Genomic DNA, 40,859 nt, shown 5'->3' on the forward strand with positions numbered 1-40,859 from the left:
AAACAGGAAGCGGCGAGCTTGCTCTGCGTCGGCTTGAACCAGGACGCAATCGGTCTACCGCTTCCCCGCTCTCAGGTCCGGCCAGACCTGAGAACACAAACAACATACACGTACAAAACGAACATACAAGGACGCGGAGGACGCGGAGGGAAAAAGTGCAGAATGAAGAAAGATAGTGGCAGTTTTTTTCAATGGGTAGTTCTATCTATCATGGCCGGCACAATCTGGCATGATCATCGGCATGCGGAAGCATAAGTCTTCGAAGCGCAGTTTACGTCCATCTCTCCTGCTGCCGGTACTTCTGCTGGCGGCGGGCGGGTTTGCCATCGGCCAGGACGGCGTCGATGACGCCACGCTCTCGGCTGGCAGTTTCACCATCAGGCGCTTCGACCGCCAGGCCTTCTCCGAACCGGCGCCGGTGCTGACGCTCAAACAGCGCCAGACCTTCATGGTCGGCCGCAACGTGTTCAATCGGCAATGGGCCGCGATCACTTCGCTGAACGGCGACTGGGGATTGGGCCCGACCTTCATCGCCGATCGCTGCAGCGCCTGCCACGTCAATACCGGTCGCGGCAGCCCGCCGGCCTCTTCCGACGAACAACTGCTGTCGATGCTGGTGCGCCTTAGCATTCCCGGCACGGACAAGCACGGTGGGCCGAAGCCGCATCCCGACTACGGCGACCAGTTCCAGAACCGTTCGATGGACGGCCGCAACGTGGACCTGGCTTATTCCGGCGCGCCGGTTCCCAACGAAGCGGACCTGTTCCTCAACTGGGAAGAACAAACGGTGGCGTTCGCCGACGGCGAGACGGTGACGCTGCGCAAGTCGAAGCTGCGCGTGGAGAATCTGAAGTTCGGCGAGCTTGGAAACGACACCATGATGTCGCTGCGCATGGCGCAACCGCTGGTGGGCATCGGATTTCTCGAAGCTGTTTCGGAAGAAACCATCCTCTCCATCGCGGAGAAACAGCGGGCGCAGAATGTCAACGGCCGGCCGAATCGCGTCTGGGATGCGGCGAGCAAGCGCACGGCTCTCGGCCGCTTCGGCTGGAAAGCCAATGTGCCGAGCCTGAAACAGCAGATTGCCGCCGCGGCGCTCGGTGACATGGGCGTGAACTCGAACCTGTTTTCCGAGCAGAACTGCCCGCCGATACAGACTGTCTGCGCCAAACAACTGCCGGGAAATTTTCCCGAGATCATCGACCACGAAATCGATGCGCTCGAACTCTGGCTGCAAGGTCTCGCCGTGCCCGCGCGCCGCGATGTGAACGATTCTGAGGTGAGACGCGGCGCCGCGCTGTTCTCATCGGCGCAATGCGCGGTATGTCATGTCCCCGAGATGAAGACCGGCAGCTTTCCAAAGCTGCCGCAATTGTCCGGCCTGCTGTTTCACGCCTACACCGATCTGTTGCTGCACGACATGGGCGAAGGGCTCGCCGACGGCAGGCCGGACTTTCAGGCGGGGCCGCGCGACTGGCGCACGCCGCCGCTGTGGGGACTGGGTCTTTCCGCCATCGTGACGGGCGGCACCGCATTGTTGCACGACGGGCGCGCGCGCAATGTCGGCGAAGCGATACTATGGCACGGCGGCGAAGCCGAAGCGGCGCGCGAAACATTCCGCAACATGTCGAAGGCCGATCGTGCCGCACTGGCCAGGTTTGTCGAGTCGATCTGAGTAGTCGCCGATCCCGTCCGCGATCGGAATCACCGAAACCTGATTGTCGTTATTCGACGACGCCGCAAATCTCACACTTTGATAGGTTTGACGCAGGCGCGTCGCGCCGAACCGCTTTCCTTTTCCTCCGCCAGGCGCTATATAGGTGAATGACAATTCGGGGCCGTCGCCGGACGTGGCTCGATGTCCCGCGTCGAAGGCAGCCATGTTTCCCGGCACTCCGGCTGGCAACAGCACTAGGGGGGAGGAAAAATGAAACGCTTCGCCATCATCGCTGCAGCATTGGCGGTCAGCAATGGCATTGCGGCGGCCGCGGCGACCGACCGCCCAGATGCGGCCAGGCCGGTCGTTGTCGCGCAAGCCGACAAACCCGTTGCCGCTGCCGGATCCAATGCCGCCACTGGATCCAATACCCCTGCGCTACGCGACAATCCCGGCTTCTATCTTGGTGAAGCCGGACTCAATCCCTCTGAACGCGCGGGCCGCGAGATCTGGTACAAGGCGACCGCCGGGAACAGCCGCTTCCACACCTACACGTTTCAGCAGCGCATCGGCGTGCTCATCGACTGGTATCGCGTGCTCAACGCGAACGAGCGCGACGACCGGCTGCGCGCCTGGGGAATCATCAACGATCCGGGATGCTGCACGCCCGGCAGCAAGGGATGTCCCGCGAAGACCCTGGAAGAAACCTACGGGCTCGACTGGTGCCCCGGCGACCAGGAACTTCTGAAGTTCGTCGGCCGTGACGGTTATCGCGATCCCGCATGCGATTTCTCGGATGCGCCGGTCGATGCGAGCGACTTGCATCACAAGGCCAAAGACCAGCGCCAGTCATCCTGCGATCTCGCGTTCGGCACTTCCACCGGCGCGCTCGGACTGCGCAAGTTTCCCAATCCGCGTTTCGACAGGGAGCGCTGGATCAAGCTCAACGGCAGCCAGGCGAACTGGGAGGGGTTTCGCGGCAAGCTCGCCAAGGACCCGAAGAATTCGGACAGCAAGATGAGCCGCTTGGCCGACGGTTCTGTCGAACCGCCTTTCCTGATCGGCATGTCCTGCGGTGCCTGCCACATCGCCTTCGATCCGCTGCGCCCGCCGAAGGATCCGTCGCATCCCGAATGGAAGAACATCAAGGGCGCGATCGGCAACCAGTACACGCGCATGTCGGAGATTCTCGGCTCAGGCATGCCGACCTCGAGCATCGAGTTCCAGGTGTTCGCGCATGCCCGGCCCGGGACGACCGACACTTCCGCCGTGCCCACGGATCAGGTCAACAATCCCGGCACCATGAACGCCATCATCAACGTCGACCGCCGTCCCACCTTCGCCGGCGAGAAAGTCGACAAGTGGCGCAAGGCGGCGGCCTGCGAAAAAGGCGCACCGGAGAGCCAGTGCTGGTGCGAACCCGGCCGCGAGGGCAAGTGCTGGCAGCGCAGCGTGAAGGAAGAAACCGTGCATCACATCCTCAAGGGCGGCGAGGATTCGATCGGAGCGCTCGAAGCCATCCAGCGCGTCTACTTCAACATCGGCTCGTGTTCAGAGCAATGCTGGGTGAATCATCTGACCGACCTGCGCCAGGCCGATCCGCAGTCGCGCAACTTCGGCCAGACGCCTTTCAACATCGGCCAGTGCCGGCGCGATTGCAGCAACTTCCGCGCGATCGAAGACAGGCTTGCCAACATTCTCGCCTTCCTCACCTCCAAAGAAACGGACGCTACGGACCTCGCGGTAGCGAGGGAGAACCAGCGTCGCGAGAGGAATCCGAAGGCCGTCTACTCGCAAGCCGATCTGGAGCGCGACCTCGACCGGCAGTTCGCGCCGGGCAGCGTCGCATCGGGGCGGGAAGTGTTCGCCGCCAACTGCGCACGCTGTCATTCGAGCCTCCCCGAAGCGACCGGCGGTCCGTTCAAAAACCGCGACTTCCGCGCGCCGGAGCCGAACCACGCGCGCGGGCTGCGCGCCGACTGGATGGGCAACGACCAGGCCACGCTGTCTTCCGAAGTCAAGACTTTCCGCTGCCGCGCGTTGCACTCCAACCACATGGCCGGCCATGTCTGGCAGGAATACGGTTCGGAGACGCTGCGCGCACGCACACCGGATCCGTCCCTGAAAGAGCCGCACGACGGCGGCCGCGGTTACTACCGCAACATCTCGCTGCTGTCGCTATGGGCGCACGCGCCGTTCCTGCATAACAATGCACTGGGTCCCGAGATCTGCGGCAATCCCGGGAACAAGGCGAATGACTTTTATCGTTCGTCTTACGTCGGCGCCGACCACAAATTGTTGAGCGCCGACAAGGCGCCCGCCTGCTGGGCCTACGATCCCAGCGTGGACGGCCGCTTCAAGCTGTATGTCGCCTCGATGGAAGACCTGCTGAACCCGGGCAAGCGCATCCCGAAAATCACCAAGTTCAGCGAGGACGTGCCGATCAGCCTAGGCCCGCGGCTCTGGGACGGCACCGAGGAAAAACAAGTGGTCGGCTTCACGCTGACCTTGCCGGCCGGCACCAATGCTGGCGCGCTCGGCGATTTCCAGCACAAGCAGTTCATGAACGATCTTGTGGCCGCCAAGCTGAGGCCCGCCGCGCTGCAGGAGAAATTGGGCAAGCGCCTTGGTGAAGCCGAGGGCAAGAAAATGGTCGAGGAATTGCAATCACTGAGCGCGGAAGTGCTCAAGGATCCGCAGCAACTGATCACGGCGGTGAAAAAGCGGCCGATGCTGCTCGAGGCTTACAGCTCCTGCCTTGCGGACGTCGAGAACGACGGCCATCCGTTCGGCGAGGGTTTGTCCGACAAGGAAAAGAAGGCCTTGATCGCCTTCCTCGCCACGATTTGACGACCCCGGGGGCCACAATGAACAAAAAAAGCATTCTTACCGGACTGATGTTCGCGCTGGCGCTGATGCTGGGCGGCTGCGACTTCGTCGGCAGCCTGTTTCATCCCGCACCGGTCATCAAGTTTGCCCCGTATGGACCCGACTATCAGGCCAAGCCGGATTTCGCGCAGATCGAGTACGAGTTTCCGCTGACGCCGGCGGAACTGAAGAAGCTCGATGCGGACAACCTGAAGAGTTACGACCAGGAGCAGATCGATCAGATCTATGCACGGCTCAGCGCCGGTCCCATACCGGACGGCGCATTCGACGGCGGGTTGTTTTTTCCGAAAGGCGTGAGCGGCGACCGGCGCATCGCCGAAATCGTCGGCGGGCTGCCCGGACTTGCGGTCGACCTGAAGGTGCAGAAGATCGAGGTCATCGGCAAGACGCTGTGGAAGGGCAAGGTTTTCTATCGCGATCAGCGCGTGCTGCGCAATCGTATCAACGATTTGACCCTGCTCAAGCCGCTCATCGACGGCGACCTGTCCACCATTCCCAAGATCACGGTGGCCGGCCGCGACCAGTGGCTGATGTTTCCGGCGAAGCTGTATTGCGGGCAGAGCCTGCTCGACTCGCGGCGCGAATCGGTGATCATCGATTATTTCTTCACCGACGAAATATCCGGTTACCGCGAGCGGCCGGACTATCTTGCCGGGCGCCGCGGCTTCCAGGTGCGCGATGAGATCCGCATGGTGCGGCCCGGCTTCTATCTCGGCCGCGCCTACATCGGCAAGATCTTCCTGCTCAACTTTACCCTCTACAACAAGGAAATCGCCGATCGCGACGGTGAAGGATTCATGAAGACCGGCCAGGTGCAGGAAGACTGCTGGTCGGGCACGCCGCGGCGGGTGGCGCTGACCGCATCGAAGTGAGCCGGATTCGCGGTGTCCCGTCATGACGCAAACAAGGCATGAGGATCCTGGCAGCGGTCGGCATGGCCTGCATGTTTGTTACTGCGTGCGGCATGGCTGAGCACGCACCGGTTGCGGGTGGGGATAACCTTCCGCACTGGGCGGTGGATCCGGGCAGGCCGGGACGCGACATTCCCGCAGCGGGGCGCTCGCTGTTCGATTTTGCCGTGGCCGGCCGCATCGATGGCAAGCCGGCTTACGACGTTCCGTTGTCTTTCGACGAGCTCGTCCGGCGCCTGGAACACCGCCTGGGCTGCGCAAGTAATTGCAGCCACCAGGTTCTCATTCCATTGGGGCGCTCGTTGCAACGCATGTCGGCGTCCCCGGATTTCTTTGCGTCTCCCCGCGTCGTGGTCGCTATCACCGGGGACGGCGCCGGTCCGGTGTCCGGCAGGGACCGCATCTATCTGGGCTATCAGCGGCGTTCAAACGTCATCGAGGTCATCAGCTACAACGAAACCGCCGGACGCTTCGAATTCCAGTTGGTGAAGAACTATCGCCGGGGCGCCACGCCGCAGGTGGTGTACGCGAATCGCAACGTCTGCGTCGCCTGTCATCAGAACCACGGCCCGGTTTTCTCGCGCCAGGTGTGGGACGAAACCAATGCCAATCCGCAAGTGGCTGCGATTTTGTCCAGGGCGGGCCAGTTTCATCGGATTCCGGTCGAGATACCCAATGCCATCGACGATGCCACGGATCGCGCCAACCTGATCGGGGTCGCGCAACGCATGTGGATCGAGGCCTGCGATGCAAAATGCCGCAAGGACGCATTGACCGCGGCGCTGCAGTACCGGCTCTCGGGCGAGAGGGGATTCGATCGCGAGCCGGTTGCAGAAGCAATAGCAACCGGGTTCCGCAGACGCTGGCCGAACGGACTGGCGATCCCGAATCCGGATATCCCGAACCGCGATCCTCTCGCCTTTGCTGCCGGCACCCGGGGTCTCGCGCAATCGCATGTCCCCGCGCCATTGGAGGCGATTGCACCGCGTGCGCCCCTCGAGGTATGGCGCGCACAGGATCCCGAGCTCGCGCACCGTTTCGTCACCGGACTTGCGCAGTTGCTCGCCGGGGCGGATGTGCGGGAAATCGATGGCCGCCTCGCCGCCGGGCCTTCGGCTGCGGCAAGCAAGGAATACCGGTCGTCCTGTACCCTCGGCGATGCGGGCACGGCTTACGACTGCCGCGGCGAAGTTTCATTGAGAGGCAATGCATCCGCGCTCGACGCTATTGCCATCGGCAACAATGCTCCGCTGCGCAACCTGACGCTCTCCGCGATCAAGCGCGGTCCCGGCGTGCTCGAATTCCGGCCCGGCAGCGGCGGTCATCGCGCAAGGCTTGCCAACGGCAATGCGATTGCGCGCGTGGCGCTGCGTTGGCGCGGCGCGCAGGGCGAAGCCAAAGTCACCGTGATCGAGGACTTCGCAAAACTGCGCGAAGCCGTGGCGGCACTTTCGCTGCCGGACAAACCGTTCAGCCGGACGGCGGTCATGGCGGCGCTGGACGCAGCCCTCGGCCTGCCCGCACAAGCGCGCTGCTGCGATGACGCGTCGTCCCTGCCGCCGGCGCAGGCGGACGCCGCACCTGCGACATCGCTGCCGCCCGAAGCCACGGCTTTTCAGCAGCCTTGCGGCGCGTGCCACGCGACGGCGGAGCCATCGCCGCCGAATTTTCTGGCCGGGGATGCGCAACGCATCAGCGCCAGCCTCGCGCACTGCGCGCCGCGCATGTTCGTGCGCCTGGCGATGTGGGAATCGAAACCCGAGGCGCGTGACAAGATGCCCATGCCGCCGCCGCAGGCGTCGCGCGCAGGCCATCCCTGGATGCAGGACGCGCCTGCCGACGCAATCAAGCCGCTCAGGAATGCCGTTGCCGGATGGTTGCGCGCCGAGACGGGTGAAACGCCCGACCTCGCAAAGATGCTGGCGCGCGGCTACGAGAATCTGCGTCCGTGCCTGCCGGCGGGCGCGTAACAAACGGGAAAAAAATGACCTACCTCTTCACTTCCGCGGATGAACCGGGCTGGCTCTCCAGACTGTTCGGCAAGCGCTGGTTGCGCATCCTGTTCCTGCTGCTCGCCATTCCGACCTTGCTCGCCAGCGGATTCGGCATCTACCTCTGGCAGCGCTTCCGCGGCGATACCGCGATCGAATATGCCGACATCGAACAGCATTTCAAATACGGTTCCACCGGCGGAGAGCATGAATCCGGGTTTCCCTACTGGATCTTTCAGGCCCTGCCCCAGGTCTGTGCCGAGCATCTGCCCGGCAAGGGCTACGCATCGCTCGGTCTGATCTACGAAGAGGGCAAGGATCTCCCGATCGGCATGTCGAAGCGGCGGTTCACCGGCATAGACCGTACTTTCCTGAACTGCGCCGTCTGTCACGCCGGCACGGTGCGCGATGCGGCGCAGGAAAAACCGCGCGTCTATCTCGGCATGCCCGCCATGCAGCTCGACATCATGGGTTTCGAGAAATTCTTTTTCGCCTGTGCCGCCGATCCGAAGTTCTCCGCGGAGTACATCGTTCCGGAAGCGCGCCGGCTGGTGCAGGCGCAAGGCGGCGACCTCGATCTCATCGACCGCTATGTGGTCTATCCGGTCGCCGTCGCGCTGATGCGCGAACGGCTGTTGATGCTCGCCGGACGTTTTTCTTTCGTGATGGGCCAACCGGACTGGGGCCCGGGTCGCGTCGACACGTTCAATTCGGCCAAGGTGATCTTCAACTTTCCGATGCACCAGATTGCCGATTACGAGAAAAACGCACCCGCCGATTTTCCCTCGATCTGGCTGCAGGGACCACGCGCGGGCATGCAGTTGCATTGGGACGGCAACAACACCAAGGTCGAGGAGCGCAACAAGAGCGCGGCTTTCGGCACCGGCACGACGCCGCCCACGATCGATCTCGAGAAGATCGGCCGCATCGAACAGTGGCTGCTGGCGAAAGAACCGCCGAAGTATCCTTACCCCGTCGACAAGGCGAAAGCGGCGCGCGGCGCCGGACTCTACAAGGAGTACTGCGCGGATTGCCATGGCGCCGGCGCGCGCGATTTCTCGGGCAAGTCGGTCGGCAAGGTCACGCCCTGGCAGGAAGTTGCCACCGACCGGCGCAGGCTCGATTCCTACAGCTATGAACTCGCGGTGAACCAGTCGACGCTTTACGCCGGTTATCCGTGGCGCTTCCAGCATTTCCGCAAGACCAACGGCTACGCCAACATGCCGCTCGACGGTTTGTGGTTGCGTGCGCCTTACCTGCACAACGGCTCCGTGCCGACGCTGCGCGACCTGCTCGAGCCGTCCGCAAGGCGGCCGAAGGTGTTCTATCGCGGCTACGACGTCTACGATCCGGTGAAACTGGGCTTCAAGTCCAACGTCGCGGAAGAAGGCGCGCGGAAATACTTCAGGTTCGATACCGAGGTCGCGGGCAACGGCAATGCCGGCCACGAGGGCCGGCGCTATGGCACCGGGCTCTCGATCGACGACAAGGAATCGCTGGTGGAATTCCTCAAGACATTCTGACCATTTACCGGGAGACGCTCATGGATAGGGGACACCAGTCTGGCACTCTCAAGAGGAAACTCCTGTTCTGGCTGGGCGTGCTGATCGTGATCGGCGCGATTTTCGGCTATGTCGGCTGGACCAAGTTCTTTCGCGAGGAACCGCAGCCGGATTGGGTGAACGCGTCGCCGGACATGCGCTTCAAGTACGGCTCGATCGGCGCGGAGCACGATGCCGGCATCCCGTACTGGATCTTCTACGTGCTGCCGCGCATGTTCCCCGAGAAGTTGCCCGGGCCGGGGGGCTACGCCGCTCTCGGCGTGCCTTGGGAGCAGGGCCAGGAACTGCCGGTCGGATTCACCAAGAAGACCATCGGCTTTCCGCGGGTCGCCAACACCTGCGCTGTTTGCCATACCGCGACCTATCGCAGCAGTCCCGACGAAGTGCCCGTCTTCATCACGGCAGGCAACGGCCATACCACCAACGTCGAAGCCTTCTTCCGTTATGTGGTCGACTGCGCCAAGGATCCGCGCTTCAACGCGGACAACCTGATGCGCGAGATCAACCTGGTCACCGACCTGTCCTGGTTCGACCGTCTGTCGTACCGGTTCCTGATCATTCCGATTACGAAGAAACGGCTGCTGGAACGCGAAGCGCAATTCAAGTGGATCTACCGCACCGACTTTCCCGACTGGGGGCGCGGGCGCGACGATGCCATGAACCTCACCAAGTATTTCATGATCAAGGTACCGATGGACGACACCTTCGGTCCCACCGACATGCCCTCCATCTGGAACCTGCAGAAGTACAAGCACGACAAGAACATGCGCATGAACTGGGCGGGCGACAGCCACGACGCGCGTTCCGTCATCATCGATTCCGCTCTGGGCCTGCTCGGCGCGCCGCCGCACGACAAGGGCGAATTCCTCGCGCAGATCGACTGGCTCTACGACTACCTCACCAAAAAACCGGCGCCGAAATATCCGTTCCCGATCGAGAAGACGCGCGCGGCGGCGGGCGAGGTCGTGTTCGACAGGACTTGCGCGAGCTGCCATGCCAGCGACCTGACCGGCACGCGCATCCCGCTTGCCGAGGTCGGCACCGAAAAGGATAGGCTCGCCAGCTGGAACAAGAAGGCCGCCATCGAGGCCAACCGGATCGTCACGGAGATGGGCATCGAACGCCTCGGCCTGGTGGAAGAAGACCTCAACGGCTACGACGTGCCCTTCCTCGACGGCATCTGGCTGCGCGCGCCCTACCTGCACAACGGATCCGTGCCTACGCTGCGCGATCTGCTGACGCCGCCCGAGCAGCGCACCAAGGTGTTCTGGCGCGGCTACGACGTCTACGATCCCGTCAACGTCGGCTTCGTGATGGAAGGTGCGGAAGCCGAACGCGTCGGTACGAAACACGATACCTCGCTGCGCGGCGGACGCAACATGGGGCACGTGTTCGGCACCAATCTATCCGTCGGGGACAAGGATGCGCTGATCGAATATTTGAAGACCCTCTAGCGAGGGTCAAGGGACTAGGGTAGGGGCTAGGGGGTAAAGCAGAACAAGACTGAGTACTGAGTAAAAGCTTTAAAGCCTTTCCCTAGCCCCTCACCCCTAGCCCCTGCCCTCAGTCACTTCAGGCCGAAGAGCCAGGCATCGATCCAGTAGGATTTACCGCCCTTGTCACCCAGATGGTTGCGCACGGAATCGACGACGCCAACTACCCAGGAGTTGTCGGATGGCGGTGGCGGCTCCTCTCCGAAAACGGTTTCTACGGCAATCTCGCCCAGTTGCCGGTAGCTTTCGAATTGCGATTCTCCATAGAACTGGTTCGAGGTCGGTTCCTGCGGAAACGCTTCGTTCTTGGCGGCGTAGTGCTGGACGTCCCGCGGTTCCTTGCCGCAAAGCACGGGCTTGAAGCAGATCAGCATGCCGTCCGGGGCATCCTCGCCGTCGACAGTCGAATAGCGGATACGACCGATAGCGCAGTAACGCCCGCTGTCGTCGTCCGGTCCGGTCTTCCGGTGTATCGGTAACGATTCGAATTCGATGGGGATGCCCAGATCGATGCGTATCTTTCGCACCGCATTGCCGAGGTCCTCGAACTGGTAGTCGGGGTCCGCGCCCGCGTCCGTCACTACGATGAAGCGGCAGCGGCGCAGCACCATTTCGAAGAGGCCCATGTTCTCGAAATGCCCGCCGTCCGAAAGATAGATGTACGGGCTCTGGTCGTCGGTCAATCCGAACGCTTCCGACCACAACGGCCGCAGCAATACCCGCGGTTCCGCCAGACGATAGGTGTCGGCTCCGGCGACCCCGGGATTGCCCAGCCACCAGCCGAGCCGCACATTGAAAAGCGTGAGCAGCAGCGCCGCGAGTGTGGATGAGGAGTACCCCATGTTCGGACTGACGGCGGCGCCGGAAACCGCGACCGCCGTGCCGATGGAAATTCCATGCTCTCCGCCGTAGTCGCGCGAGTTGCGGAAACCCAGGTAATAGGTGCCGGAATGCATTGGCGTCACCACGAAAGGGGCGGCCTTGCGTTCCTGCCACGCGAGCTTGCTGCCATGCACGAGATTGAGGGTCAGATTGATCACGTGCATGAGTTTGTGCGGAGGCGGCGGCGGAAACTCGTACTTTCTGATCTCTTCCGGAAAAGCCATCTCGACGAGCTTGCGATTGCCGAAGATGACATTTCCCTGCCCGTAATAATGATCGACGATCGCGAGCGCGTCTTTCTGTCCCGGTTGTTTTCTGAACTCACTGAAGGCCCTTGCTCTGTCGAGGCGGAGGGTTTCCAGAACCCGGTTGAGCGTCTCCAGCACGTCCTGTTGCAGCGATTTGAGTACCGGCGCGTTGGGCGTGGCATTTCTCAAACGGGTGGTCAGCACCGCGGAGGGGTCATACGCAGGGGTGCACATGAGCTGCACCAGGAGTTGCGCGGGATCTTTCGGCGCCGTCTTGGTGTCACTGACCTTCCCCATTGCACCGCGCAGCATGCCGACGAAACGCGCGAGGTCGTTGATATCGCCTTCGCGCAGCAGGCCGGACTGCAGTTCGTGCATCTGCACGTCGTCGAGCGGGTCGAAGCCGGTAAAAGCATTCGGCCGGCGGTCGGTTCCGCGCGAAGCGCCGAGAAACGTGCGGACGATGCGAATCCGGTATACGGCGTGAAGCGAAAACTTGTTCAGATTGATGATCGAGCTCGCCACCGCGAGGAACACGACCAGCCCGAATATGAGCGTGACGATGATGCGCAATCTCGTCTGGCAGACGATTTCAAGATGCAGTTGCGGATCGTTGAAGACGCTGATTCCAAGTGGCAATGCATCCTGCAGCCCGCACGCCTGCCTGAGGGGGGCCAGTTCGGCCGGGAACAGGTCGCGCAACGCAACGAGGAAAGCGTTTTCCTCGAAGCCCGGTACGGCGCCCATCCAGCCAAAGAATGCATCGAGACCGGCGCTGGTGAGCAGCGCCAGGAAAGCGAGAAAGACGACGAGGAAAACCGCGGAGGCCAAAGTCAGCGCGCTTCCCCCCAGCAGGGATGCGGCCGGTTTGGACTGCCCTGCGGCCGCGGAATTTTTCTGTCCCGTGGCGGCGGTGAGCGAGCTCTTCCCGAGCAGAACCGCAATCAATCCCGATACGCCGCCGAGCGCGCCGACCAGGCGCGGAAACTCCAGCAGCAGCGGCGGCCCGAACAGCGCGATGGCGGACAGGACAACCCATCCCACCATGACGATGAGTATCCATGCGCCGAACCGTGCCCACCATTCGCGATCCTCGTCTTCGATCCACTGGAATTTCGATACGGCGCCGATGAACAGCGTCATGCCCGCCAGCGTCGCCGCGATGACCGTAGGGACCGCGAGGATGGTGTAGAGGTGCGCCGCATAGGCGGTGAACGACCAGAGTTCGAAGGCCGGCTCGATGCGCGATCCCACCTGCGACGCGTAGTCCGCCAATCCCGAAATAATGCTGAACGCCAGGAAGCCCGCGAGCAGCATGGCGACCAGCTCGTTGAACCGCTTTCCCAGGCCCCGCCGCGGCAACAGGGGAAAAGTAATCAGCCAGCCGACAAAGATGATGATCTCTCCCCACACCACCAGATGATCGAAGCCGATGCGCCCCAGCGCCTCGATCATGTCGGGCAGCGGCAACTGGCTCAATATGACCCGGATCTGAAGCCAACTGAGCGCGGATTTTTCGTGCGGCAATCCCCATACCAGCAGCGTCAGGGAAATTGCAAAGACGAAGAGCGGCAGCACGCCGAGGATCACAAGCCAGCCCTGGTGGGCCAGCTTTTCCTTCGCCTGGTTCAGTCTTCGCCGGATGCGGCCCGACGCCGCGGGTGCGTTGGGGCCCGCCGTATCGGTCACGCTGGGACGATGCACGTTGATGCAGACCAGCGTCAGCAGGACGGCACACCCCGTCATCCAGACGAGCCAGGGAAACAGGCTGCCGTTGCCGTACATCAACGCGCCGTACTTGACCCGCCACGAATGCGCGAGTGCGGAATACAAACGCGGCGCCGACAGGACCAGCAGCAGAAACGGGATGATGACCAGCCAGTTCAGCGAAAGGTTGCGCAGGTAAATCCCCACCCACGTCCAGGTATCGGCGGTGAACAATCCCGATTTCGGGTTCAAAAAGTGGCTGTAGTCGCGCAGGAAGCGGATCGGCTCGGGTGCCGGCTCGGTTTTCGTCGTCAGGCCCTCCGTTTCTTCCTGCGCCCGCGTACTCAACTCCTTGATCACGCCGGCCAACCCCTGTGGATGGCGATGGATCCACGTCGATAGCCAACTGCCGACATAACCTCCGCCGGATACGGTGGACAGATAATCGAATTTTTCCAGCACGCCGCGGCGCGCCAGCGCCCCCAGCACGCCGAGCCCGAACGCCGCGCTGCGTATCCCCCCGCCCGACAGGCAAAGCGCGCTGCGTATTCCCTCCGGTCCGCGCAAGTTCTGTATGTCCTTGTACAGCGCCGTAAGCCGGGCAGTGTCCGCGCGGCCAATGGCGTCCGACGGGAATGCCGCCTCGAGCAGGATCCGGTTCAACTGGACCTGCTCGTCGTACGCAATCTGGTCCGCGGCGGATCGTTCTGATTTCGGGGCGATGGACGTGGTGGCGTCGGCCTGGAATGTTCGTGCCCGCGGTTGCCCGCTGCAGCCCGGGTGCAACCGGGCCAACTGCCAGGCCGCGCTGTCGCGGTCGAGCAGGGTGTGGTCATACAGGTTTTCCGGTTCCAGGAGCAGTTCATTCAGTTTCAGCAACAGGAGTTGCTCGAACTGCTTCGTCCATTCCCCGTCGTGCAGGGGACGCGGTTCCGTAAACAGCTTGTCCCTGATTGCGCTGATGGCCCTGCCGTTGTGACTCAGGAAAGGCGAATCGAAGTATTCCCGCAGTTTCTGGCAGTTGACATCCGCCTTCTCGAGCAGCCAGTCGGGCGCCTTCGATAGCGGACCGTGGGTGGTGACGAACTCTTTTTCGAGAACCTCGCACAAACGCAGCGGAAATCTCTTGATCGATCGAGAAGTCGTTTCATCGGCTTTCATATCCCGCTCCTCCGTTCGTTCATCGGTCGCGAACAGCCCCGACCTTCTTCGTCGGACGATACAGAAAAAGCAATGTTATCGCCGGCATCCGCAATGCCATACGACGAATCGTAGACGACAAACCGAAAAAAGCAATGCGTCGCCTTGCTTCAATAGAGCGTGCTTCAACAGAGCGAAGAGCCGGCATCAGGCGCGCGAGTGTCGATGCCGTGCCCGGGAGGGCCGTGCATCTGGAATCTTCCCCATGCGGGCAACGTTGTACGTCCAGTGCAGGAAGTGCTTATCATGGCGAAAGGTCCGCTCGCGGAGCCACGGGACCTACCTGACCTGAATCGTAGCGGTGGAGGGTGAAAGCGTGAGGAAAGTACTGCCGGATGTCGTCTGCGATGCCCGGCAACTATCGCAACTGCCCCGCGCCACTTACGACGCGGTCTATTGCTCTCATAACCTGGAACACTATTACCGGCATGACGTGCCGAAGGTGCTGGCCGGATTTTCTCACGTGCTCAAAGTCGGTGGGTTCGTGCACATCATTGTTCCCGATATGGGGGCGGCAACGAGTTTTATGCGCACAAAACCGGATTCACGCAAAAATCCCTGCCGGCAATGCTGGTGAAGTGCGGCTTTCCTAACGTTTTCAGCGGCGCCGGCAACCTCGAGGTCATCGCGTTCGCGTTCAAAGAGAAGCCCGATGAGTTTGCCCGGAAGCTTATCGGTATCCCCTAATGTGCGGACGCGGGCGTCGTGCTTTTACTTGTTGGAGCGTAACTCACTCAATCACTGTCATGTCGGATCATAACTTACCCACTTGAGTGGGGTTCGAGGCTGGCGGTAATCAACTCGCAGCTGGGCGCGACGGTTGACCGGAGTGCTCCCATGCCAAAGTGGGGTTGGGGCGAGGTCAAAGGCCCGTACACGGGCTGAGGCCACCGCCAAAATGCGCTCTCTCCATCGAGGCGACCCACAACGGCAAGCCGTTGAGAGCGCCTCATGTCGAACGTGTAGATTCCGTTGAACAATAGGCACACGCATGGACATTAAGGAAATCGTCAAGGACAACACCGTTCATTTCGCAAAATACCGCCAAGGCTATGCGTACTACACCGTCCGCGTGCCGTCGGATGGTATCGACTACATCTTCCCGGTTCCATTATCCGATATCGGAGATGCAACACTTCTCGCAACTGATAAGGCTATGGTGTTCATGCGGTATATCCGCCAAGCTCTCGAAGATAAGACATTTGTGAAAGTAAGGTAAACCGGGGCGTGATGGACAACGACACTTCGCGAGCACCGCTTTACGTGCTCTCTCGTGTGCATCATCGCTGACGTTAGCCATCTACCTCGCGCGAACAATGATCCACATTCGCGAAATCGATCACCTCGTACTGCGTGTCGTCGACCTCGACAGCATGCTTCGCTTCTACTGCGATGCACTCGGATGTACGGTGGAGCGGCGCCAGGACGGAATCGGTTTGGTTCAGTTGCGAGCTGGTCGATCAATCATTGATCTCGTGCCCATCGATGGCGAACTCGGCAGGGCTGGTGGCGCAGCGCCAGGAAAGGAGGCACGCAACTTGGATCACTTCTGCCTTCGAGTAGAACCATTCGACGAACCGGGCATTCGCCGCCATCTGCAGGCACAGGGCATCAAGGCCAGCCCGGTTGCTTCACGCTACGGCGCAGAGGGCGAAGGCCCTTCCATCTATGTCACAGACCCGGAAGGGAATGTTGTCGAACTCAAAGGCCCACCAGGTGGTTAATTTCTCCATCGAGGCGACAGCCATCGGCAAGCCGGCGAAAGAAAGGGATCACGCTTGGTTAAATGCATAAACGGGAGGTCTTACCGAGTTGCATTGGTTCGCTAGTTCCCTTCCGCTTTTCTCATTCTGCCCAGCTCGCGGATGTAACTGACCAGGGCCCAGATCTGATCGTCGGCGAGTTGATCTTTGAACGGGGACATCAGCGTGCCGGAGCGGCCGTTCTTGATGGTGTTGAAGATCATCTCGTCGGTCGGTGTGCGCAGCCACTCGTCGTCGGTAAGATCGGGGCCGGTTCCGCCGCGGGCGTTGCCGCCGTGGCAGCCGTGGCAGGAGAGGCGCTTGAACAGCCTGGCGCCGTTTTCGATTGCTTGCGGATCGCCTTCATACGGGTTCTTGAGTTGGCCGGTGGAGACCGGGCCGGTGTCGACATTGCCGGCGCCGCCGGTGAGTGCAATTAAACAGGCCAGGGCAAAAAGAATTCTCTTCATTGGCTTCACTTCGTTGAGGGACACAAAAAACGCGGCCGGTTCGGAAGCGACCGGCCGCATTGACTCAAGCGAGTCCGACTTACTTGTCGAATAGCGCGAACACCGTCAGATAGCCGCCCTTGCGGTTGTCCTTCAGGTGCGGGGCGCCGCCCTTGCCGCCCCAGGTGGCCCAGCCGGTCCAGCCGCCCCAGCCCGACGGGACGGCGATGTACTGCTTGCCGCCGATGGAGAACGCGATCGGACTGCCGACGATGCCGGAGCCGGTCTGGTAGGACCACAGTTCCTTGCCGGTCTTGGCGTCGTAAGCACTGAACAAACCTTCCGGCGTGCCGGCGAATACCAGGCCGCCGGCGGTAGTGAGCACGCCGCTGGTGAACGGCGACGGCGCCTTCACAGTCCACTTCTTCTCGCCGGTGGCGGCGTCGAACGCAACCAGTTGGCCGTAGCCCTTGACCCAGTCGGCTTCGGCGATGCCGAGGTTGTAGTTGCCTTCGACGCGCTCGCTTTTTCCCGCCAGTATATTGGCGCAGATCTCGCGGCTGGGCACGAACACCATCTTCATCTGCGGGTTGTAACTCATCGGGTTCCACCACTTGCCGCCTTCGGAGGCCGGGCAGACGTCCATCGCCTTGTGGTCGTAGGTGGGGATCTTGTCCTCGGCGACGATCGGGCGGCCCTCTGGAGTGAAGCCGGTGGCCCAGTTCACCTTGGAGATTTCCTTGCCCCAGATGAATTGGCCGCTGGTGCGGTCGATCTGGTACAGGAAGCCGTTGCGATCGCCATGCAGCCACACTTTTTTGCCGCCGAGGTCGGCGAGGATGGTTTCGTTCACGCCGTCGAAATCCCACACGTCCCAGGGCGTGTACTGGTAATAAAACTTCATCTCGCCGGTGTCCGGATTGAGGGCGAGCGTGGAGTTGGTGTAGAGATTGTCGCCCTTGCGGTTCGTACCGTCCCAGTCGGGATTCGGGTTGCCGGTGCTCCAGTAGAGAAGGTCCAGTTGCGGGTCATACGAACCGGTAATCCACGCCGAGCCGCCGCCGAACTTCCAGATATCGGCGTCCTGATTTCCCCAGGTCTCGGAGCCGGGCTCGCCAGGCGCGGGAATGTTGTAGTGTTTCCAGGCCTCCTCGCCGCTCTCCGCATCGAGAGCTTCGACCCATAGGCGGGTCGGATATTCGGCCCCGGACATGCCGATGACCACCTTGCCTTTGACCACCAGTGGCGCGACGGTCATGGTGTAGGCTTTGCTCCAGTCGGCTACCGTGGTGTCCCATGCCACTTTGCCTGTTGCGCGATCCAGCGCGATGACGTGCGCATCCGGCGTGGTGTAGTACACCTTGTCTTTGTAGACGGCGGCGCCGCGGTTGCCGAGATCGCAGCACAGCATCTTGCCGATGCCATCGGGCAGCGGATGCGCATACTGCCAGACCGGGCTGCCGCTCTTGGCGTCGACCGCGAAGATGTGGCCGTGGGACGAAGTCACGTACATCGTGCCGTCCACCACCAGCGGCGTCGTGTTCTGCGCATCGAGCACGCCGAACGAAAAGCTCCAGACCGGCACCAGCTTCTTGACGTTGCGGGTATTGATCTTGGCGAGCGGACTGAAGCGCGTGCCGGAATAATCACGGCCCGCCATGAGCCAGTTGTCGGGTTCCTTGGCGGCGTTGAGCAGCATGTCGTCGGTGACCGGTGTGTGGGTCACGTCGGCGTGGACCGGCATGGCCAGCACGCCGGCGCTTAGACCGGCAGCGACCAGCAGGGACTTGAGAGACGGACTTCTTCGAGATTGCATGGCAGGACCTCCGGTTTCGTTGCGTTTCATTTCGACGGCGGCATCGTGTGCCGCCGGGATGTCCCTGCAAGAAATCTGCCAAATGGAACGCATTGCGCTTGGTGAAATCCTGGATTCAGGACCGGGTTCCGCCGGTAGAAATAACCTTCGCGTTCGTGCACTTGCGGTCTGGATAAGCTCGACCGGCAGGTGCCGGGTTCGCGAACCGGAACCGGTTGGGTAAAGTGCATTGCACGAATCGGGTGCCGAAATCCTTCAGTCGAACGATCGCGGTGCGAAGCCTGGGCTGCGCCAGGGGCGCCTGATCAGGGGCTAGGGGATAGGGACTAGGGGAGAGGGACTCAGACCAAGGAACGGGTATCGCCACGTTATGCGGGATTGGTTATGCTTTTTGCATTCCACTGACAGCCCTGCGGACGAGGACGAACGAATGAAGAAGGAATCCTGGCTGTATGTTGCGTCCGTGCTGTCCGGCGTCCTGGTCTGGATCGTCGTGTCTGCCGCCTCCGGTAGACACGAGGCGTGGGATTCTTCCTGGTATTTCTCGGCGGGCTACCCGCTCATCTGCGCCGTCTCGAAGGCGCTCGGATACCTCGCGCCGGCGTGGTCATGGCGATGGGGGTTGATTCCCTTCGTGGCCCAGTTCTTGTGGATGCTCCTGACCCAGGGACCCGGCAATCTAATGCCGCTCGGAATCATGGTGTTCGGCATGATCTCGTTGCCTGCGATCATCGCGGCGCGGGTGGGCGCGTTCTTTGCAAACAAGCGGGCGAGAAGCAGTGAACCCTGACGCAGTGGATATTTGGAGTCTGTGACCTTATCTACGCCATCTACAGGAGGCGATCTGGATTTACTTCTCACCGGTCGGGGCGGTAGCCAAGACGTACGCTTTACGGTACGATACGACGTCTTCAAAGGAACAGCGTTCATGGCAACGGTACTCACCGCATCCCAAGCCCGCGTCGCGCTATATCGGCTGATCGACGAAGCGGCAGACAGCCATCAGCCGGTTCAGATCACCGGCAAGCGGAACAATGCCGTCCTACTCAGCGAGGGCGACTGGCGGGCCATCCAGGAAACGCTCTATTTGCTTTCGGTCCCGGGAATGCGCGAGTCCATCCGCAAGGGTTTGGCGGAACCGGCCAGGAATCTTTCCGGGAAACCGGGCTGGTAAGGTTTTGCGGGCCTTGTATTAGCTGACGGCGCGGCCCGTCCCGGATCTGGACTGACATCATGGCCTGGCAGGTTCTATTCACCAAGCAGGCGCAGAAAGATGCCAGGAAGATCGCGGCGGCGGGCTTGCGTGAAAAGGCCGAGACGCTCCTGACGATCCTCGGAGAGAATCCACGCAGGAATCCGCCGCCATACGAGAAGCTGGTGGGAGACCTCGAAGGGGCCTACTCGCGGCGAATCAACATCCAGCACCGTCTCGTTTATCAGATTCTCAAGAAGGAACGGATCGTGAAGGTCATCCGGATGTGGACGCATTACGAATAACGTCGTATTGCAGGGCATTGTTCGAAGACGAAGATGCAACGTGACCGCGGTAGTCCTCTGGCATGGCGGGAGGCGGAGAGATCAAGCGAGGTGTTCGGGGGGATGAAGAAGGAAGATCGGGAATCGCTGGTGAAATTCGTCGAGGCGATCTGACCACTGGAGGCGAAGGGCGGCTAAGCGTGGCGCCCTTCGATGCCGCGGTTGTCGTACCATTCGCCCATGCTTTCGGAACTCGACATTCTCAGGGATGTCTGTGCCCGGCTGGAGAAGGCGCGGATCGAGTACATGCTGACGGGTTCGATGGCGATGAACTACTACGCCCAGCCGCGCATGACTCGCGACATCGACATTGTTGTGGCGCTGGAGGCATCGGATGCCGCGAAACTCATTTCCACGTTCGAGCCCGACTATTTCGTCCCGGAGGAAGCGCTGCACAGCGCTTTGCGGGAACGGGGCATGTTCAACTTGCTGCATCTCGACAGCGTCGTGAAAGTCGATCTCATCGTGCGAAAACAGGCGCCATACAGACAGACCGAGTTTGGTCGTCGCGTGAAGGTGCAGTTGCCGGGATTTGCGGCGTGGCTTGTCAGCAGGGAGGATCTGATATTGTCAAAGCTGGCATGGGCAAGGGACGCGGAGTCCGAGTTGCAGATGCGCGATGTCCGGAATCTGTTGTCCGGTGAAGTCGATCTGGCCTACCTGCGGCAATGGGCGCCGTCGCTGAACGTAGATGAACTGCTGAAGCAATGCCTTCGTGAACGACACAAGCCCTGAGATTGCGCGCATGGTTCGCGAGCGCTATGCGGAAATGGAGCCGGTCCAGAGATTTCTGATCGGCGTGAGCATGTTCGAGGCCGCTCGCGCCATCGCGCTCGCGTCCTTTTCACCCGGTCTTTCACCATTGGATCTGCGCAGGCAACTGTGTGACCGGTTGTATCCGGGGCTTGCTGCGGATGCCTATGGAAATGCGAATGGCGAAAAGCCATGGCCTACGACCTTCTGATCAGGAACGGCTTCGTCATCGACGGCACCGGCGTGCCGGGGCGGCACGCGGATGTGGCGGTCACGGACGGGAAGATCGTCGAGATCGGCCGCGTCAATGGCGCCGCACGGCAAACCCTCGACGCCTCGGACTGCGTCGTCTCGCCGGGATTCATCGATCCGCACACGCATTACGACGCGCAGATCTGCTGGGACGGCGCGGTAACGCCGTCGTCGTGGCACGGGGTGACCAGTGTCGTAATGGGCAACTGCGGCGTGGGCATCGCGCCCTGCCGGCCCGAGACGCGCGAGGTGGCGATGCGCGACCTCGTCAATGTCGAGGCCATTCCCTTCGAAGTGTTGTCGAAGGGCATCACCTGGGACTGGGAAACTTTTCCCGAGTACATGGATGCCGCGGCGCGCCGCAAGCCGTCGGTGAACCTCGGCTTTCTTGCACCCCTGACGCCGTTCCGGCACTACGTGATGGGCGAAGCGTCGATGGAGCGCGCGGCGACGCCGGTGGAAACCGCGAAGATCCGCGCGTTGCTCGCCGGGGCGATGGATGCCGGCGCCTTCGGATTTTCGAGCACGATCCTGAATCAGCATCTCGGCTTCGGCGGGCGACCGCTGGCCTGCCGCAACGCGGACCACGCCGAGTTGAAGGCCTACGCGAACGTGCTCAAGGAAAAGAACAAGGGCGCGATCGAAGTAGCGCTGACCCGGCAGATCGCCGTGCTCGAGGAAGACCAGTGCGAGATGCTCGACTTCCTGCTCGACGAAAGCGGCCGGCCGGTGACCTTCATCGCGCTGTTCGACCGCGACGATATTCCGGAAGCCGTGCGCGACACCTTGCGCCGTGCCGCGCCGATGATCGCGAAGGGCGCGAGGCCGCAGACCTCGCCACTGCCGCTCACACGCGAGATCGACATGCACAGCCCGTTTTCGTTTGCGGCGTTTCCATCGTGGAAACGCGTGTTCGCGGATAAATCCAAAGAGGCGCAGAAAACGGTTTATCGCGATACGGCCTTCCGCAACCAGTTCCGCGAAGAGCTGAAGAACCCGATCGCCTTCGGCAACTGGGAACGCATCACGCTGCACGAAGTCCGCTCACCGGAGCTGAAGCGCTTCGAAGGCAGGACGGTGGCGGAGATCGGCCGCGCGGAAGGCAAGGACGGCGTGGACGCGTTTCTCGATCTGACGCTGGCCGACGACCTCGACCTCGAATACACGATGGCGTCGTACAACACCCGCGTCGATCGCATGGCCGAATTGCTGAACAACCCCGCGATCCTGATCGGCCTCGGCGACGGCGGCGCCCACGTGGACATGCTGTGCGACTCAGGCTATCCGACCTACCTGCTCGGCACCTGGGTTCGCGAACGCGAAGTTCTCGCGCTGCCCGAAGCCATCCGCCGGTTGACCTCCGATCCGGCGGACCTGTTCGGGATCAGGGATCGCGGGCGATTGCGTCCGGGACTCGCGGCGGATATTGCGATCTTCGATCCGCAGACGGTGGGCTCCTCGAACCGCGGCGAGCGGCGGTATGATTTGCCGGGCGGCGGCAAGCGCATGGTCATGCCTTCGCGCGGAGTAAGGTACACGATCGTGAATGGCGTTACGACGTATGCGGACGGAGAGTTGGTCGGCGCATCGGCAGGGAAGGTGTTGCGGTCGTGAGAGGGGCTCGCGGACTTGCCTACTTCCATTCAAGATTCAGCGTCCTGCTCGAAGCCGCGCAGTCTCGCAAGTAGAGATTGATCAGGCTCTGGTAGGGGATGCCGACTTGCTCTGAGATCGACTGGAAGTACTTGATGGCATCTTCATCCAGACGAATAGTGATCTGCTTCTTGAGTCGCGAAGCGTAGGGATTCTTGCGGGACTTTGAAAAATCGTATTCTTTACGCATGTGGCACCTCTAGGGGTAAGCCTTCGATTCCTTGGCTGTTGCCTTGCGAGCGGAGACGATGCGAATGACGTTGCCTTGACTCCGATAGCAGTGACAGACCAGAAGCAGTCGAAGTGAGCTACTCAGGCCCAGCAGAACAAAGCGCTCTTCATCTTTGGAATGGTCGGGATCATCGATCAAGCGAGCCCTCTCATCGAAGAAGACTGATCTGGCTTCTTCGAAGGTAACGCCGTGCTTTCTGGCGTTGGTTGAAGCTTTGCGAGCGTTCCACTCGAAACGAAGTGTGCTCATGTACACAGTGTAACTACAATGTAGTGGCTGTGCAACCCGGAGCCCCGCCTCCTGAATGAGTTCCCTGTCGGTGACGGGCCAGGGCGGGCTGTCGCTGCCAGAAGCCATCCGCCGACTCACCTCCGACCCGGCTGACCTGTTCGGCATTCGCGACCGCGGACGCCTAAAGCCAGGGCTGGCCGCCGACATCGCGATCTTCGATCCTCAAACCGTCGGTTCCTTGAGCCGAGGCGAGCGGCGCTATGATCTTCCGGATGGCGGCAAGAGAATGGTGATGTCTTCGCGCGGGATCCGGTACACGATCGAGAATGGCGTTACGACGTATGCCATCGGGGAGCTTGTCGGCGCATCAGAGGGGAAGGTCTTGAGGTCTTGATCGAGACATTGCTAGACCAGGAGACTAGCTATTCAAAATGCACACTGCAAGCCTGACCCGAATTCCCCAGGAAAATCGGGGCGAACTCAGCTTGATTCAGACGTCATCTTGCGGGGTTGTCGCCGGAACACGACGATGCTGCATGACGGATGAGTCCGCAACGTGGATGAAGCGGGACTCTGGCATGGCGGAGAGGCGAATGATTCGTGGGAGGCTTTCCTCAGTATGACGAAAGAGGAGCGTGATGCATTGGTGCGGTTCGTCGAGGCGATCTAGCTTCGCCAGAGGGTAGGGACTAGCGAGACGGCGCATCGCCTTGGCATACGGGAAGGTTCATGCCGTCGCAAACTATCCTGCCACCCATGACCGATGAGGAAGGAATCCTGGTCATGTCAGGCTTGAATTATGCAGATGTGCTGGCGGGACGTCGCTTGCGCACCTCTCCGCGGTTGACTCCCCCGTTGTCGCGGACCATGCTATCGAGGCATTTGGAGCAATTTTCTGCAACCAGTCAGATAAGGAGGAGCGGATGGCTACCAGGAAACCCGCGAGGACCAAGTCGCCGAAGCGCAATGTGACCAAGAGCAAAGCATCAAAGAGCAAGCCCGCGCAGAAGGCAAAGGCAAAGGCAAAGGCAAAGGAGGGGGCGCTGCTGAAGCGCAACTGCGGCACGATGGCCGTGCACATGATGCTCCTGGAAAAGTACCCGTCCTTCCGCGCGCGGCAGTTCCAGCTCGAGCAGGACACCGCCCAACGCCACGCGAAGGCGTTCGACGTCAAGAAGCTGAAGCCGTCGACTGTCAGAGTAGTAGTCAACGTCGTCTACCAGACACCCGATCAGAACATCACCCTCGGCCAGATCAGGAGCCAGATCTCCGCTCTCAACCGGGACTTCGGCGCGACCAATCCGGATAAGACCAAGACGCCGGCTCCGTGGACAGGCCTGGTCACCGACTCGCGTATCCGCTTCAAGCTGTTCAAAGTGCAGCGCAAGCAAACGACGAAGGCGTCGTTCGGCCAGGACGACGGCGTGAAGAAGGCCTCGGCCGGCGGCCTGCCGCCGTTGAGTCCGGAGAAGTATCTCAACCTATGGTCCTGTCCTCTTGGCGGAGGATTGCTCGGCTACGCGCAGTTTCCAGGCGGACCGGTCGCCACCGACGGCGTGGTCATCAACTACCGAGCATTCGGCACCCAGGGCACCGCGCAAGCACCGTTCGACAAGGGGCGCACCGCCACGCACGAGATCGGCCACTTCTTCAACTTGCGGCACATCTGGGGCGATACCGAGGACTGCAGCGGTTCGGACTTCGTCGCTGACACGCCCAATTGCGCGGGACCCAACTACGGCAAGCCCGGCTTCCCGCATGTAACCTGCAACAACGGGCCCAACGGCGACATGTACGTGAACTACATGGACTACACCGATGACGGCTCCATGTTTATGTTCACCACACAGCAAGTCATGCGCATGCGCAGCGCGCTCGAGGGGCCTCGAAAAAGTTTGATGACCTAGCTTCCGTCTCACGGCCGGCCCTCTTCCGCAAAGGCGGGAGAGGGTTTGCAGCCCGATGGTATTTTCCGAGCCCGACTCTTGCCCAACCCGATCAAGAAAAACGATCCGCTGTTCAGCACCCGCTGGGTTCACGTGTTCGAAGAGGACACGCCGGAGGGTGCCGTGTATCGCCCGGATTCCGCCGACCTGCCGCTGTCGCGGCGTCCCCGCGAGCAACTCGAACTCAAAGCCGACGGCAGTGCCAGCGTGACGATGCCCGGGCCGGACGATCGCCCTGAGCCGATCCACGCCCGCTGGGAGGAACAGGACGGGGAGGTGAGGGTCCGCGCAACCGGAAATACGGCGCGGGAGCTGCGCATCGTTTCGCATTCCGCCGACCGGCTGATCGTGCGCCGCTGACCAGGGAGTACGCCGCATGCCGAAAAAAAAGCCTCTCAAGAAAGACGACCAATACGAGATCAGTCCGCGCGTTATCCGCGAGGCCTCCACCCGCCCGTATCAGACCACTCCGGGGGCACCGCCGGTACGGCCGTTGCGCATCTACACGCTCGACCCATCCGTTTCGCATCGTCTGGGAGGAATCGCCACCGTCGATGTGCCTTATGAGGCGCTCCTGCCCGGGCCGATCGGCGCGTTGTTCGAGATCGACGGCGGTGGTGCACCTAAGCCGCTTGTTGCCGACAAGCTCGACTTGAGTCAGCCGTCGGTCCTGTTGACCGACGGGCTTGCTCCCAACCCGGGCAACGGCCAGTTTCATCTGCAGATGACTTATGCGGTGTGCAGCCTGACCTACGCCGCATTCCCCCGTGCACTGGGGCGCGACATCTCCTGGTCGGTGGAGCCGCCGGCCGCGGGCGGGCACGCCCGGCTGCGCGTTCGTCCATTTGGCATGCGCGAGGAGAACGCGTACTTCGATCGCGACGAAGGCGGGCTCAGCTTCGGTTACTTCCGCGCCCGGCGCGTGCCCGGCGGCCACACCGTTCCCAGCGGACTGATCTTCACAGCGCTATCGCACGACGTGGTCGTGCACGAAACCACGCACGCCATGCTCGATGCGTTGCGCGCGGAGTTCTACGCTCCAACCAACCGGGATGTGCTCGGATTTCATGAAGGGTTTGCCGATCTGGTCGCGCTGTTCCAGCACTTCAGTTACGCCGACGTGGTGGAGGCGGCAATTCGAGATTCGCGCGGCAATCTCTCGCACGCCGGGCTGCTCACGGATCTCGCGCAGGAGTTCGGGCATGCCACCTCGTCGCCGCTGGAGACGCGAGCGTTGCGCTCCGCCATCGACGTGGAAGGCCTGGCCGCATTCGACTCCGACGCGATGCTCGCCGGCAAGCGCGACCCCAAGCCTTATCGCGCCAATATGGAGGTGCACGACATGGGCTCGGTGCTCGTGTCCGCCGTGTTCGAGGCCTTCGTCACCATCTTCCGCCGCAAGACGCAGCCACTCCTGCGGCTTGCCGGCATTCCGTCCGAAGAGGTCGGGCAACGCGAGTTGGGGCCCGAACTGGTTCATGCGCTGGCCGAGGAAGCAAGCCAGGTGGCGGATCACTTCCTCAACATATGCATTCGCGCCATCGACTACTGCCCTCCGCTGGACATGTCGCTCGGCGAATATCTGCGGGCGCTGATCACGGCCGACGCGGCGATGGTCGTGCGCGACAAGTGGGGCTACCGCGAAGCGCTGATGCGTTCGTTCCGCCGCCGGCGCATGTTTCCCGAAGGCGTCGAATTCATGACCGAAGACGCGCTCAAGTGGTCCGCACCCGCGACGCCGATCACGATTCCCGGCCTCGCGTTCCGCGACCTGAGCTTCGACGGCGATCCCGCGCATCCGGCAGGCGCCGCGGAGTTGACGCGTCAGGCGCGCGCACTGGGGCAGTTCGTCGCTTCACCCGATCACGCGCCGGACTTTCACTTGGTTGCGCCCGGCACCCCGCTGCCGAAGGGAATCGAATATGCGTCGCTGCCGCGCGTCGAGTCGATACGGTGCGCACGTCGCGTGGGTCCCGACGACAACGTATCGTTCGACCTGGTGGCCGAGGTGATTCAAAGCGGTACCGCGCGGCGGGGAAGGGATCTGTTCGACTTCAGCGGCGGCTGCACCCTGATCATCGACCCGTACGGGCAGGTACGCTATGCGATCTACAAGAACTTGCTGAGCGAAGAGCGCCTGTCGCTCCAGCATGCGGCGATACGCGGCCCGCTCAAACGCTACTGGCAGAAAAGCAGAGGAAAGTATCGGCCCCGGAAGGGTGTCCTGCGCATGTTGCACACCGTTCCGGCCAGTCAGGGCAAGTAACGCGAGGCATTCCGTGCGCGACAAGGACAGGATGGGCCGGTCGATGCGTCGGAAAAAAGGACAGACCCTGAGGTCTCCCCGGCGGACTTCTTCGGCATCCGCGACCGCGGACGCCTCCTGGCGGGACTGGCCGCCGACATCGCGATCTTCGATCCCGCAACAGTCGGGTCTTCGAATCGTGGCGAGCGGCGCTACGATCTGCCGGGTGGCGGAAAACGCATGGTGATGCCGTCGCGCGGGGTGCGGTATACGATTGTGAATGGGATCACGACGTATGCGGAGGGGGAGTTGGTCGGCGCTTCGGCCGGTCAGGTGTTGCGAGCCTGATTCGCAACTAAACCTTACACCCAACACGGAGGCACGGAGAACACAGAGGACACGGAGAAGAACGAAGGAAGAGATTGATGGAGTTTCCAGTCGCCATTGTGGATAAAGAGCAATTTTCACTGTCCGCGTCATCTTGTGAATCGACTCTCGCGCAATGCACCTTTTGCGACATGCTTGAGCCCGTTGCGAGTATGTCAATATTGACATATACTGATTTGAAATGGCCGCCATCGACAAGCCGCTGGTCTGGCTTCACGGCGAGATCAAGTCGCCTCCATTGTCTTCCGCCGCGCGACTTGAGGCCGGCCTCCTGCTGCGAAAACTGCAACGTGGCGAGAGGCTAGAGATGCCATATTCCAGACCCATGCCGTCGATCGGCCCACGGTGCCATGAACTGCGTATCAACGACGAGAGTGTCACATGGCGGATCGTTTATCGGATCGATACGGATGCGATCGTGATCCTGGAGGTCTTCTCCAAGAAGACGACGCAAACGCCCAAACCGGTCATCGATAACTGCAAGCGACGATTGAAGGATTACGACAGTGATTGAAAGCAAACGCAAACGTCTGGAAACCAAAGGCTGGAAGATTGGCTCCGCCCGGGATTTTCTTGATTTAAACGATCAGGAAGAGGCCTACATCGAACTGCGTCTCAAGCTGGCCGACGCGTTGAAGCGTCAACGAATCAGCCGGAACCTGACGCAAGAGGATCTCGCAAGGGCTGTGAGCTCGAGCCAGTCGCGAGTCGCAAAAATGGAAGCCGGTGATGCCTCCGTTTCGCTCGATCTTCTGGTTCGGTCGCTCCTGGCTATGGGCGCGTCCAACAGCGATCTCGCGAAGATCATCGCGGGCTCCCATGCCCGGCAGAAGGCAGCATAGCGATCCATCTTGACGGGAGTAAACTAATCCCGGGCATCAACACCGTTATAGGGATCTCTTATGAGCCAAAAACTGACGATGGTTTACTGGAAGGGCGAACGTTTCTGGCTCGGGAAGTTGCTCCAACATCCCGAAATCATGACTCAGGGCGAGACGCTCGAAGAACTTGAGGAAAACCTCAAAGACGCTTTTCGCGCGATGGCGATGGACCTCGGCGAATAATCGGTTGAGGCGTACAAACACGGGAGCAGCGCAGATGGAAAAGCCGTACTACGTGCATGCCGTTTGGGACGAGGAGGTGAAAGTCTGGGTCGCATCGAGCGAAGATGTACCCGGTCTGGGGACCGAGGCCGAGACGACGGAAGCGCTCGTCGAAAAACTCAAGTCGCTCATTCCGGAAATGCTGGCGGCCAATGGTCGCACAGACGCGAAGCCCGTCGCATTCGAACTCCTGACCCGGCGCTTCGAACTCGCCGCGTGACGCAGAGTTTTACGCCCGAACTGAAGCGGCTGCTCCTGGCCGCTGGCTGCAGACTCGTGCGCCCAGGATAGGGTGATCACGAAATATGGCATAGCCCGGTCACCCAGTTGATTTTCGTCGTCGACGGAGTGTTGCGATCCTGACCGATCTCCGCTAACGCTTGCACCCAACGAAACAGCTTCGGCCGAAGGTCGAAAGTCTTGTGTCTGCCCCAGGGGCGGCTACCCGACTGGGGGTATAATGGTTCCATTTTGGTTCCAGGACGACATTCATGCTGACGCTCACACTCAAGAACATTCCGGAAGATTTGCACGCCATGCTCAAGGAAAGCGCCGAGAGAAACCGCAGGAGCTTGAATAGCGAGATACTCGCCCGGCTGGAACGCGAACTTGCGGTGCCGACAATCGATCCCAGGGCTCATGCCAGGGAGCTGAAAACCTTTACCGCCCGCCTGCCCAAGGTCGAGCACGCACGGGTGGGCCGTTACAAGCACCAGGGCCGGGCGTGATTGTCGTTGACAGCAATGTCATCGCCTACTGCTGGATAAACGGTCCGCTTACCGCGCTTGCGCAAAGCGTGCGCGTGAAAGATCCGGAATGGCACGCGCCATTACTCTGGCGCTCGGAAATGCGCAACATCCTGACCGGCTATCTCCGGGACGGGAGCATGGACGCATCGCAGATTTCCCGCGTGATGGATGCCGCCGAGAGCGCGCTCGCGGGCAGCGAACACATTGTGCCCAGTCCTCCGGTGCTCGATGCTGCCGGCAGGTCGCGGCTCTCTGCGTACGATTGCGAATTCGTCGTTTTGGCATCCGTGCTCGCCGTGCCGCTTGTGACAGCGGACAAGGCGATACTCAAGGCGTTCCCGGAACTGGCGATGACTATGGAAGTTTTTGTGTCCCGGCAGGAAGCCTAGAATGCCAGCGTGGATATGTGAGGACAAGGAAATGGACGTACGACCGATCAGAACAAAACGCGACTACCTTGCCGCACTGAAGGAAGCCGAGGCGCTGTGGGACTCCCGTCCGGGATCGAAGGAGTCGGACCGGCTTGAAGTTTTGACGCTGCTGATTCAAACATACGAGTCCGAACACTATCCGATCCCCGATCCCGACCCGATGGAGCTTCTGCTTCATGTCATGGAATCCCGCGCGCTGACGCGAAAGGACCTCGAGCCCTACATTGGATCGCGCGCGCGCGTGGCCGAAGTACTCAATCGAGTGCGGCCATTGGCGCTCGAAATGATTCGCCGATTGTCCAAGGGATTGGATATTCCGGCCGACGTGCTTGTGCGTCGCTATGAGCTGACCGAGGCCGCGTGATGCTGCGCCATTGTTGAGAGGCAAAAGGCGAGAGCTGACCACATGGTGCCCCAATTAGACCCGGACCCATCGAGCCGCACGCGATCAAACGAAGACCGAAAAACCATGCGCTCCTTACTGTACCTCGACATGTCGCACGTGCCGCAATCATCCGTGCGCGTCCGGCCCATGCTTAAGGTAGTGCCATGAAGGCCAGACCCCGTTTCCCTTGAATGCCAATCCTATTAAGCGTCTTTTTTGGCAACAGATTTAGTACTTTCGGGACGTGAGAAAAGAAAAGTTCTAAATCTGACAGCACCAAATCCGAAGCCGCCGATAAGCGATAACGCAACTACCGTTGGCAAGAGTATTTTTCCGTCGAAAACAATCCCAAAATTCTTACTTGCCCATGATGCAATGAGCACCAAAGGCACAAACAACGCACACGAAATGAGTCCCGAATAGATGCCAAAGTCAGCTCGTTTCGGCCGAGCTAGCCTTTCCAGATTCTGAATACGTGCCAATAACGCGTCGCACAATCTGGAAAGTACCACCGCCTGAGGGCCGGCCTTTGATACATGTTCAGTCGCAAGATGTACCTTCGCCTTAAGCTCAACAAATCCGCGAAGGTCCGGCTTGAACGCAGCCTTGAAGCATAGATTCATGTGCGCCGCAACACTTTGCGTAACTTCTGTCAGTTCGATTAGCGCTTTCGAAAGTTGATAGGTTGCTCGAATTTGGACACTAGCAAGATCAGCCTTCGCAAGGAGTCGCTCTGCCTCCCTAGCTGGGGCAGCAATAGTAGGCTCCGCAAGCCTGTCCAAATTCAGGGTTGCAATATCTCTTTCGGCTTGGATATAGATAAAGAAAGCCCTGTAAATGTTCGCCAAACCAAGAAATGTGAAGTATGAGGGAGATTCTTTCTCATGATACTTCTCAGCAACGGTGCGCGACGCCTCAGATGCGCTCTCAACCAGGGTTCTAGCCGCGCCCAAGTCTTGGGCCATAACAGCCTGCATAGCACCGACAAATAGCGCTTCCGGCTTCATGTGATCGATTATGGGCTGAAATTTTTGCCGATATCGTCCTGCCTTTCGCAAGTATTCTTCGGTTGTCTGAAAAAGTTCAAGGCATCGGCTGATATTAGAGCGTTGAGCCTCAAGAATAGCCATGGAATACGCAGCAAGACTTCGACATAACGATTCCATATCGGTAATGCCAAATTCTTCAAAGACAACGGCAGCTGAGTTCTCAACCTCTGCCGCTAGAGCGAAGTTTCCCTCCTGTCTAATCAGTCGGTATCCTTCTACGTGATTCCAGGTCGCTTGCAGGATCATCTCAATTTGTGATCCCTTTTTATCCGGTCCTAACTCCTCGAGATGACGCGCGATTAGAGGTTGAGCATTCTCAATGTCCACCTCGAAGACCTCTTGCAAGATTCGAGCTTCAAGCGAGGATGCCTGCGGCACGATCGGAACTGGTAGTTCTTCCTCTTGGGACATGTTTCTGGTCCTCCATTGTTAGCGGCAAGTGGATTGCATAAGCGACGTTACGACGTTATGCGCACATCGTTCGAATGTCACCTAGCTTGCTGCTCGTAGCTGTCCTGTAGAAATCCCATTGTAAATAATTATCCGTCATTCTCAAGCTGGCCGAACACGCTTGCGGTCAGCAGCGACAGCTGCGTCAGCCGGGTCGGACCATCGCAAGTTTCTGATTCTCTGAAGCCAAGCTGGGTCGGACCACGCCAAGTTTCTGATTACACAATCCAAGAACGAAAATATGGAGCGCTAATTTTGCCTTGGAGGCACCTTTTCGCACCTGAAAAGCACCTTCTAAGCATCTCGCTTCTTCCGTCCGGTAAATTTGGAGCCAAAGAACGAACAGTTGGCGACAGCATCATTGATGCGCGCAGATGCGGTCAGTTACCTTTCAAGGCTGGCGCCTAAACGAGTTCCCTGCCGACGAAAAGTCGGAGGGGCTGTTGCCGTCCGAGGCCGTGCAACGGCTTCCTCGACCCGCCAAACTGGTCCTACAATGTCTCATCCTTCGTCTCTGTCCTGAGGGTCGTCCATGAACCTCACGTTCAATTCTCTTCATCCCACCTTTGTCGCTGAAGTCAGCCCGGTTGATCTGCGAACGGTTTCCGACCGCGACACCCTGCAGCAGATCCGCGCCGGCATGGACCGCTACGCGATACTCGTTTTTCGCGAGCAGGCCTTTTCCGGCAGGGAGCAGGTCGAGTTCGCGCAACGCTTCGACGGCCAGCTCCACGCCAAGACCGGTGCGGCGGCGATCACGAAAAACCGCTTCGGCAACGAGGCGCTGACGGACATTTCCAATGTGGACGAGGGCGGCGATATCTTCCAGTCGAACGACCGGCGGCGCCAGTACTTGCTGGGCAACCGCCTGTGGCACACGGATGCGTCCTTCCAGGACCCGCCGGGGCGCTACTCGATGCTGTTCTCGGTGGTCGTGCCGCCGGTGCCGGCGGACACGGAATTCGCCGACATGCGCGCTGCCTACGATGCCTTGTCCGATGACATGAAGGCGCAACTCGAAGGCCTGCGCGCTCAGCATTCCATTGCCTACTCGCGTTCCACGCTGGGCTTCGAATTCTCCGAGAAGGAAAGGCAGATCCTCAAGGGCGCGGTGCAGCCGCTGGTCCGCACCCTGCCCAACGGACGCAAGTCGCTCTACCTCGCCTCGCATGCGGCCACGATCATCGATTGGCCCGTGCCGGAAGCGCGCCTGCTGCTGCGGGACCTGACCGAGCACGCCACCCAGCGGCAGTTCGTCTACCGGCATTCGTGGCGTGTGGGCGACTTGGTGATCTGGGACAACCGCGCGACCATGCACCGGGGAATGCCCTTCGACGACAGGAAATACCGCCGCGAGTTGCGCCGCGTGACCACGCTCGACATCCCCATCCCGCCGCACCTTCGATCTTAGTGCTTACACGAACCACGGAGCCACAGAGGACACAGAGGGCACAGAGGAAAGAATAGAATAAATAGATGAGGATGGAATGGTGAGAATCCAAACGTTGTCGCGCACAGTGAACATTGCATATTCATCCATGACAGCGATTGCCAGATATCTAACTCTCCTTTTGTTGTTCTCTGTGTCCTCTGTGTCCTCTGTGGCTAATAGCGTACTGCGATGTATGTGTTGGGTTGAGCCAAACTGATGGAAACTCGCGTCCTAGGAAAAACGGGCCTCAAGGTTTCGGTGCTGAGCTTCGGCTGCGGTGCAGTCGGGGGCCTGATGGTGAAGGGCAAGGCGGCCGACCAGGAGCGCGCGGTCGCGCGCGCCATGGAATTCGGGATCAACTACTTCGACACCGCGCCGATGTATGGCAACGGCGAATCCGAACGCAACCTCGGGCGGGTGTTGAAGGCGCTGAAAAGGCCGAAGGTCTATGTCGGCACCAAAGTTTTTCTTGAAGCAACCGGCGATATCGGGAAGTTCATCGCCGATTCCATGGAAGCGTGCCTGAAACGCCTGGGCCTCGACAGCGTCGATCTCTACCAGTTACACAATCCCATCTCCGACGCGAAGCGCGAAGGCACCCTCGACCCGAAAACAGTGCGCGAACAAGTGCTGCCGGCCTTCGACTATTTGCGCGAGCAAGGCAAGGCGCGTTATTTCGGGTTCACGGCATTGGGAGACACGCCCGCCATTCACAAGGTTCTGGATGCTTTCGATTCAGCCCAGGTGAGCTACAACCTGCTCAATCCCAGTGCCGGCATGAAGCTGCCGTCAAACTATCCGGCCCAGGATTACGGTAATCTGATTGAGCGCGCACGCGCGAGCGGCATCGGGACCATCGGCATTCGCGTGCTCGCGGGCGGCGCGTTGAGCGGCGTCGAAACCCGGCATCCGCTCGCCATGCCAAGCGTGGACCCGCTCGGCTAGGCATCGAGTTACGCCGGCGATGTAGCCCGAGCGGTCCGGCTCGGTGAAATCGTCAAGCGGGGATTTGCACAAAGCCTCGTCGAGGCCTCGATACGATACGTGTTGTCGAACCCGGAACTCACCACGACGTTGGTGGGACTCTCCACCCTGGAACAACTGGACCACGCAGGTCAGAGTGCGAAAAAGGGGCTACTGCCGGAAGAGGCGTTGAGGCTCATCTCGACCATACAGCAGGGATTCGTGGGGGAGGCTCGGTAGGACTGGCCGGGGGCAGCCCGGCGGCTGGTTACCTTTCTTGCGCGGCCAAGAAAGGTAACCCAAAGAAGGCCGCCCCTGGTGTCGAGCCCCGTTTTCACGGGGTGCCCCTGCGCTGCCTGCCTCGATGAGGCGACTGCGGAACTCGACCTGGCGAGGCGCACACAACGCGCCTCACTGCGGGACTCGAACAGTCCTCGTCGACTTCCCCTCATCGAGTCGAGCTGCTCGGCGCGCCACAAGGGGAGAAAGTGCCTAATACTTCACTCAGTCCTCAGCATCCAATCACTCAGTCCTTGGTTGAAAAGCGACTGCTTTTCAACCCACATGCCGTGCGGGTAGACTAGTTCCGCTTCCATTTCAAACAATTTCTCGGCTTGGAAAGTCTTACCACCTGCCGACGTCCCATCTTTGGGCCGCAGAGCCGGTCTTGTTCGTATCGATCTGTGTCGTTTCGTCGATCATATTGGCTTTTACACATTTCAATTGTGACTAGTAAGAAGCACAGATCCGGAGTTGAGTTCGAAGAACTGGTTTCACGAGTTCAACGACAGATCGATCCCAACTCACAGGTGACACACAATGAACTGTTGACGGATCGTTTAGGCCATCAGCGCCAATTTGATGTGGTGCTTCGTGGCCAATTTGCAGGTCAACAGATTCTAGGAGTCATGGAATGCAAAGACTTAAGTAGAAATGTCGGAATACAGGACGTCGATGCCTTCATAACGAAGTGCAACGACATCAATGCAAATTTGAAAATCCTAGTTTCGAGTAAGAAGTTTTCGCAGAAGGCGATTGAAAAGGCGAAACACTATGGCGTTCAGACTCTATCCTTGCTGCCCAGCGATTCTTCAGAATTCATATCTCCGATAGCGACAAAATGGTACGCGGATATATATTTCTGGAAGCAAATTTCAATGCAGCTGCACGTTCTGGAAGGTGAGGCTTCGCCAGACTCGCTTGTCGTTGATAGAGCAATGATCGGGAGCAAGAGAGTTATGGATTGGTTCACCAATTATTTGATCAAAAATCATACGGAAGAAATCGGAGAAGGTTGGATAGTGGGCATCAAGTGCACGTTTGGAAGTACTCAGATCGTTACTGACGGAAATAGAGAATGGCGATGTGCGGGTATCACCTTTGGAGCATTGCGAGCTTGCGAGAGAAAAGTGAGAAATGTAGGTTGGAAGGGGACCGGCTTCTTTGACTGGCAGCTCAATCAGCTGAAAACGACTAGTAACGCGACTCTAAGTACCGATGCAATCCCCGTCGATTTTAGGACTTGGGAAGATCGAACAGGTGACAAGACGATCGACAACGAATTTCTTTTTGGACATTTAACCGTATTTGGAAAAAGCTTCGAATATTGCCAAGATGCAATTGATTTGGAGGAGTTATAGGAATCACGGCAAACGTTGCGTTTCCTAGAGCAGTGTTGTATTTCGTTTTGGAATGCCATGCGGGTAAACTAATCCCGCTTCCAGTTAAAACAAATACTCGGCTAGGGCTGCTTCCTTCTTCGCCGACGTTTCATCCTTAGGCCGCAAAACCCGTCTTATCGGTATACAGCTATACCGCTCTGTCGAATTTAAAGTAAACAAAAGAAAGTGAAAGATCTAACCGGACACACAGGTGCGCTAATGAAACCTTCTCTCGACGACGTATGGCATCGACTAGAAGAATTGGAGGGAAAGGACTTTGTGACCATTACCGGAAAGCCTTTCAAATATGAAATATCGGGCGAGCAATTCTTTCCTAGTCGCACCAAATACACCATCTCCAAGACGGAGTTTGGTAAGGCGGTCAAATTGGTGCCCTTCGACGGCCCCGGCGTAATTAGCAAATCTGTCCGTGGCCCGTCCTATGTGTGGGCCGTTCTGCATGACCAGCGAGTGCGGAAATCAGATTGGTAACTGCACTTGCTGACCAAAAAAGTTCATAAGTTCTTGAGACCAGATCAGTTACTTCAATCGCCGATGAGGTACAAGGAAATCTGGTTCTACGTCATCGCGTTCCTGGCCGGTGCGCTGGTCTGGATCGTCGTGTCCAAAGTCTCCGGCAGGCAGGAGGCGTGGGATTCGTCGTTGTATTTCTCGGTCGGTTATCCCGTTCTGTGTCTTTTGTCGTTGGCGATGGGTTACTTCGCGCCGGCGCAATCATGGCGCTGGGGCATCGTGCCTTTCGCGGGACAGTTCGCCTGGTTGCTGCTGAGCCAGGGACCTGGGAATCTTTTGCCGCTCGGCATCATTGCGTTCGCGATGGTTTCGGTGCCGGCGATTGTGGCGGCGAAGGTTGGGGCGTACTTCGGCAGCAAGGGAACTCTCAAGGGCGAGCCATGATGGAGAACGCTATTTGCAACTATGCAGGCCAGACCCCACCCACCCCGATTTGGTGGATACGATTCTGTTCGTTAGACCGCTCAGTTGGACATCGGCCGCACTAAGAATCTCAGCTCGCGCCAAGATGCATCTCTCCACCGTTAAGATCAGCAACTTCCGTTCATTCGAAGGGCTACATTTCGAGCTGCAGCCCGGTCTCAACGTCCTTATTGGCCGGAACAATACCGGCAAGACCAACTTGCTGCAGGCGATCCGCCACGCAATCGGCCCCGGTGCTTCGCGTGGCGATGCTCTTTGGTTGGAACGCGACGATTTCTACAGAGCCTCAGCAACTGACACCATCGAGCGTACGATCGCCATCACGCTGACCTTCACTGGATTGACGGATGCGCAGCGTGCTTACTTCTACGAGATCGTGGACTTTGATCTCACGGACCTTGCAAAGTCGAAGGCCATCATCCGGTTCGAGGCTTCGTGGCCGAAGGGAAAGAGACAGGCATCGATCAAACGCACCGGTGGACCTGCCGTCGCCGAACCGCCGGAAGTGCCGACGAGCCTCTTGGAGTCTTTGCCGATCACGTTCCTACCTGCTCTGCGAGATGCGGAGGCAGCCTTGGCTCCGGGGTACCGCAACCGCCTCGCATTGCTTCTTCGTGACGTAGCAGCTCGGAAGGGCGGAACGACGGAGGCTGAAATCAAGAAGATCTACGCGGACGCCAATCAGACGCTCGAAGGACACGAGTTAATCGGCGATACCAAGTCGTCGCTCCAGGCCACGACCAAGAAACTCGCAGGCAGTGACTATTCTGCGTCTGCGATTTAGGTCGCCGAAGTCGACTTCGAGAAGATCCTGCGTTCATTACAGGTGTTGATGGACGGCTCTCCTATCGGCGCTCTCGATGCCAACGGACTTGGCTACAACAATCTCCTTTACATGGCGGTCGTGCTGGAACACTTAAAGTCACCAGATGTGGATGAGTGCCCGCTGTTCCTCGTTGAGGAACCCGAGGCCCATCTTCACCCTCAATTGACGATGCTGCTGGCCGATTACCTTGCCAACGAGACGCCGGGCGCGAGTACGCCGCAAACGCTCGTGACGACGCACTCGCCGACGCTCGCGGCGAGCGTGCCGCCTAGCCGTGTCCACGTGCTGTTCGTTGACCAAACTAGCCGCAAGCCCTGGTGCAACAGCCTCGCAAACGCAGGCATGGACGAGAAAGAGCAGGGCGAACTCCAGCGGATGATGGACGTCACGCGGGCCACCCTGTACTTTGCGAAGGCCGTAATTCTCGTCGAAGGCATCTCGGAAGCGCTACTCGTGCCAGTGCTGGCGAAGCGGCTCGGCCACGACCTAGCCAAGCTACACATATCGGTGATCCCGATCTGCGGCGTGGCGTTCGAGACATTCAAGAAGATACTGGATCCTGCTGTGCTCGGGATTCCGGTTGCCATCGTGACGGATGCGGACCCACCAGTCATTCGGGGCGAATCATGGGAATTGGATGAACCGGAAAAAGTTGGTTCGGTCTTCAAACTGTCTGATCGCACCACGAAGCTGGTCACAATCTTTTCCGGCCACCGGACAGTGAGGGTTTTCCACTCGCAGATTACGCTTGAGTATGACCTTGCCGAGGCGGGAGACGAGAACGCCGCCATCATGGCATCTGTGTGGGAGGCTTGCTTCGTTGGGAACCCAGTGACGTTCAACAGTACCAAAGTCGTTGCGGCTGGAGTCGATCGCGGCGCCAAGGCGATGGCGGCGTGGCGAGGCATCTGCCGGGCACACCACACAGGAAGCAAGGCCGAGTTCGCTCACCGCCTTGCAGCCAAACTCGCTCCGGCACACGAAAGCAGCCAGTCCGCTTCGGACTTTGACATGCCCGACTATCTGAAGAATGCAATCGACTACGTCGTTGCCTCCGCCGACCAGCCAGCCCCAGCCCCCGGGGCCATCGGCTAGTGAGAATCCCCACGCCCGAGCAGCAGAACGTTCTTGAGTCTGCTGCCCGCGTTCGGGTCGTCCGTGCTGCGCCCGGGAGTGGGAAGACATGGCTGGTCGCGGAGGTGATCCGAACAGAACTCGAAAGGTGGCCGAAAAGGACTAGCGGCATTGCCGCGCTATCCTTCACGCGAGTTGGAGGCGATGAGATCCGCAGAGCCATAGGCCACGAGCTTGGACATCCGCACTTTGTGGGCACGATTGACGCGTTCCTGTTTCGATACGTCATCCGACCTCACCTGCGTCGGGTCTTTAACTGGTCTGCTGATCCCCGTATATTGGTGGGTGAATGGGGTGCGGAGCACTGGGGCTACTACGGCACCAATCAGACGACGAAGTTCGGTCAAGGCATCAATATATTTAGCTCCGTGTGCATCGACGAGGAGCAGGGCGAGGTTGTCATAGCCCACAAGCCCCACCCTGCACAACCGCTCCGAAAACTGATCGGCAATGAACTGTCTCAAGTCAATGCGGCCAAGGAGGAAGTATGGAAAAACCGCGGTTTACTCACGCACTCGGATGCTGCGCTGTGGGCAAGCAAGATCCTGGAGCATCCGACATTGGGTGCGGTAGTTCGTGCTGAGGTTATCCGGCGGTTTCCCTTTCTGATCGTGGACGAACTGCAGGACACCGGACACTTTCTCGGCAAGAGCATCCGCCTACTTCTCGAAGAGCCTAGGGCCCGCGGTCTCCTTGTGGGGGACCCGGATCAGGCGATCTACGAGTTCACCGGTGCCCGACCTGATCGTTTCAATACGTTTGAAACCATCCCCGGTGCCGTTTCCCTGACTTTGGCAAGCAGTCTGCGATGCCCCTCTGCCGTCGCAGATGTCGCGAAGCACGTGAAGGACTCGGGCGGAGTGATTGGTCCCGCTGAGGATCAAGTTGGACGGGCACTCCTTGTGCGATACAACGACATGGCGGTGGACGTGCCAAGGCTGGTGGAAACGGTCCGCGCAATTCGCATCACATCACTATTGAAGGTGATCGCGCGTGCACTGACAACAGTCGAAGATCTCGCCGGGCGGCGTGCGGGAAATACCCCGTCCCTGTATTGCCCCCCGCTGACGCACATCCATCGTGCCGTGGTGGCATTTCGGCGGGGCAGAAACATCTCCGCGCTCTCGGCCGCCCGGGCGGCTCTCGAGCGCGCGGTCTTCCAGCACGAGGGTGTCATCGACGAAGAGCTTACTGCATCCAACATTGACCCCCGCGACTGGAAAGCGCTCGCTGTTCGATGCCTCCTCAAGGTCAATGCGATCGCCACGACGGGCACGACTTTCGACTGGCATACACAAGCAGGCGAAACACTTGACGGGGAGATTAGCGTCTTCGGCCTAGGCCCAAGCCCCACCTTCGTTACGGGAAAGCTCAAACCGCAGAGGCGAGATGGCTGGGACAAGCCGTCCGCTGACTTCCTGCCTCAGCCGAATGCTGGCGTTCAGGCTCTTGCTGGAATTCCGGTGCAAACAGTTCATGGCGTCAAGGGAGAAACCCACGACGTCACGGTCTTCGTATGTCCGCCAACAACTCAGGCTGCTCGCTGCCCCTCCGCCGTGTGGTGGTCACCGAACGACAAGGACCGTGAAGAGAAACGCATCGCGTATGTCGCAATGACTCGAACCCAGGGCAGCCTGATCGTGTGCGTCTCGGACGCTTCCCATCAGCGACTCGCGGCCAACCGTGCCGCGTTCGTGGCGAGCTTTGAGTGCATGACCGTTGACGAGTGCGTCAACGCGCTGCGCGGAGAATCGGGTCAGGAGAATAGGAGAATCGCAGGAGAATCGGGTCAGGCTGTCATGGCACTACCTTAAGCATAAGCCCGACGTGCACGGATGATCGCGGCGCGCGCAACCTGTCGAGGTACTGTCAGCAGCGCGTGGTTTTTCGGTCTTCGTTTGATCGCGTGTGGCTCGATGCGTCCGGGTCGAATCGGT

At 59.9% G+C, this 40,859-nt stretch carries 40 protein-coding genes and 1 pseudogene; 35 read left to right on the forward strand and 6 right to left on the reverse strand.

All coding sequences use genetic code 11. The features are described 5' to 3' along the window. The first annotated feature begins 241 nt into the window (after positions 1–241). The 6 genes from HY067_22545 (at position 242) to HY067_22570 (ending at position 10,464) form a co-directional block, all read left to right on the forward strand. Entirely contained in the window at positions 242–1,675 is a 1,434-nt protein-coding gene (locus HY067_22545; protein MBI3530735.1) for a c-type cytochrome, read from the forward strand. Between the two features lie 489 nt (positions 1,676–2,164). Then, positions 2,165–4,507 (forward strand): cytochrome c, encoded by a 2,343-nt coding sequence (locus HY067_22550; GenBank protein MBI3530736.1) that lies wholly within the window; start codon positions 2,165–2,167, stop codon positions 4,505–4,507. Positions 4,508–4,524: 17 nt separating this feature from the next. Then, the gene (locus tag HY067_22555) at positions 4,525–5,418 is read left to right on the forward strand and encodes a hypothetical protein (protein ID MBI3530737.1); all 894 of its coding nucleotides are present in this window, start codon (positions 4,525–4,527) and stop codon (positions 5,416–5,418) included. A gap of 38 nt (positions 5,419–5,456) precedes the next feature. Then, on the forward strand, positions 5,457–7,427 hold the full coding sequence (locus tag HY067_22560; GenBank protein MBI3530738.1) for a hypothetical protein: 1,971 nt from the start codon (positions 5,457–5,459) through the stop codon (positions 7,425–7,427). Between the two features lie 14 nt (positions 7,428–7,441). Beyond that, entirely contained in the window at positions 7,442–8,971 is a 1,530-nt protein-coding gene (locus HY067_22565) for a cytochrome c (protein ID MBI3530739.1), read from the forward strand. A 20-nt stretch (positions 8,972–8,991) separates the two neighbouring features. After that, on the forward strand, positions 8,992–10,464 hold the full coding sequence (locus HY067_22570) for a hypothetical protein (GenBank protein ID MBI3530740.1): 1,473 nt from the start codon (positions 8,992–8,994) through the stop codon (positions 10,462–10,464). Positions 10,465–10,577: 113 nt separating this feature from the next. Here HY067_22570 and HY067_22575 read toward each other — a convergent pair whose 3' ends face one another. Beyond that, positions 10,578–14,501 carry a patatin-like phospholipase family protein gene (locus HY067_22575; protein MBI3530741.1) on the reverse strand — a complete coding sequence of 1,308 codons (3,924 nt, stop codon included), beginning with the start codon at positions 14,499–14,501 and terminating at the stop codon, positions 10,578–10,580. Positions 14,502–14,832: 331 nt separating this feature from the next. On the opposite strand from HY067_22575, the pseudogene HY067_22580 reads away from it, so the two are divergent. From HY067_22580 to HY067_22590, 3 genes and pseudogenes are all read left to right on the forward strand, one after another. Next, positions 14,833–15,227 (forward strand): annotated as a pseudogene (locus HY067_22580) (methyltransferase domain-containing protein). A gap of 304 nt (positions 15,228–15,531) precedes the next feature. Continuing rightward, on the forward strand, positions 15,532–15,759 hold the full coding sequence (locus HY067_22585) for a hypothetical protein (GenBank protein ID MBI3530742.1): 228 nt from the start codon (positions 15,532–15,534) through the stop codon (positions 15,757–15,759). A 97-nt stretch (positions 15,760–15,856) separates the two neighbouring features. Next, positions 15,857–16,264 carry a VOC family protein gene (locus tag HY067_22590; protein ID MBI3530743.1) on the forward strand — a complete coding sequence of 136 codons (408 nt, stop codon included), beginning with the start codon at positions 15,857–15,859 and terminating at the stop codon, positions 16,262–16,264. A gap of 101 nt (positions 16,265–16,365) precedes the next feature. Here the strand turns inward: HY067_22590 and HY067_22595 are convergent, their stop codons facing one another. Then, positions 16,366–16,752, reverse strand: a complete 387-nt coding sequence (locus HY067_22595) for a c-type cytochrome (protein MBI3530744.1) — start codon at positions 16,750–16,752, stop codon at positions 16,366–16,368. A 79-nt stretch (positions 16,753–16,831) separates the two neighbouring features. Beyond that, on the reverse strand, positions 16,832–18,547 hold the full coding sequence (locus HY067_22600) for a PQQ-dependent dehydrogenase, methanol/ethanol family (protein MBI3530745.1): 1,716 nt from the start codon (positions 18,545–18,547) through the stop codon (positions 16,832–16,834). Between the two features lie 430 nt (positions 18,548–18,977). On the opposite strand from HY067_22600, the gene HY067_22605 reads away from it, so the two are divergent. The 6 genes from HY067_22605 to HY067_22630 all read left to right on the forward strand — a co-directional run bounded on the left by HY067_22605 (position 18,978) and on the right by HY067_22630 (position 22,702). Then, positions 18,978–19,337: a hypothetical protein gene (locus HY067_22605; GenBank protein MBI3530746.1), complete on the forward strand. Its 360-nt coding sequence runs from the start codon at positions 18,978–18,980 to the stop codon at positions 19,335–19,337. A gap of 138 nt (positions 19,338–19,475) precedes the next feature. Further along, positions 19,476–19,721 carry a type II toxin-antitoxin system Phd/YefM family antitoxin gene (locus HY067_22610; protein ID MBI3530747.1) on the forward strand — a complete coding sequence of 82 codons (246 nt, stop codon included), beginning with the start codon at positions 19,476–19,478 and terminating at the stop codon, positions 19,719–19,721. 59 nt (positions 19,722–19,780) lie between these two features. After that, positions 19,781–20,044, forward strand: a complete 264-nt coding sequence (locus HY067_22615) for a Txe/YoeB family addiction module toxin (protein MBI3530748.1) — start codon at positions 19,781–19,783, stop codon at positions 20,042–20,044. Between the two features lie 192 nt (positions 20,045–20,236). Then, a complete protein-coding gene (locus HY067_22620) occupies positions 20,237–20,818 on the forward strand; it encodes a nucleotidyl transferase AbiEii/AbiGii toxin family protein (GenBank protein MBI3530749.1) in 582 nt (193 codons plus the stop codon). Positions 20,819–20,828: 10 nt separating this feature from the next. Beyond that, positions 20,829–21,047, forward strand: coding sequence for a hypothetical protein (locus tag HY067_22625; protein ID MBI3530750.1), 219 nt, complete (start codon positions 20,829–20,831; stop codon positions 21,045–21,047). Continuing rightward, a complete protein-coding gene (locus HY067_22630) occupies positions 21,029–22,702 on the forward strand; it encodes an amidohydrolase family protein (protein MBI3530751.1) in 1,674 nt (557 codons plus the stop codon). The genes HY067_22625 and HY067_22630 overlap by 19 nt, the downstream gene beginning before the upstream one ends. A 19-nt stretch (positions 22,703–22,721) precedes the next feature. Here the strand turns inward: HY067_22630 and HY067_22635 are convergent, their stop codons facing one another. Further along, entirely contained in the window at positions 22,722–22,931 is a 210-nt protein-coding gene (locus tag HY067_22635; GenBank protein ID MBI3530752.1) for a BrnA antitoxin family protein, read from the reverse strand. Between the two features lie 9 nt (positions 22,932–22,940). Next, entirely contained in the window at positions 22,941–23,222 is a 282-nt protein-coding gene (locus tag HY067_22640) for a BrnT family toxin (protein MBI3530753.1), read from the reverse strand. A 55-nt stretch (positions 23,223–23,277) separates the two neighbouring features. Between HY067_22640 and HY067_22645 the strand changes: the two genes are divergently transcribed. From HY067_22645 to HY067_22700, 12 genes are all read left to right on the forward strand, one after another. Continuing rightward, on the forward strand, positions 23,278–23,598 hold the full coding sequence (locus HY067_22645) for an amidohydrolase family protein (GenBank protein MBI3530754.1): 321 nt from the start codon (positions 23,278–23,280) through the stop codon (positions 23,596–23,598). Positions 23,599–23,760: 162 nt separating this feature from the next. Beyond that, positions 23,761–23,874, forward strand: coding sequence for a hypothetical protein (locus HY067_22650; protein ID MBI3530755.1), 114 nt, complete (start codon positions 23,761–23,763; stop codon positions 23,872–23,874). Between the two features lie 409 nt (positions 23,875–24,283). After that, entirely contained in the window at positions 24,284–25,111 is an 828-nt protein-coding gene (locus tag HY067_22655; protein ID MBI3530756.1) for a zinc metalloprotease, read from the forward strand. Between the two features lie 78 nt (positions 25,112–25,189). Continuing rightward, the gene (locus HY067_22660) at positions 25,190–25,510 is read left to right on the forward strand and encodes a hypothetical protein (GenBank protein ID MBI3530757.1); all 321 of its coding nucleotides are present in this window, start codon (positions 25,190–25,192) and stop codon (positions 25,508–25,510) included. Between the two features lie 16 nt (positions 25,511–25,526). Continuing rightward, entirely contained in the window at positions 25,527–27,416 is a 1,890-nt protein-coding gene (locus HY067_22665; protein MBI3530758.1) for a peptidase M4, read from the forward strand. A gap of 547 nt (positions 27,417–27,963) precedes the next feature. Further along, a complete protein-coding gene (locus tag HY067_22670) occupies positions 27,964–28,296 on the forward strand; it encodes a type II toxin-antitoxin system RelE/ParE family toxin (GenBank protein ID MBI3530759.1) in 333 nt (110 codons plus the stop codon). Then, positions 28,289–28,624 carry a helix-turn-helix transcriptional regulator gene (locus tag HY067_22675; GenBank protein ID MBI3530760.1) on the forward strand — a complete coding sequence of 112 codons (336 nt, stop codon included), beginning with the start codon at positions 28,289–28,291 and terminating at the stop codon, positions 28,622–28,624. Before HY067_22670 ends, HY067_22675 begins: the two co-directional genes overlap by 8 nt. Before the next feature lie 60 nt (positions 28,625–28,684). Next, the gene (locus HY067_22680; protein ID MBI3530761.1) at positions 28,685–28,846 is read left to right on the forward strand and encodes a type II toxin-antitoxin system HicB family antitoxin; all 162 of its coding nucleotides are present in this window, start codon (positions 28,685–28,687) and stop codon (positions 28,844–28,846) included. A 34-nt stretch (positions 28,847–28,880) separates the two neighbouring features. Further along, the gene (locus HY067_22685; protein MBI3530762.1) at positions 28,881–29,105 is read left to right on the forward strand and encodes a DUF1902 domain-containing protein; all 225 of its coding nucleotides are present in this window, start codon (positions 28,881–28,883) and stop codon (positions 29,103–29,105) included. 271 nt (positions 29,106–29,376) lie between these two features. Further along, positions 29,377–29,613 carry an Arc family DNA-binding protein gene (locus tag HY067_22690; protein ID MBI3530763.1) on the forward strand — a complete coding sequence of 79 codons (237 nt, stop codon included), beginning with the start codon at positions 29,377–29,379 and terminating at the stop codon, positions 29,611–29,613. Then, the gene (locus HY067_22695; GenBank protein ID MBI3530764.1) at positions 29,610–30,023 is read left to right on the forward strand and encodes a type II toxin-antitoxin system VapC family toxin; all 414 of its coding nucleotides are present in this window, start codon (positions 29,610–29,612) and stop codon (positions 30,021–30,023) included. Before HY067_22690 ends, HY067_22695 begins: the two co-directional genes overlap by 4 nt. 31 nt (positions 30,024–30,054) lie before the next feature. Then, positions 30,055–30,429, forward strand: a complete 375-nt coding sequence (locus HY067_22700) for a transcriptional regulator (GenBank protein MBI3530765.1) — start codon at positions 30,055–30,057, stop codon at positions 30,427–30,429. A 224-nt stretch (positions 30,430–30,653) separates the two neighbouring features. Here HY067_22700 and HY067_22705 read toward each other — a convergent pair whose 3' ends face one another. After that, a complete protein-coding gene (locus HY067_22705; protein ID MBI3530766.1) occupies positions 30,654–31,910 on the reverse strand; it encodes a hypothetical protein in 1,257 nt (418 codons plus the stop codon). Between the two features lie 571 nt (positions 31,911–32,481). Here HY067_22705 and HY067_22710 point away from each other — a divergent pair. From HY067_22710 to HY067_22745, 8 genes are all read left to right on the forward strand, one after another. Further along, positions 32,482–33,360, forward strand: coding sequence for a TauD/TfdA family dioxygenase (locus HY067_22710; GenBank protein ID MBI3530767.1), 879 nt, complete (start codon positions 32,482–32,484; stop codon positions 33,358–33,360). Positions 33,361–33,597: 237 nt separating this feature from the next. Next, positions 33,598–34,326 carry an aldo/keto reductase gene (locus HY067_22715; GenBank protein MBI3530768.1) on the forward strand — a complete coding sequence of 243 codons (729 nt, stop codon included), beginning with the start codon at positions 33,598–33,600 and terminating at the stop codon, positions 34,324–34,326. 743 nt (positions 34,327–35,069) lie between these two features. Continuing rightward, positions 35,070–35,984: a restriction endonuclease gene (locus HY067_22720; protein ID MBI3530769.1), complete on the forward strand. Its 915-nt coding sequence runs from the start codon at positions 35,070–35,072 to the stop codon at positions 35,982–35,984. 240 nt (positions 35,985–36,224) lie between these two features. Continuing rightward, on the forward strand, positions 36,225–36,497 hold the full coding sequence (locus tag HY067_22725; protein MBI3530770.1) for a hypothetical protein: 273 nt from the start codon (positions 36,225–36,227) through the stop codon (positions 36,495–36,497). 63 nt (positions 36,498–36,560) lie between these two features. Further along, positions 36,561–36,923 (forward strand): hypothetical protein, encoded by a 363-nt coding sequence (locus tag HY067_22730; GenBank protein MBI3530771.1) that lies wholly within the window; start codon positions 36,561–36,563, stop codon positions 36,921–36,923. A gap of 52 nt (positions 36,924–36,975) precedes the next feature. Then, a complete protein-coding gene (locus tag HY067_22735; GenBank protein ID MBI3530772.1) occupies positions 36,976–37,746 on the forward strand; it encodes an AAA family ATPase in 771 nt (256 codons plus the stop codon). Positions 37,747–37,794: 48 nt separating this feature from the next. Next, positions 37,795–38,883 carry an AAA family ATPase gene (locus tag HY067_22740; GenBank protein MBI3530773.1) on the forward strand — a complete coding sequence of 363 codons (1,089 nt, stop codon included), beginning with the start codon at positions 37,795–37,797 and terminating at the stop codon, positions 38,881–38,883. Beyond that, on the forward strand, positions 38,883–40,736 hold the full coding sequence (locus HY067_22745; GenBank protein MBI3530774.1) for a UvrD-helicase domain-containing protein: 1,854 nt from the start codon (positions 38,883–38,885) through the stop codon (positions 40,734–40,736). Before HY067_22740 ends, HY067_22745 begins: the two co-directional genes overlap by 1 nt. Positions 40,737–40,859: the final 123 nt, after the last annotated feature.

The sequence above is a fragment of the Betaproteobacteria bacterium genome, from assembly GCA_016194905.1.
In the GTDB taxonomy this organism is placed as follows: Bacteria; Pseudomonadota; Gammaproteobacteria; order Burkholderiales; family JACQAP01; genus JACQAP01.

What these genes read in the sequence shown, in the direction of transcription:
- HY067_22545 (MBI3530735.1), top strand. Translation starts at nt 242, where the DNA reads ATGCGGAAGCATAAGTCTTCGAAGCGCAGTTTACGTCCATCTCTCCTG.
- HY067_22555 (MBI3530737.1), top strand. Translation starts at nt 4,525, where the DNA reads ATGAACAAAAAAAGCATTCTTACCGGACTGATGTTCGCGCTGGCGCTG.
- HY067_22560 (MBI3530738.1), top strand. Translation starts at nt 5,457, where the DNA reads ATGAGGATCCTGGCAGCGGTCGGCATGGCCTGCATGTTTGTTACTGCG.
- HY067_22565 (MBI3530739.1), top strand. Translation starts at nt 7,442, where the DNA reads ATGACCTACCTCTTCACTTCCGCGGATGAACCGGGCTGGCTCTCCAGA.
- HY067_22570 (MBI3530740.1), top strand. Translation starts at nt 8,992, where the DNA reads ATGGATAGGGGACACCAGTCTGGCACTCTCAAGAGGAAACTCCTGTTC.
- HY067_22575 (MBI3530741.1), bottom strand. Translation starts at nt 14,501, where the DNA reads ATGAAAGCCGATGAAACGACTTCTCGATCGATCAAGAGATTTCCGCTG.
- HY067_22585 (MBI3530742.1), top strand. Translation starts at nt 15,532, where the DNA reads ATGGACATTAAGGAAATCGTCAAGGACAACACCGTTCATTTCGCAAAA.
- HY067_22590 (MBI3530743.1), top strand. Translation starts at nt 15,857, where the DNA reads ATGATCCACATTCGCGAAATCGATCACCTCGTACTGCGTGTCGTCGAC.
- HY067_22595 (MBI3530744.1), bottom strand. Translation starts at nt 16,752, where the DNA reads ATGAAGAGAATTCTTTTTGCCCTGGCCTGTTTAATTGCACTCACCGGC.
- HY067_22600 (MBI3530745.1), bottom strand. Translation starts at nt 18,547, where the DNA reads ATGCAATCTCGAAGAAGTCCGTCTCTCAAGTCCCTGCTGGTCGCTGCC.
- HY067_22605 (MBI3530746.1), top strand. Translation starts at nt 18,978, where the DNA reads ATGAAGAAGGAATCCTGGCTGTATGTTGCGTCCGTGCTGTCCGGCGTC.
- HY067_22610 (MBI3530747.1), top strand. Translation starts at nt 19,476, where the DNA reads ATGGCAACGGTACTCACCGCATCCCAAGCCCGCGTCGCGCTATATCGG.
- HY067_22615 (MBI3530748.1), top strand. Translation starts at nt 19,781, where the DNA reads ATGGCCTGGCAGGTTCTATTCACCAAGCAGGCGCAGAAAGATGCCAGG.
- HY067_22620 (MBI3530749.1), top strand. Translation starts at nt 20,237, where the DNA reads ATGCCGCGGTTGTCGTACCATTCGCCCATGCTTTCGGAACTCGACATT.
- HY067_22625 (MBI3530750.1), top strand. Translation starts at nt 20,829, where the DNA reads ATGGTTCGCGAGCGCTATGCGGAAATGGAGCCGGTCCAGAGATTTCTG.
- HY067_22630 (MBI3530751.1), top strand. Translation starts at nt 21,029, where the DNA reads ATGGCCTACGACCTTCTGATCAGGAACGGCTTCGTCATCGACGGCACC.
- HY067_22635 (MBI3530752.1), bottom strand. Translation starts at nt 22,931, where the DNA reads ATGCGTAAAGAATACGATTTTTCAAAGTCCCGCAAGAATCCCTACGCT.
- HY067_22640 (MBI3530753.1), bottom strand. Translation starts at nt 23,222, where the DNA reads ATGAGCACACTTCGTTTCGAGTGGAACGCTCGCAAAGCTTCAACCAAC.
- HY067_22645 (MBI3530754.1), top strand. Translation starts at nt 23,278, where the DNA reads ATGAGTTCCCTGTCGGTGACGGGCCAGGGCGGGCTGTCGCTGCCAGAA.
- HY067_22655 (MBI3530756.1), top strand. Translation starts at nt 24,284, where the DNA reads ATGATGCTCCTGGAAAAGTACCCGTCCTTCCGCGCGCGGCAGTTCCAG.
- HY067_22665 (MBI3530758.1), top strand. Translation starts at nt 25,527, where the DNA reads ATGCCGAAAAAAAAGCCTCTCAAGAAAGACGACCAATACGAGATCAGT.
- HY067_22670 (MBI3530759.1), top strand. Translation starts at nt 27,964, where the DNA reads ATGGCCGCCATCGACAAGCCGCTGGTCTGGCTTCACGGCGAGATCAAG.
- HY067_22680 (MBI3530761.1), top strand. Translation starts at nt 28,685, where the DNA reads ATGAGCCAAAAACTGACGATGGTTTACTGGAAGGGCGAACGTTTCTGG.
- HY067_22685 (MBI3530762.1), top strand. Translation starts at nt 28,881, where the DNA reads ATGGAAAAGCCGTACTACGTGCATGCCGTTTGGGACGAGGAGGTGAAA.
- HY067_22690 (MBI3530763.1), top strand. Translation starts at nt 29,377, where the DNA reads ATGCTGACGCTCACACTCAAGAACATTCCGGAAGATTTGCACGCCATG.
- HY067_22700 (MBI3530765.1), top strand. Translation starts at nt 30,055, where the DNA reads ATGGACGTACGACCGATCAGAACAAAACGCGACTACCTTGCCGCACTG.
- HY067_22705 (MBI3530766.1), bottom strand. Translation starts at nt 31,910, where the DNA reads ATGTCCCAAGAGGAAGAACTACCAGTTCCGATCGTGCCGCAGGCATCC.
- HY067_22710 (MBI3530767.1), top strand. Translation starts at nt 32,482, where the DNA reads ATGAACCTCACGTTCAATTCTCTTCATCCCACCTTTGTCGCTGAAGTC.
- HY067_22715 (MBI3530768.1), top strand. Translation starts at nt 33,598, where the DNA reads ATGGAAACTCGCGTCCTAGGAAAAACGGGCCTCAAGGTTTCGGTGCTG.
- HY067_22725 (MBI3530770.1), top strand. Translation starts at nt 36,225, where the DNA reads ATGAAACCTTCTCTCGACGACGTATGGCATCGACTAGAAGAATTGGAG.
- HY067_22730 (MBI3530771.1), top strand. Translation starts at nt 36,561, where the DNA reads ATGAGGTACAAGGAAATCTGGTTCTACGTCATCGCGTTCCTGGCCGGT.
- HY067_22740 (MBI3530773.1), top strand. Translation starts at nt 37,795, where the DNA reads ATGGACGGCTCTCCTATCGGCGCTCTCGATGCCAACGGACTTGGCTAC.